The 56,059-nt window shown below is 53.4% G+C and carries 57 protein-coding genes and 5 pseudogenes (1 of these 62 cut by a window edge); 54 read left to right on the top strand and 8 right to left on the bottom strand.

Going from position 1 to position 56,059, the window contains the following annotated elements; translation table 11 throughout:
* The 13 genes from FQZ95_RS00295 to FQZ95_RS00235 all read left to right on the top strand — a co-directional run.
* Positions 1–846, top strand: the 3' portion of a protein-coding gene (locus FQZ95_RS00295) for an Rpn family recombination-promoting nuclease/putative transposase (RefSeq protein WP_069723014.1). It extends 78 nt beyond the left edge of the window; only the last 846 of its 924 coding nucleotides appear in the window; the start codon falls outside the window, past its left edge; its stop codon occupies positions 844–846.
* Positions 847–1,026: 180 nt separating this feature from the next.
* Entirely contained in the window at positions 1,027–1,623 is a 597-nt protein-coding gene (gene pilL2, locus FQZ95_RS00290) for a PFGI-1 class ICE element type IV pilus protein PilL2 (RefSeq protein ID WP_202384075.1), read from the top strand.
* Positions 1,620–2,393: a Tat (twin-arginine translocation) pathway signal sequence gene (locus tag FQZ95_RS00285; RefSeq protein ID WP_160529752.1), complete on the top strand. Its 774-nt coding sequence runs from the start codon at positions 1,620–1,622 to the stop codon at positions 2,391–2,393. The genes pilL2 and FQZ95_RS00285 overlap by 4 nt, the downstream gene beginning before the upstream one ends.
* A 6-nt stretch (positions 2,394–2,399) precedes the next feature.
* Positions 2,400–3,119 carry a TIGR03759 family integrating conjugative element protein gene (locus FQZ95_RS00280; RefSeq protein WP_160529751.1) on the top strand — a complete coding sequence of 240 codons (720 nt, stop codon included), beginning with the start codon at positions 2,400–2,402 and terminating at the stop codon, positions 3,117–3,119.
* Positions 3,098–3,757, top strand: coding sequence for a lytic transglycosylase domain-containing protein (locus FQZ95_RS00275; RefSeq protein ID WP_160529750.1), 660 nt, complete (start codon positions 3,098–3,100; stop codon positions 3,755–3,757). Before FQZ95_RS00280 ends, FQZ95_RS00275 begins: the two co-directional genes overlap by 22 nt.
* Positions 3,754–4,281: an integrating conjugative element protein gene (locus FQZ95_RS00270; protein WP_160529749.1), complete on the top strand. Its 528-nt coding sequence runs from the start codon at positions 3,754–3,756 to the stop codon at positions 4,279–4,281. The genes FQZ95_RS00275 and FQZ95_RS00270 overlap by 4 nt, the downstream gene beginning before the upstream one ends.
* The gene (locus tag FQZ95_RS00265; RefSeq protein ID WP_160529748.1) at positions 4,278–4,883 is read left to right on the top strand and encodes a restriction endonuclease; all 606 of its coding nucleotides are present in this window, start codon (positions 4,278–4,280) and stop codon (positions 4,881–4,883) included. The genes FQZ95_RS00270 and FQZ95_RS00265 overlap by 4 nt, the downstream gene beginning before the upstream one ends.
* Positions 4,880–5,392, top strand: a complete 513-nt coding sequence (locus FQZ95_RS00260) for a hypothetical protein (protein ID WP_160529747.1) — start codon at positions 4,880–4,882, stop codon at positions 5,390–5,392. The genes FQZ95_RS00265 and FQZ95_RS00260 overlap by 4 nt, the downstream gene beginning before the upstream one ends.
* Positions 5,389–6,177: a hypothetical protein gene (locus FQZ95_RS00255; protein WP_160529746.1), complete on the top strand. Its 789-nt coding sequence runs from the start codon at positions 5,389–5,391 to the stop codon at positions 6,175–6,177. Before FQZ95_RS00260 ends, FQZ95_RS00255 begins: the two co-directional genes overlap by 4 nt.
* The gene (gene traD, locus FQZ95_RS00250; protein ID WP_160529745.1) at positions 6,174–8,270 is read left to right on the top strand and encodes a type IV conjugative transfer system coupling protein TraD; all 2,097 of its coding nucleotides are present in this window, start codon (positions 6,174–6,176) and stop codon (positions 8,268–8,270) included. The genes FQZ95_RS00255 and traD overlap by 4 nt, the downstream gene beginning before the upstream one ends.
* Positions 8,263–9,015 (top strand): TIGR03747 family integrating conjugative element membrane protein, encoded by a 753-nt coding sequence (locus FQZ95_RS00245; RefSeq protein WP_160529744.1) that lies wholly within the window; start codon positions 8,263–8,265, stop codon positions 9,013–9,015. The genes traD and FQZ95_RS00245 overlap by 8 nt, the downstream gene beginning before the upstream one ends.
* Before the next feature lie 93 nt (positions 9,016–9,108).
* Positions 9,109–9,459: a Dabb family protein gene (locus FQZ95_RS00240; protein ID WP_202384072.1), complete on the top strand. Its 351-nt coding sequence runs from the start codon at positions 9,109–9,111 to the stop codon at positions 9,457–9,459.
* Positions 9,460–9,756: 297 nt separating this feature from the next.
* Positions 9,757–10,197, top strand: coding sequence for a hypothetical protein (locus tag FQZ95_RS00235; RefSeq protein ID WP_139129832.1), 441 nt, complete (start codon positions 9,757–9,759; stop codon positions 10,195–10,197).
* A gap of 27 nt (positions 10,198–10,224) precedes the next feature.
* Here FQZ95_RS00235 and FQZ95_RS00230 read toward each other — a convergent pair whose 3' ends face one another.
* Positions 10,225–10,758 (bottom strand): hypothetical protein, encoded by a 534-nt coding sequence (locus FQZ95_RS00230; RefSeq protein WP_160529743.1) that lies wholly within the window; start codon positions 10,756–10,758, stop codon positions 10,225–10,227.
* Between the two features lie 137 nt (positions 10,759–10,895).
* On the opposite strand from FQZ95_RS00230, the gene FQZ95_RS00225 reads away from it, so the two are divergent.
* The 11 genes from FQZ95_RS00225 to FQZ95_RS00175 all read left to right on the top strand — a co-directional run bounded on the left by FQZ95_RS00225 (position 10,896) and on the right by FQZ95_RS00175 (position 19,782).
* The gene (locus tag FQZ95_RS00225) at positions 10,896–11,240 is read left to right on the top strand and encodes an integrative conjugative element protein, RAQPRD family (protein WP_160529742.1); all 345 of its coding nucleotides are present in this window, start codon (positions 10,896–10,898) and stop codon (positions 11,238–11,240) included.
* Positions 11,240–11,482 (top strand): TIGR03758 family integrating conjugative element protein, encoded by a 243-nt coding sequence (locus FQZ95_RS00220; RefSeq protein ID WP_000525826.1) that lies wholly within the window; start codon positions 11,240–11,242, stop codon positions 11,480–11,482. The genes FQZ95_RS00225 and FQZ95_RS00220 overlap by 1 nt, the downstream gene beginning before the upstream one ends.
* A 43-nt stretch (positions 11,483–11,525) precedes the next feature.
* Positions 11,526–11,924, top strand: a complete 399-nt coding sequence (locus FQZ95_RS00215) for a TIGR03745 family integrating conjugative element membrane protein (RefSeq protein WP_021555952.1) — start codon at positions 11,526–11,528, stop codon at positions 11,922–11,924.
* 12 nt (positions 11,925–11,936) lie between these two features.
* Positions 11,937–12,302 (top strand): TIGR03750 family conjugal transfer protein, encoded by a 366-nt coding sequence (locus FQZ95_RS00210; protein WP_021555951.1) that lies wholly within the window; start codon positions 11,937–11,939, stop codon positions 12,300–12,302.
* Entirely contained in the window at positions 12,299–12,952 is a 654-nt protein-coding gene (locus FQZ95_RS00205; protein ID WP_021555950.1) for a PFL_4703 family integrating conjugative element protein, read from the top strand. Before FQZ95_RS00210 ends, FQZ95_RS00205 begins: the two co-directional genes overlap by 4 nt.
* The gene (locus FQZ95_RS00200; RefSeq protein WP_432804969.1) at positions 12,952–13,899 is read left to right on the top strand and encodes a TIGR03749 family integrating conjugative element protein; all 948 of its coding nucleotides are present in this window, start codon (positions 12,952–12,954) and stop codon (positions 13,897–13,899) included. Before FQZ95_RS00205 ends, FQZ95_RS00200 begins: the two co-directional genes overlap by 1 nt.
* Positions 13,889–15,379, top strand: coding sequence for a TIGR03752 family integrating conjugative element protein (locus tag FQZ95_RS00195; RefSeq protein ID WP_160529741.1), 1,491 nt, complete (start codon positions 13,889–13,891; stop codon positions 15,377–15,379). Before FQZ95_RS00200 ends, FQZ95_RS00195 begins: the two co-directional genes overlap by 11 nt.
* Positions 15,380–15,387: 8 nt before the next feature.
* Positions 15,388–15,801, top strand: a complete 414-nt coding sequence (locus FQZ95_RS00190) for a TIGR03751 family conjugal transfer lipoprotein (RefSeq protein ID WP_394814251.1) — start codon at positions 15,388–15,390, stop codon at positions 15,799–15,801.
* A gap of 251 nt (positions 15,802–16,052) precedes the next feature.
* Positions 16,053–18,749: a conjugative transfer ATPase gene (locus FQZ95_RS00185; protein WP_160529771.1), complete on the top strand. Its 2,697-nt coding sequence runs from the start codon at positions 16,053–16,055 to the stop codon at positions 18,747–18,749.
* Between the two features lie 4 nt (positions 18,750–18,753).
* Entirely contained in the window at positions 18,754–19,134 is a 381-nt protein-coding gene (locus FQZ95_RS00180) for a hypothetical protein (RefSeq protein WP_050188224.1), read from the top strand.
* A 444-nt stretch (positions 19,135–19,578) separates the two neighbouring features.
* Positions 19,579–19,782: a DUF1187 family protein gene (locus FQZ95_RS00175; protein WP_069722999.1), complete on the top strand. Its 204-nt coding sequence runs from the start codon at positions 19,579–19,581 to the stop codon at positions 19,780–19,782.
* A 218-nt stretch (positions 19,783–20,000) separates the two neighbouring features.
* Here the strand turns inward: FQZ95_RS00175 and FQZ95_RS00170 are convergent, their stop codons facing one another.
* The 4 genes from FQZ95_RS00170 to FQZ95_RS00155 form a co-directional block, all read right to left on the bottom strand.
* Complete coding sequence (locus FQZ95_RS00170; RefSeq protein WP_160529740.1) at positions 20,001–20,657, bottom strand: DsbA family protein; 657 nt, start codon at positions 20,655–20,657, stop codon at positions 20,001–20,003.
* 157 nt (positions 20,658–20,814) lie between these two features.
* Complete coding sequence (locus tag FQZ95_RS00165) at positions 20,815–21,438, bottom strand: ion channel (protein WP_160529739.1); 624 nt, start codon at positions 21,436–21,438, stop codon at positions 20,815–20,817.
* Between the two features lie 165 nt (positions 21,439–21,603).
* Positions 21,604–22,086: a lipopolysaccharide transport periplasmic protein LptA gene (gene lptA / locus FQZ95_RS00160; RefSeq protein WP_160529738.1), complete on the bottom strand. Its 483-nt coding sequence runs from the start codon at positions 22,084–22,086 to the stop codon at positions 21,604–21,606.
* A 57-nt stretch (positions 22,087–22,143) separates the two neighbouring features.
* Positions 22,144–22,320: a hypothetical protein gene (locus FQZ95_RS00155; RefSeq protein ID WP_160529737.1), complete on the bottom strand. Its 177-nt coding sequence runs from the start codon at positions 22,318–22,320 to the stop codon at positions 22,144–22,146.
* A gap of 225 nt (positions 22,321–22,545) precedes the next feature.
* Between FQZ95_RS00155 and FQZ95_RS00150 the strand changes: the two genes are divergently transcribed.
* From FQZ95_RS00150 to FQZ95_RS00115, 8 genes are all read left to right on the top strand, one after another.
* The gene (locus FQZ95_RS00150; RefSeq protein ID WP_160529736.1) at positions 22,546–22,941 is read left to right on the top strand and encodes a TIGR03757 family integrating conjugative element protein; all 396 of its coding nucleotides are present in this window, start codon (positions 22,546–22,548) and stop codon (positions 22,939–22,941) included.
* Positions 22,938–23,912 (top strand): TIGR03756 family integrating conjugative element protein, encoded by a 975-nt coding sequence (locus tag FQZ95_RS00145; protein ID WP_160529735.1) that lies wholly within the window; start codon positions 22,938–22,940, stop codon positions 23,910–23,912. The genes FQZ95_RS00150 and FQZ95_RS00145 overlap by 4 nt, the downstream gene beginning before the upstream one ends.
* Positions 23,913–23,925: 13 nt before the next feature.
* A complete protein-coding gene (locus FQZ95_RS00140) occupies positions 23,926–25,374 on the top strand; it encodes an integrating conjugative element protein (RefSeq protein WP_160529734.1) in 1,449 nt (482 codons plus the stop codon).
* 58 nt (positions 25,375–25,432) lie between these two features.
* Positions 25,433–25,735 carry a hypothetical protein gene (locus FQZ95_RS00135; RefSeq protein ID WP_160529733.1) on the top strand — a complete coding sequence of 101 codons (303 nt, stop codon included), beginning with the start codon at positions 25,433–25,435 and terminating at the stop codon, positions 25,733–25,735.
* 6 nt (positions 25,736–25,741) lie between these two features.
* Positions 25,742–27,280, top strand: coding sequence for a conjugal transfer protein TraG N-terminal domain-containing protein (locus tag FQZ95_RS00130; RefSeq protein WP_160529732.1), 1,539 nt, complete (start codon positions 25,742–25,744; stop codon positions 27,278–27,280).
* Between the two features lie 489 nt (positions 27,281–27,769).
* Positions 27,770–28,345, top strand: coding sequence for a hypothetical protein (locus FQZ95_RS00125; protein ID WP_160529731.1), 576 nt, complete (start codon positions 27,770–27,772; stop codon positions 28,343–28,345).
* A 327-nt stretch (positions 28,346–28,672) separates the two neighbouring features.
* Positions 28,673–28,978, top strand: a complete 306-nt coding sequence (locus FQZ95_RS00120; protein WP_160529730.1) for a DUF4282 domain-containing protein — start codon at positions 28,673–28,675, stop codon at positions 28,976–28,978.
* Between the two features lie 969 nt (positions 28,979–29,947).
* Positions 29,948–30,850 (top strand): integrase domain-containing protein, encoded by a 903-nt coding sequence (locus FQZ95_RS00115; RefSeq protein WP_160529729.1) that lies wholly within the window; start codon positions 29,948–29,950, stop codon positions 30,848–30,850.
* Between the two features lie 75 nt (positions 30,851–30,925).
* Here FQZ95_RS00115 and FQZ95_RS00110 read toward each other — a convergent pair whose 3' ends face one another.
* Positions 30,926–31,231, bottom strand: a complete 306-nt coding sequence (locus tag FQZ95_RS00110) for a hypothetical protein (protein WP_160529728.1) — start codon at positions 31,229–31,231, stop codon at positions 30,926–30,928.
* 321 nt (positions 31,232–31,552) lie between these two features.
* Here FQZ95_RS00110 and FQZ95_RS00105 point away from each other — a divergent pair, with 321 nt between their 5' ends.
* The 14 genes from FQZ95_RS00105 (at position 31,553) to FQZ95_RS26895 (ending at position 42,034) form a co-directional block, all read left to right on the top strand.
* Positions 31,553–31,990 carry a hypothetical protein gene (locus FQZ95_RS00105; protein ID WP_202384070.1) on the top strand — a complete coding sequence of 146 codons (438 nt, stop codon included), beginning with the start codon at positions 31,553–31,555 and terminating at the stop codon, positions 31,988–31,990.
* Positions 31,991–32,095: 105 nt separating this feature from the next.
* On the top strand, positions 32,096–32,488 hold the full coding sequence (locus FQZ95_RS00100; RefSeq protein WP_040089398.1) for a hypothetical protein: 393 nt from the start codon (positions 32,096–32,098) through the stop codon (positions 32,486–32,488).
* 82 nt (positions 32,489–32,570) lie between these two features.
* Positions 32,571–33,029, top strand: coding sequence for a hypothetical protein (locus FQZ95_RS00095; RefSeq protein WP_160529727.1), 459 nt, complete (start codon positions 32,571–32,573; stop codon positions 33,027–33,029).
* Positions 33,030–33,134: 105 nt separating this feature from the next.
* Positions 33,135–33,512, top strand: a complete 378-nt coding sequence (locus FQZ95_RS00090) for a hypothetical protein (protein WP_033879139.1) — start codon at positions 33,135–33,137, stop codon at positions 33,510–33,512.
* Positions 33,513–33,599: 87 nt separating this feature from the next.
* Entirely contained in the window at positions 33,600–34,229 is a 630-nt protein-coding gene (locus FQZ95_RS00085) for a hypothetical protein (RefSeq protein ID WP_160529726.1), read from the top strand.
* A 122-nt stretch (positions 34,230–34,351) separates the two neighbouring features.
* Positions 34,352–34,735, top strand: coding sequence for a hypothetical protein (locus FQZ95_RS00080; protein WP_160529725.1), 384 nt, complete (start codon positions 34,352–34,354; stop codon positions 34,733–34,735).
* A 92-nt stretch (positions 34,736–34,827) separates the two neighbouring features.
* Positions 34,828–35,805, top strand: a complete 978-nt coding sequence (locus FQZ95_RS00075; RefSeq protein WP_160529724.1) for an ArdC family protein — start codon at positions 34,828–34,830, stop codon at positions 35,803–35,805.
* Between the two features lie 113 nt (positions 35,806–35,918).
* Positions 35,919–36,866 (top strand): DUF1281 domain-containing protein, encoded by a 948-nt coding sequence (locus FQZ95_RS00070; protein ID WP_160529723.1) that lies wholly within the window; start codon positions 35,919–35,921, stop codon positions 36,864–36,866.
* A 121-nt stretch (positions 36,867–36,987) separates the two neighbouring features.
* Entirely contained in the window at positions 36,988–37,671 is a 684-nt protein-coding gene (locus FQZ95_RS00065; protein WP_160529722.1) for an N-6 DNA methylase, read from the top strand.
* A 155-nt stretch (positions 37,672–37,826) separates the two neighbouring features.
* Positions 37,827–40,655 (top strand): autotransporter outer membrane beta-barrel domain-containing protein, encoded by a 2,829-nt coding sequence (locus FQZ95_RS26660; protein ID WP_160529721.1) that lies wholly within the window; start codon positions 37,827–37,829, stop codon positions 40,653–40,655.
* A 397-nt stretch (positions 40,656–41,052) separates the two neighbouring features.
* Complete coding sequence (locus FQZ95_RS00055; protein ID WP_160529720.1) at positions 41,053–41,292, top strand: hypothetical protein; 240 nt, start codon at positions 41,053–41,055, stop codon at positions 41,290–41,292.
* A 1-nt stretch (position 41,293) separates the two neighbouring features.
* Positions 41,294–41,470 (top strand): hypothetical protein, encoded by a 177-nt coding sequence (locus FQZ95_RS00050; protein WP_160529719.1) that lies wholly within the window; start codon positions 41,294–41,296, stop codon positions 41,468–41,470.
* A gap of 2 nt (positions 41,471–41,472) precedes the next feature.
* Complete coding sequence (locus FQZ95_RS00045; RefSeq protein WP_160529718.1) at positions 41,473–41,796, top strand: hypothetical protein; 324 nt, start codon at positions 41,473–41,475, stop codon at positions 41,794–41,796.
* Positions 41,780–42,034 (top strand): HNH endonuclease, encoded by a 255-nt coding sequence (locus tag FQZ95_RS26895; RefSeq protein ID WP_160529717.1) that lies wholly within the window; start codon positions 41,780–41,782, stop codon positions 42,032–42,034. Before FQZ95_RS00045 ends, FQZ95_RS26895 begins: the two co-directional genes overlap by 17 nt.
* Positions 42,035–42,069: 35 nt before the next feature.
* Here the strand turns inward: FQZ95_RS26895 and FQZ95_RS00035 are convergent.
* Together FQZ95_RS00035 and FQZ95_RS26055 are read right to left on the bottom strand one after the other, a co-directional pair.
* Positions 42,070–42,183: pseudogene (locus FQZ95_RS00035) on the bottom strand (transposase domain-containing protein); the annotation flags it as partial.
* Positions 42,143–42,289: a hypothetical protein gene (locus tag FQZ95_RS26055; RefSeq protein ID WP_202384080.1), complete on the bottom strand. Its 147-nt coding sequence runs from the start codon at positions 42,287–42,289 to the stop codon at positions 42,143–42,145. The pseudogene FQZ95_RS00035 and the gene FQZ95_RS26055, both read right to left, overlap by 41 nt.
* Before the next feature lie 888 nt (positions 42,290–43,177).
* Here FQZ95_RS26055 and FQZ95_RS26230 point away from each other — a divergent pair.
* The 8 genes and pseudogenes from FQZ95_RS26230 to FQZ95_RS00010 form a co-directional block, all read left to right on the top strand.
* Positions 43,178–43,768 (top strand): annotated as a pseudogene (locus FQZ95_RS26230) (POTRA domain-containing protein); the annotation flags it as partial.
* Complete coding sequence (locus FQZ95_RS00030; RefSeq protein WP_223716279.1) at positions 43,751–44,830, top strand: ShlB/FhaC/HecB family hemolysin secretion/activation protein; 1,080 nt, start codon at positions 43,751–43,753, stop codon at positions 44,828–44,830. The pseudogene FQZ95_RS26230 and the gene FQZ95_RS00030, both read left to right, overlap by 18 nt.
* 9 nt (positions 44,831–44,839) lie before the next feature.
* Positions 44,840–45,367, top strand: a complete 528-nt coding sequence (locus FQZ95_RS00025; protein ID WP_160529715.1) for a toxin-activating lysine-acyltransferase — start codon at positions 44,840–44,842, stop codon at positions 45,365–45,367.
* 15 nt (positions 45,368–45,382) lie between these two features.
* Positions 45,383–46,567 (top strand): annotated as a pseudogene (locus tag FQZ95_RS26890) (two-partner secretion domain-containing protein); the annotation flags it as partial.
* Between the two features lie 123 nt (positions 46,568–46,690).
* A pseudogene (locus FQZ95_RS26885) lies at positions 46,691–47,056 on the top strand (hypothetical protein); the annotation flags it as partial.
* A 165-nt stretch (positions 47,057–47,221) separates the two neighbouring features.
* The gene (locus FQZ95_RS00020; protein WP_442898504.1) at positions 47,222–54,436 is read left to right on the top strand and encodes a hemagglutinin repeat-containing protein; all 7,215 of its coding nucleotides are present in this window, start codon (positions 47,222–47,224) and stop codon (positions 54,434–54,436) included.
* Positions 54,433–54,792: a DUF596 domain-containing protein gene (locus tag FQZ95_RS00015; protein WP_000173546.1), complete on the top strand. Its 360-nt coding sequence runs from the start codon at positions 54,433–54,435 to the stop codon at positions 54,790–54,792. Before FQZ95_RS00020 ends, FQZ95_RS00015 begins: the two co-directional genes overlap by 4 nt.
* A 114-nt stretch (positions 54,793–54,906) precedes the next feature.
* Positions 54,907–55,632 (top strand): annotated as a pseudogene (locus FQZ95_RS00010) (VENN motif pre-toxin domain-containing protein); the annotation flags it as partial.
* Positions 55,633–56,059 lie beyond the last annotated feature (427 nt).

Genomic DNA, 56,059 nt, shown 5'->3' with positions numbered 1-56,059 from the left:
AGGGATTTTCTGGAAGCCGCGTTGCCGCCGGCACAGTTACAGCGGTGCGACATGAACACCCTGAAGCTGGAGCCGGCCACGTTTGTGGATCCGGATCTGCGTCAGTATGCCAGTGATGTTCTGTGGAGCATGAAAACCACCGATGGCCGTGATGGTTACATCTACGCGCTGACGGAACATCAGAGCTCTGCGGATCGTTTTATGGCCCTGCGCATGATGCATTATGTGCTGGCGATAATGTATCGTCACCTGAAAACGCATAATCAGGCCCCCATTGTGATCCCGGTGCTTTTTTATCACGGTGAACCCAGTCCGTATCCGTACAGCCTGAACTGGCTGGACTGTCTGGACGATCCGGCGCTTGGTCGGGAGCTTTACGGCGAAGGAAAGCCTCCCCGCGTTATTGATGTGGGTCTTCTTGATGATGAGGGTATCCGCTGCTATCAGCAGATGGCTGCCCTGATGCTTCTGATGAAGGTCCGTCAGCGGAAGGGCGATCTGATGACGCAGCTTGACTTTCTGTCACAGTTGCTTCAGATACAGGGAACACACGATCAGGTGGTGGTTCTGTTAAACTATATGGTGAAGGCGTGCGATTCGGCTTCACCGGAATTTATACGGGCGATGGCAGAACATCTGCCCCGGTATGAGGATGAGATTATGACTATCGCTGAACGGCTTGAACTGGCGGGTATCGAAAAAGGTATCGAAAAAGGTATCGAAAAAGGTATCGATCTCGAACGACAGGAGACAGCCCGTCGCTTACAAAAAATGGGGATGTCTTTTGGTGTCATCAAAGAGGCCACACAGTTGCCTGATGATGTCCTGAAGAAAATCCTGCATTAATATACACCGCCCGGTATTGCCGGGCTGCAGAAGGTGAAAAAACTTCCTGCTGATCATCACGCCTGCCTTCGTGCAGGCGTTTTTTTTGTTTACTGATAATGAGTTGTTCGTTGAGCCTGCCGGCGCTTCTTTGCACAGTGACCGCTGTTTTATCACTGCAGAGGAGTTATCCGGATGAAGATGCAACCCGGGATCTTATTTCCCCTGGTTACCCTGGCCCTGCTGGCCGGGTGTAACAGCCCACAAAAACTTCAGCAACGTGCGCCGGCCATGCCGGTACCTTCCGTCAGCGTTTCCCGCAATGTGCAGCCGGTGTCACAGGATATTTATGCGCAGCCGGCACCGGAAGTGGTGCGTTACGACCGTTACCTGCTGGTCAGCACGGCACCGCAGGCAGCGCAGCGAGACCCGCTTTCCCAGGTGATTGATATCCGTATTCCGGCATCGTTAAAGCCCACCGTGGCCGATGCCATGCGCTATGCCCTGAAACAGTCCGGTTACACACTGTGTGCCACCGGGCCGGCCAATGGTGTGCTGTACCGCCAGCCCCTGCCCGCCGTGCAGTATCAGCAGGGACCGGTGCGACTGCGTACAGCCCTGCAGGTGATGGCGGGCCCGGCCTGGCAACTGGAGGTGGATGACGTTCAGCGTGTGGTCTGCCACAGCCTGCGGGCGGGGTATCAGTTACCGGCAGGCCAGCTGGCACCCGTGCCGATTTCTCCGGCAATAACGGCCCCGGTGGCGCAACCGGCTAAGGGAGGTTTCCTGAAAAAATGAGCAAACAACAGGAGATGATGGCACCCGTTCCGGCAGATAAACCCACAACACGCCGGTATTCACTTCTGCGGGGGGTGGCAGTGAGTTCCCTGATTCTGCTGGTTGTGGTGACGGGCGTGGCGCTGTATCTGACGGGACGTGGCATGCTGGCGATGGATACCCGTCTGGCAACACTGGAGCAACAGCAGGGGGAGCGTCTGACACCGGCGTCGCTGGCTCCGCTGCAGTCACGACTGAGTGAACTGGAGACGAAGCTGCTGGCGGAGAGTGCGCGTCTGGCGCAGCTGGCCCGGCAGCCCGTTCTGACGGAGGTTCAGCAGACGCAGCTTAATGAACTGCCGGCGTCCCTTGAGCAGATTCAGGCAGCACAGAAAGCCCTTTCCCTGCGGCTGGACACGCTGGCGGCACTGGCAGAGAAGCCACAGCCCCGGGCTGTTCAGTCCGAATCCTCCTCTGCTTCCGGCACCGGGAAAAAGGACGTATCCGGAACGAAAGAACCCTCTCCGGTGGTACAGAAAACTGCCCGCCCTGCAACGGCACGTTCAGGTATGTCGCGCACCTCCCGCCGGGCGCCGTTTGTGCTGACCGGCACCGAGCGTCGGGGGACGCTGTCATATGCGGCGGTGGCCCCCCGGGGATATACCAGTCTGTCGCAGGTGGCACTGCTCGGGGAAGGAGAGAGTGTGGCCGGCTGGACACTGATTCATGCCGGTCGCGAACAGGCGACGTTCCGGGTTAACGGACGTCAGGTACAGGTCAGGGTGGAGTGAGTGAAGATGAGACTGAAATCCCTGTTACTGGTGATGCTGATACCTGCACTGGCGCAGGCTGCAGACCAGAACACGACCGTGACGGACGCATCCCTTACGAATACGTCACAGCATACGCAGAGCACCACGCAGTCGCTGCAACAGCAGGCTGGCCGGTGGGGGCTGAGTGAGGAGGACTGGGGGCGTTATCAGGAACTGATGGCGGGACCCCGCGGGATACAGTCGCCGGGTCTGGACCCGCTGACAGCACTGGGTATTGAGGCCCGTACACCGGCTGAGCGCCGGGCGTATGCCGAAAAGTGGGTGAAGGAAGCGTATGCCCGTACGGAGAAGGAGCTGGCTTTTCAGCGGGAGGTTGATGCGGCATGGCAGCGTCTTTATCCCGGAAAGCTGCCGGTCAGTATGGGCAATACCGGTGTTCTGGCCGGGGACACTGGAGGCAGACTGGCGTTGTTTGTGAAGGCGAAGGACTGTGCGTCCTGTGATATCCGCCTGAGTAAGGTGCTGGCATCCGGTAAGCCGGTGGATATTTACCTGGTGGACAGTCAGGGGAAAGACGGGCTGCTTCGTCAGTGGGCACGTGAGCACAATATTCCACCAGAGAAGGTCCGCAGCCGGCATATCACCCTGAATCATGATGCGGGGCGCTGGCTGCGTTTTGGTGAGGGACAGATGCCGGTGGTACTGCAGCAGGGGGCGGACGGATGGCGCGTGGCTGCATTCTGACCGCTCTGCTGATGCTGGCAGGCAGCGGTATGTGTCAGGCTGTTGCACAGACCATTCCTGACGGGTATGTGCAGGTGGCCCGCGCACACGGTATTCCGGCAGAAGTGCTGTATGCCGTATCCCTGACAGAGACCGCCATGGCGCCCGGTGATATGGCCGGCGTCATGCAGTATTCCCGCCGCGACGGGCGTCTTCCGGATGTCTCCCGCCCCTGGCCCTGGACACTCAATGTGGCCGGGAAGGGGTACCGTTATGCCAGCCGTCTGGAGGCCTGGCAGGCACTGCAGGTGTTTCTGAAACGTTATCCGGCCAGACGCATTGATGTCGGGATAGCGCAGGTCAATCTGGGGTGGAATGGTCATCGTTTCCCGTCAACATGGGCGGCCTTTGACCCGTACACCAGTCTTGAGACGGCGGCAGTCATTCTGCAGGAGTGCCGTCAGCGCCATCCCGACAGCTGGCTGAAGGCTGCCGGTTGTTATCATCATCCTGCCGGTGGAAAGCCGGCCGTCCGTTACACCGCCGTGGTCAGACGTCATCTGGACCGGCTGAATGCAAAAAGTATGACGTCACAGCAGACAGCCATGCTGGCACCGGCGGCGGATTATATCTGGACAGAGCCCCGGAGGCGTGAATGAACAGACTGAGACGGATTATCCCTTTTTATTTTCCTGTATGGCTTCTGTTTTCAGCGAGTGTCAGTGCTGAACTGACGGTGATTGCTGACCTGGGCGGCAGGGATGCCACGCCTTTTTTTGAGGGTATCAACCGGCAGGCACCGGCTTCTACAACGGTTGTTTCACCACAGCCTCTTCTGCAGGGAGAAGCCGCGATGCTGCCGGTCAGCACACCTGAAATGTCACCTGGCGAGGTGGCGCCACGCCCGCTTCAGCTACCGGGCATCGGTGCACTTTTCCTTGTGGGGGATGATGCGTATTCCCGCGAGTGGCTGCAGAAAAATGCGGCTGCGCTCCGGGCGCGCCATGCCGCCGGGATGGTGGTGAATGTGGCTGATGAAAACGGCCTGCGCACGTTGCGTGAACTGGCCCCCGGTGTGGCGATGACACCGGCATCCGGTTCTGCGCTGGCCCGCCGGTTACAGCTGAAGTCTTACCCGGTGCTGATAACGGACAACGGGCTGTCACAGGAGGTGTCACCATGATGCAGACACCTGTGATAACCGCAGCCCTGCTGGTCAGCCCGGTGCTGATGGTTTGTCTGGTGTTCTGCCTGCTGACGGTGTTGCTGATGCTTATCCTGCGGGGAGGGGGGCGAAAACAGAAATGCGCCCGGACCCGTCGCCATCAGCGTTACCGCGCCACCGCCGCCCGGGCACTGGCCAGACTGAAGACGCTGCCGGGGGATGCTCAGCGTCTGAAGTATCTGCGCAAAATCAATCCGTATGTCTTCGAAGAAGTGTTGTTACTGGCCCTGATGCAGCAGGGGATGACGGTTATTCACAATCCCTGCTACAGCGGTGATGGCGGTCTTGACGGACAGGTGGTGATTAACGGTGAGCGCTGGCTGATACAGGCCAAACGCTACGGACGGACCATCCGCCCGGCACATATTGATGCCTTCGGGGAACTGCTGCGCCGGGAAGGTTGCCGGGGATTTTTTATTCATACCGGTCGTACGGGGCCGGCCAGCTGGGCCAGGCTGACGCTGTGGCCGGATATCGAACTGGTCAGCGGTCAGCGTCTGCTGAAACTGCTGAACGGAACATTACTGACAGATGAACTCACCAGGGGGGAGCGGAGATGATGACGGTAAAACGGATGTTTATGCTTTTATTCAGAACAGCGATTGTCTGGCCATCCATGCTGACGGGATGCCTGATGATGCTGTATTTCGTTGAGGTTGCCAGCGGTGGCGTGACAGGGCTGGCGCAGCGTTATGAGGCGGAGTCAGCACGCTGGCGTGATGCGCCGGCAGGGACGGTGATGATGCTCCGGTGCCCGTCGCGTCCTTTCGTGGCACCGGTGACAACCGGGGAGTGGCGTGCACTGTCCGCCACTGATGCAGAATGCCTCCGGGCACCGCGCTCTTTCAGGCAGGCTGCGGAGGCAGATTTTCAGTCACTGCACATACTGGCGCTGACACTGCTGCTGGCATCCGTGGTTCTGGAAGGCATTTCGGCCGGCATGTTGCGCCGGAAAACCGCATCCGTACCGGTATCACCACACTGTGGATGTGGCAGGGGCCGTGGTGCGGTTGCTCACTGGCCTGACCATGATAATGATGCAATTCCGCAGAAGGGAGGTCAGGTATGACAGCTTCACTGCTGGCCCGTGTGCAGGCAAATGTCCCGGCCTGGGCACATGAACAACTGGCCGCATGGGATGCTGCAGAGTTTGCGGCAATGTCGGATTTTATTACGGAACACTACTGGACGGGGCAGGGCAGTATCAATGTGTACCGCATTGTGGGGACTGACCATCCACAGTATGCCGGAATGACCTGGCTGGAACTGCTGGAGCGTGGTGAACGTATGGGTATCAATATCCCGTTACTCGAAAAGAATCCGGGTTACTACACGCAGGCAGAGCAACAGCATGCCGGGATGAGTTTTGTCAGCACGGATGGCATTCACTGGTATGTCAGTGCTGACGGTAATCACCGCAGCTGTCTGGCCCGCTTTCTGTTTCACCTGCAGGGGGAGGGGCGCACACAGCTTCACAATGTGGCCCAGAGTATTTATCACACGGACAGGGAGTTCCGGTCTGCCTGTCGGGAGATTCACAACCTGACAGAACCGTTGTCCCGGCATGGTGTGTATCTTCGTCTGCAGACCCGGCGGCAGTGTGTTTCCCGCGAAGACCTGGCCTGCTGGAAAGTGGACCGTTTCAGAACAGAAGCCCTGCTGACGGTGGATGATGTGCGTGCAGGCGGATATGACAGGCCACTGGTGTATAAGGCATTACTGCTGAATGCGGCAGACGCATGGCGGGAGGTGATGGTGTTACAGCGCAGACTGGAGGTTCTGTCCGCATCACCGGAGAACGATTTGCCGCGCTCATGGTGGCGGCGTCTTTTACAGAGAGGTACCCGGTCATGAGCAACCGTTATGTGATTGAGGCCCTGCTGCGACCGGCGGTGGAGCTGAACACTGCCGTGGTGGCGGCAACGGCGGCCGGTGTCTGTGTGACAGCGCCCTGGGCGGTGGCGCTCGCGCCGTCGGTCAGTTATGCCACTGCCGCCGGTTTTGGCGTTCTGGCAGCAGTCCGTTTCCGCCAGGGAATGAAGGTCATCCGCTACCGTCGCAATCTGCGGCGTCTGCCCCGTTATGTGATGAGTACCCGGCAGATACCCGTGAGCCGTCAGCGCCTTTTTCTGGGGCGGGGATTTCGCTGGACACAGAAACACACCCAGCGCCTTCAGGATACGCTGCGCCCGGAGGTGGCCAGGTACCTTCAGCCCGGCTGGCTGTACCGGATGGCCCGTCAGCTTGAGCTGAAAACGGAGCATACCGTCCCCCGTCTGGGCGCACTTTTGCGTCAGGACTCTCCGCTGAATCCGGTACGCCCCCTGCCGCCGGTGGGCGGGAATCCGGCACTGCATGGTATTGAACCGGATGAACAGGATGTGACGCTGGCGCTGGGAGAGCGGGTGGGACACACCATTGTTTATGGTACCACCCGTGTCGGTAAAACCCGGCTGGCAGAGTTGCTGGTCACACAGGATATCCGCCGGGGAGAGGTCACCATTGTCTTTGACCCCAAAGGGGATGCTGACCTGTTGCTGCGTGTCTGGGCAGAAGCACACCGGGCCGGCAGGGGCGATGAGCTTTATATCTTTCATCTGGGCTGGCCGGAAATCTCTGCCCGCTATAATGCAGTGGGGCGTTTTGGCCGGGTATCGGAAGTGGCCACCCGTGTGGCGGGGCAGTTGTCCGGTGAAGGCAACAGTGCTGCTTTCCGGGAGTTTGCCTGGCGTTTTGTCAATATCATTGCCCGCGCCCTGGTGGCGCTGGGAGAACGCCCGGATTACACGCTGATTATGCGCTATGTGAATAATATTGCTGACCTCTATATTCGTTATGCCGGAAAGGTGGTCAGTGAACAGATGCCGGAACTGGAAAGCGCCATTCTGAATAACATGAATGTGCTGGGTGAGAATGATGTGCCCCGGACCATGCAGAACCAGCCGGATGCTGTGCGTATCTGGGCCATTGAGGTGGCGCTCAGCAGTGAAGCCGGGAAGAAACTGTATGACCCGATACTGGATGGTCTGCGAAGCGCAGTACGTTATGACCGGACCTATTTCGATAAAATCGTGGCCTCCCTGCTGCCGTTGCTGGAAAAACTGACCACAGGAAAGACGGCAGAGCTGCTGGCACCGGACTACCTGGATATGAGTGATACCCGTCCCGTGTTTGACTGGGAGCAGGTGATACGTAAAAAGGCGGTGGTGTATATCGGTCTTGATGCGCTCAGTGACAGTGAGGTGGCCAGTGCCGTGGGAAACTCCATGTTTGCAGACCTGGTGAGTGTGGCCGGACATATCTACAAACACGGTATGAATGCCGGATTGCCCGGTGCCGGGGAGAGTAAAAATGTGGTCAACCTGCACTGTGATGAATTCAACGAACTGATGGGCGATGAATTTATTCCGCTCATCAACAAGGGCGGCGGTGCCGGTATGCAGGTGACGGCGTATACCCAGACGTCTTCGGATATTGAAGCCCGCATCGGTAATGCGGCTAAAACTGCCCAGGTACAGGGTAACTTCAATAACATGATTATGCTGCGCGTCAGGGAGAACCGGACGGCAGAGCTGCTGACCAGTCAGTTGCCTCAGGTGGAGATTTACACCAAAACACTGGTATCGGGGCATCAGGATACCGCCGATGTGACGTCCGGACAGGATTTCACCTCCAGCACCCAGGACCGCGTTGGTACAGTAAAGGTTCCCTTACTGGAGCCGGCGGATATCGTCACCCTGCCAAAGGGGCAGGCATTTGCCCTGCTGGAAGGCGGACAGTTGTGGAAAATCCGGATGCCGCTGCCGGCGTCAGAGAAGGACGATGCGCTGATGCCGGAGAGTATTGCAAAAGTGGCTGAAGCCATGCGGCGTAATTACCACACCGGAGAGGGGGGGTGGCATGAAGCCCCGGCCGTGAATGTGCCGGAAGGAGACGGACATGGCTGATTCCCGTCGTGATGTGAACCGTCCTGACGCCGCACAATCTCCACGCCGGCACGGGCTGCTGTATAACCTGCTGTGGGGGTGGCCGTGGGCACTGGCCGGGATGGTACTCTCCTCCCTGTTGCTGAGCCTGCTGATTGAGTACGTGGGTATTGCATTTTTCTGGCCTGAACAGGGAGCGAAGCACAGTGAAGCGGTCATGAACACCGAGCTGGGCTGGTTATCCTCGGAGTTTACCCGCAGTCTGCTGCTGTCCACGCCGTCAGTGACGGTGATGAAGTGGGTGTCCACGGCGTACCAGTGGCTGTTTGTGGACAGCGGATTTATGGCCTGGATGAAGCAGGGCGCTTCGGTCGATAACAGTGTGATACAGGAAGTGGATACCCTGGGCCGCTGGCTGGCGCATTACCTGCATGATTACCTGATGGCCACGGTATATGTGACGGTGGTGACGCTGGTCCGGGTGACGATTCTGGTGCTGTCAGTGCCCCTGTTTGTGATGGTGGCTCTGGTGGCGGTGGTGGAGGGTCTGGGAAGACGTGACCTGCGCAGGTACGGTGCTGCGTATGAATCCAGTTTTGTTTATCACCATGCCAGAAAGTCCATTAAACCGGCAATATACATTCCCTGTATTCTTTATATGTCCTGGCCGACAGCAGTATACCCGAACCTGCTGATATGGCCGGCGGCCATGCTGCTGGGTGTGGCTATCACCGTGACCATGGCGTCATTCAAAAAATACCTCTGAGTCCGGGAAGAGCTGGACAGCCCGGCACAAAACTGGTTTTTGTGCCGGGCTGTCAGCAGACAAGCCACGTGACAGTCGTCAGTGCGCGGCAGTATGCTGCTGTTTACCGGAACAATTATTTCTGAACGTCAGGAGGATAATATGATCAGACATATTCTGTTGATTCGCTTTACAGCAGAAGCAACAACGGCGCAGATTGCTTCTGTCAGAGAGGCATTTTTATCAGTGCCGGTACGAATTCAGGGAGTGGCTTCTGTTGAATGGGGGGAGAACAACAGTCCGGAAGGAAAGAATGCCGGTTACACACATTGTGTCATGATGACATTTGTTAATGAGGCGGCAAGACAGCGATATCTTCCTCACCCTGAGCATGAGGCACTCAAGAACATCTTCAGGCCGATACTGAATGATATTATTGTGTTTGATTATGATTTAACGTCATAAACAACGAGAGTATTTGATTTTTATATTGCCCCCGGTGCAGAACAGGTTTTTCCCGGGGGCCACCACATAAGCCATGTAAAGGCAATCAGTGGCGCGTTCAGTTAATTACATTCACTTCAGTGACTTTGAATGAACCGGTTTTGTCGTTAACAGTTCACAGATGTGAGAAACGGGCGGAAGACCGTCACTGTCAGCACGGGGATGACAATAACATTCAGTACAATAATGATCCAGTTGATGGTCTGTATGACGTAACATGCCCACAGAGGGTAATGGGGTTCTTCCAGACTGAGGTAATTGAGAAATACAAACCAGAAGGCGCAAAAAATAACCAGCCCAGGAGAACGTACGGAAACAGATGCTCAGACATATTTTCTTCTTTTCCTTAGCAGCCAGCGTGAAAAAACATATTTAACAGGCCCGGAGCAATACCAAAGAGTACAGGTAAAAGTTGCATATGCTGTTTTCCTCAGTGGCGTATTTGGGTCAAAAGGCAGGGCTGCGTATCAGTTCCCGCAGGAAAACAGGCAGTGTGATGATAAAAAAAACGGTGATGCATTGCATGATGGTCCAGACCCAGGGAGGAAAACGGAGTTCTGCAACTTTGATGAAGCAGTAAAACAGGAGCCAGAAGGCAAGTGCGCCAGCGTATATCTTCAGGGTAATCTCAGTCATTATTCCACCTTTATTTGGGTTACAGGTGTGATTACAGTAATGTCTGAGCATTGTTCACAATAGTGTAAACTCATTAACGACGATATGAAATTAATTGAAGAAAATGCTGTATATTCCGGTTAACAGACTTGCTACAGAAATAATAAAACTGACGATTTTGGCTCTCCTCATTTTTTTCTGATTAGATGTATAAATATCGTGGAGCGATCTTGTCAGAGAAGTAACCTCTGGCTGACAGGTCGCGGACAGTCGTAGTATATGTTGTAACTGTAATTTTATGTTCTCCGGAAGCTCTGCAAATGGGTCATTTGTGTCATGCCATTCAATCAGTTCCCGGATTCGTGCAATATGATGATCCGGACAGTCATTGCTGGTCAGGAAATCACTCAGGATAAACAGAAGTATTGATTTTACCCGGCCAGGTTTTACGGACCAGCGTGAGGCCAGAAGATGAACATCTTCATTTTTTAGCTTATTTTGCCGGATGGATTCTTTCTGTGCTTTCTCAAACCGATTTCTTTTATTTGTCAGATCAATGTCGTGCAGCATGAAGATAATGCATCCGATTACTATAGCGAACAGCAGGAATATTTGTATGAGTTCAGCAACGGTAATTTTTTCCATTCGGATATCCTTGTTTGATGGGACGTTTTGCTGATTTTCCCGTAAAAATTTTCAGTTTTGCAAATAGAGTTTATCGCTGACCCGCTTCCTCGCCTTACGCATCCTGTACGCACCGTTTAACTCAGAGAGAGGTGCGTATGCGTTCGTTTCCGGCATCCCCCTGTCGTGCCGGCCATCTGGCCGGTGCTGCGGGGATGCTGTTTCTTTTCACTCTTGCCATACCTGTTCAGGCAGCTGAACAGGACGAACTGGCCACCGCCATGCGCCAGCTTGACCAGGTGCAGGCGGCGCTGGAACGGGCCCGGGTGGCTGCTGTGCAGTCCGGCTCGTCTGAGTCATCCCGTTACTTCTTTGATTATCCCCGGGCGCGTGCCGATCTGGAGACCATTCGTGATGGCATTGACCGCTATCTCACGCCTTCCCGGGCCCAGCCCCGCACAACGTCAGCCGTGAACGGGCACTACCGGCGGGAGCGTCCCTGATGGGCATGTCTGCCGTGCAGTCTTCCGCCTTTAAAGCGGCTTCCGGGGAAATGGATATCAGTGCCCTGCATCTGCTGTCACTCGGGCTGCTTTTTGCCGTGCTGTTTCTCTGGGCGGCCTGGGCGCTGCTGGATGTCTGGGCGGGCTGGAGTAATGAGAAGGTCCGCAGCGCAATGCTGGGGCGCTTTTTTATCCGGCTGGCTCTCCTGCTGGTTCTCAGTATCTGGATGTTTGCCAGCTGAGGTGAGTTGTTATCTGAATCATGATTATGAGGATTTTGTCTGTATGAAGTGGTGTTTTCGTTTTCTGAAACGTCTTGTTTCTCTGCCGCACACAATGCTGTTACGCCTGTGGCAGACCGTGTTTTCAGTGTGTCTGTTGCTCTGGATGAGTATGCAACCGGCCCTGGCTGATCTGCCCACCATGGAACCTCCGTCCTCCGGCGGTGGCAGCGGTCTGTTTGGACAGATTAAAGGCTATTCCCAGGACGGAGTGGTGCTGGGTGGTCTGATTATCTCCGCCATTGGGTTTATTGTCGTGGCGAATTCCGCAATTTCCACGTTTGCGGGAGTCCAGAAAGGACAAAAAACCTGGACGGAGTTTGGGGCCATTGTGGTGGTGGGGGTGATTCTGCTGGTTGCGGTGATCTGGCTGCTGACCAAATCGGCTTCCATCATTCTGTAAGGAACGCCACCCATGCAGACCATTCATTTTTTACCCGATCGCCTTAATGTGGAGCCGGCCGTGTTCCGGGGCTTCACCACGCCGGAGCTGGGGCTGGCCGCACTGAGCGGCGCCGGTCTCGGCCTGCTCTGGCCGTTACCGCTGCTTCCGCTGACCGGCTGGGTGATGATCCCGACCGGGATGATGGTCACGCCGCTGCTGCTGATCTGGTTCGGCGGAAGCTGGATCACCCGGATGAAACGCGGCAAACCGGATAACTGGCTCTGGCAGCGGCTGGAGGAGAAAAAGTGTCGGGCCGGCATGGGGCGTTCATCGCTGATTATGGAGGCGCAGGGCTGGTCCCTGCGCCGTACCCGGCCGGTAAGGAGAGTTTTATGAGTCGTTTTCGTCACGCCCTTCAGGACAGGGACCAGCATATCCGCAGCCTGCGCATTATCAGTGCCGTACTGGCAGGATTTCTGTTGCTGGCCTGTATTGGCTGGATGACTGCTCCCAGTCGTCTGACCATTCATAACCCGCCGGATTTGCGTTCCGGCAGTACCCGACCGTGGTGGGAAGTTCCCCCGTCGACGGTTTACTCCTTCGCCTTTTATATCTTCCAGCAGTTAAATGCCTGGCCGAAGAACGGCGAAGTGGATTACCCGGCTAAAATTCATGCCCTGTCGGCCTATCTGACGCCGTCATGCCGTGAACTGATGGAGAACGATGCCCGCCGCCGTAAGGATGCGGGGGAACTGCTTGACCGTGTGCGCGTGGTGTATGAAATTCCTGAGCACGGGTACGGAGGGCGCTACAACAAAAATCCGGTGACCGTACAGGGCCGGGATAACTGGCTGGTACGTCTGGACCTGGTGGCGGATGAGTATTTTCATGCTGAGCCGGTCAAACGCGCGCTGGTGCGTTATCCCCTGAAAGTGGTGCGTTGGGAGGGGGACCCGGAGCATAACCCCTTCGGGCTGGCACTTGACTGCTACAGCGGTACACCTCAACGGCTGGAAGCCGCACCGGCTGCCGGAGGAACACAGTGATGAAGGGCAACGTTTGTCGTCTGATTAGGGGGAGTCTGATGGCGCTTCCGTTACTGATATCCCCGTTTGTGCTGCATGCTGACGAACTGATGAAGTGGGAGCGTATTCCGTTATCCGTACCCCTGAAGGTAGGGCAGGAGCGGGTGATTTTTGCGGACAAAAATGTGCGGGTGGGATTCCCGCCGGCACTGAACGGTAAGCTGCGGGTACAGAGTACCGGTGGTGCCGTGTACCTGAAGGCGGACAGTGCCTTTCCACAGACACGGCTGCAGTTGCAGGATGTGGAGACCGGGGAAATTATTCTTCTCGATGTCACCGCCGGTGAACAGGGGCCTTCTGAGCCGGTACGTATTGTGTATGACGGTGAGGTCAGCACGGTCAGTCAGGCGACTGACCTGATGAAACCGGCGTCCTCATCCGGCAAAACCTCCGCCGGTCAGTCGCGGGCACCGGGACAGGATGACGGTACGCAGGCCCGTCGTCAGCCGGTTCGTTACAGCGCGCCCCTGCCGGTGTTACTGACCCGTTACGCCGCCCAGTCCCTGTATGCCCCGCTCAGGACTCTGGAGGCGGTGCCGGGTGTTCACCCGGTCAGTCATCATCTGCCCGGACGCATCACCACCCTGTATCCGTCAGAGCCCCTGACCGTCACGCCACTGGCGGCATGGGGCGCGGGCGGACGCACGGTGGTGGCGCTGAAGCTCATCAACACGGTCAGCCGTAAGGTGGTGCTGGACCCCAGGGCACTGCAGGGAAACTTTGTGACCGCCACGTTCCAGCATCGCTGGCTGGGACCTGCCGGTACACCGGAGGACACCACAACACTGTATCTGGTGACAGAGGGCAGACCGGACAGGGCGTTTATTGCAGAGCCAGTCCGACGTAAAGTCACCACAGCCCGTAAGGCCGGGGGCAGTGCCCGCGGGGAGGTGAGTCATGCAGATTAAATCCAACACGCTGGTCAAATTTGTGGTGCCCGTTGTGGTGGTGGGCGGGGTATTCATCGGGCTTAAAGGCTGTGGTGATTCAGCGCCGTCATCAGACCCGTCAGCACAGCAGACGCAGGTCCTGGGGACCCTGTCTCAGGAGGAACTGAAGGCGCTGGGTGTTGAGAGTGACACGCCGGAAGATACCCTGCGCACGCTTATCGGGCGTCTCAATCAGGTTCGTGAACGTCAGCAGACGCTGGACGAACAGAACAGCAGACTGCTGAAGGAGAATGAACAACTGCGCAAACGCGGAACGGATGTGTCCGGTCAGCTGAACGATGCCGTGGCAGGACTGCAGAAAAGTTATGAGGAGAAGCAGCGCCAGTTACAGAACGAGCAGAACGCCCTGATGGCAAAGGTGCAGTCCCTGACGGAGCAGCTGGCGCAGCAGGGTGGCACCAGTAAGGCAGATACTGACAGCGATATTCCCCTCGGGCTGGGGCTTGACGGACTGAGTGGTTCTCCGGGAAGCACGGTGTCACAGGGGGCCGATGGCCTGATGTGGGTGACGCCGGCTGACCAGTCACAGCCTGACCCGCGGGATGTGGCAGGGGGCAAAAGTGGTCCCCGTTTCCCCACCTCCTTTCTGGATGATAACCCGCTGACCCGTCAGAAGGCGGCGTATGAACAGCAGGTGAAGGGATACAGTAAAGAGAAACAACAGGCCACCACACAGGCCGTCTACACCCTGCCGGAGAATGCCACCCTGGTCGGGAGCCGGGCAATGACGGCCCTGCTGGGGCGGGTGCCGGTCAACGGTACGGTGACAGACCCTTATCCGTTCAAGGTGCTTATCGGTAAGGACAACCTGACCGCCAACGGCATTGAACTGCCGGATGTGGAAGGGGCCGTGGTGTCCGGTACCGCCAGTGGTGACTGGACGCTCTCCTGTGTGCGGGGCCAGTTGAACAGTATCACCTTTGTGTTCGCTGACGGGCGGGTTCGCACGCTGCCGGCACCGGATGTGAACGGCACCACCAACAGCAACCAGAATACGAAAAACGGAAATAACACCGGCGGCATTGGCTGGATTTCGGATGAGGACGGCATTCCGTGTATCAGTGGCACCCGTAAGTCCAATGCTGCCACATACCTGCCCACCATTTTCGGTCTGTCTGCCGCAGGGGCGGCCGGTGAGGCCCTGAGCCAGGGGCAGTACACCACGCAGAATAACGTCAACGGCCTTTCTTCTGCGCTGACCGGCAGTGCCGGGGAGGCGGCACTGGGTAAGGCGATTTCTGGTGGAATGAATGAGACAGCAGAGTGGGTGAAGCAGCGTTACGGGCAGACGTTTGATGCCATTTATGTGCCACCGGGAAAAAGGCTGGCCGTTCACATCACCCGCCAGCTGGCAATTGATTACGAAGACCAGGGCCGTAAGGTGCGTTATGACTTCACCCTGCCGGGAGAGGCGGACGCACAGGGTGGTCTGGACTGAAGGAGGAAATGATGAAATTACTTTTGCCGTTACTGGTGCTGACGGGCGCGGTTCTGGCCGGCGGCTGTTCCACGTCGAAAGAGGAACTGCTGCCCGCCGGGGACCAGTCGATGCTGGAAATCTGGCAGGGGCAGTCTGGCGGCGGAAGTGCCCGTTCTGCTGCGGCAGCCCGTGACACACTGCGGCGTCCGCTGACAGAAACGGAACAGCAGGACGCGGCGCAGACGGACCGCAGTTACAGCCGGACACAGGAGAGTGAAATCAGCCAGCAGTTTCCACGACTGCCCAACCCGGACATGGTGATGTATGTCTTTCCGCACCTTGCAGAGGGGAACTCACCGGTACCGGGCTACAGCACGGTGTTTTCATTTTACAGCCAGACGCAGTATGCGATGCCCGGTGAACGCACGGCAGCGTTCTGACGGGTCGGATGAGCTGAGTGACTGTGCCGGTGTGATGCCGGCGGTTTATCAACGCATTTTCGGGAGGAACGCTGAAAGTCTGTTGTGTCAGACAGGCGGGATGCGTTCATGTCAGTCTGATGGTTTTTCCTTTGTTTAAAAAGAAAGTAAAGACGGAAGCGCCTGCACAGGCAGTGGCATCAGCCGCGTGTGCGCATGAAACCGGCGCCGGTGACGCCGGTATTCACTGTAACCTGACCCGCCCCGGGCGAATGACGCGCCGGGAAGAGGCGAAGATTTACCATGCGGGCCCGTCCATTATTGATTTTCTGCCCTGGGTGGAATATCTGGATGAAGAGCAGTGCCTGCTGCTGGATGACGGGGTGTCTGTCGGCGCTGTGTATGAGGTGACACCGGCGGCCACGGAAGGGCGCACGGCAGAGCGTCTTGAGCAAATCCGTGACACGGTGGAGGATGCCCTGCAGGACAGCTTTGATGAATACGACACCCATCCCTGGGTGGTGCAGTTCTTCTGTCAGGATGAAAATGATGTGGATGCGTATCTTGACCATCTGAGGGGGTATGTGAAGCCCCATGCGCAGCGCACCGCTTTTACAGAGGCCTGGCTGGGCGAGATGGAACGGCATCTGCGGGGAATTGCCCGCCCGGAAGGGCTTTTCACGGACACGCTGGTGACCGGTCAGCCCTGGCGTGGTCAGCAGCGACGGACCCGGATGGTGGTGTACCGCCGTATCGGGAAAAACAGCCATGACCCGATGCCGCCGGTGGCGATGCTGAACCAGGTGTGTGAACGCGTGGTGGGGGCGCTGGGCGGGGCGGGGGTGCGCTGTACCCGTATGAACGGTCTGCAGGTACATGGCTGGCTGCTCAGACTGTTCAACCCCCGGCCAGAGTGGGTGGACAGGGACACACTGTACCGTCTGGCCACCCGTGCAGCACCGCAGGAGACCCCGGAGGGCATGATGCCGGTGATGACCGACTTTGCGGAAAGTCTCTGGTTCACGCCGCCGGTGTCGGATCCGGAAAACGGTGTGTGGTGGCTGGACGGACTTCCGCATGCCGCCGTGGTGGTGGAGAAACTGCGTACGCCTCCGGAGGCAGGGACGCTGACCGGTGAGAAGGCCCGGGGCGAAAAGACGGTGAATGCCCTGATGGATACGTTCCCTGAAGGCACCCTGTTGTGCATGACCATTGTGGTACAGCCGCAGGACACACTCGAGGAGCGTTTCACCCGGCTGTCAAAAAATGCGGTCGGGGAAAACACGGAGTCCATCCGTGCCCGTCAGGATGTGGCCACCGTGAAGGAATATCTGGGAAACCGCCACAAACTTTACCGGGCGGGGATCAGTTTTCTGTTACGGGCTGAGGATATGGACAGCCTGAAGCGTAAGCGGGTGGCCCTGACCACAGCACTGCTGGGCGCCGGTCTGCAGCCGGTACGTCCGGAGTTTGATGTGGGGCCACTGAACAGCTGGCTGCGTGCGCTGCCCATGTGTTTTGATCCGGATACGGACAGGAAGCAGTGGTACACGCGTCTGATGTGGGTGCAGCATCTGGCGGGGCTCCTGCCGGTGACAGGGCGGGAGACGGGCACCGGTCATCCCGGGTTCAGTTTCTTTAACCGGGGAGGGGATGTGCTGACTTTTGATCCGCTGAATAAACTGGACCGCACCCAGAATGCGCACCTGCTGCTGTTTGGTCCGACCGGCGCCGGGAAATCCGCCACGCTGTGCTCCTCGCTGTCGCAGATCATGGCCGTACATCGTCCCCGTCTTTTTATTGCTGAAGCCGGGAACTCGTTCGGGCTGCTGGCCGATTATTTTGAGAGCCTCGGGCTGAGCGTCAACAAAATCAGCGTGAAACCGGGCACCGGTGTCAGCCTGCCACCGTTTGCGGATGCGCATCTTCTGGTGGCACAGGGACAGACCCTGCAGGATGTGGATGAACAGACACTGCCGGATATCGATGATGACACGCAGGACGAGAGCGAGGAGCAGCGCGATATCCTGGGAGAAATGGAGATTTCTGCCCGCATGATGATCACCGGCGGTGATCCGAAGGAAGAGGCGGCACTCAAACGGGCGGACAGGGCGATGATCCGCGAAGCGCTGCTGATGGCCACGCACACCACATACTGGGAGGGACGCCAGATGCTGCCGGCGGATTTGCAGTCGGCACTGTGGGAAATCTCCCGGGACAGGCAGCGAAATGAACTCCGGCGGACGAAAGCGGCAGAGATGGCGGAAGCGCTGGGGATGTTCACCCAGCTGGGCAGTTTTGAGGCGGAGCTGTTTAACCGGGAGGGGGCGCTGTGGCCGGAGGCGGATGTGACGCTGATTGACCTGGGGCATCTGGCCCGTGAAGGGTATGAAGCCCAGATGGCGCTGACCATGGTGTCGATGACCAACATGATTAACAACATCGCGGAGCGTGACCAGTATCTGGGGCGGGACATTCTGTTTGCGGTGGATGAGGCACACATTGTGACGGTGAATCCGTTGCTGTCCCCGTACATGACCAAGGTGGTGAAAATGTGGCGCAAGCTGGGCGCCTGGCTGTGGCTGGCCACGCAGAACCTGAAGGACTATCCGGATGTCGCCGAGAAGATGCTGAATATGGCCGAGTGGTGGGTGTGTCTGACCATGCCGCCGGAGGAAGTGAATAACATTGCCCGCTTTAAGGCCCTGACAGAGGAGCAGAAAGCGGTGCTGCTGTCAGCCGGCAAACTGTCGGGGTGTTACACGGAAGGGGTGGTACTGGCGAAGAAGGTGGAGGCACTGTTCCGGGTGGTGCCCCCGAGTATTTACCTCGCGCTGGGGATGACGGAGAAGGAGGAGAAGGCGGAGCGCCGGGCGTTAATGAAAGCGCATCAGTGCAGCGAACTGGAAGCCGCATTTCATGTGGCCCGGAAGCTGGACAGGCTGCGTGGGCTGACTGACGGGGAGTAAGACGATGCTGTGTCTGAAATATCCGGAGCCGGAAGAGGTGTCACAGGGGCATCCTGCCGGAAGTGTGTTTGTGCTGCCGCCACAGGGGCAGCCCGGTGCCAGTCGTGCCACCCGGGATAATCTTGAGCGTCTGCGCGGGCATCTGCAGAAGCAACTGGGGCAGGTGACGCGTATCTGTTGCCAGCCTCAGCGTGTGGGGGTGAACAGCAGCGTGGCGGTGGCTCTGGAAGGGCGGTCGGGTCAGCAGGTGAATCTCCTGCTGACGGTGAGTGGCCATGAGGGCTGGCCGTCGGAGGAGGAATATGCGCATCCCCGCTGGTATATCCCGGTGACCGATGCTGCTGATTTGTGTTATCTGCTGCTGTGGCTGGCAGAGTTAAAGTGAGGGGGAGGTGTACCATTTTTGGGCATCCGCTGAGGTGCGGGGGATGAAAAAGTCTGAAAAATAAATCAGGCTATTACAAAAGGTGGCATGTTTTTATTACTATTGTCGGGCAGACACTTTTATTTTGTATGCAGCCTTATAATACACTTTCCAGCATTTTCCATTTGCCGCACTCCGGTGCGGTTTTTTATTTCTGACGCTGGCAGAGAAAGGAAAAATCTCAAAATATCATTCAGGGGTTGAAACCAGCGGAAGTCAACGGGCAGAATTTACAGGATTGTGTTGTTTCATTGTTTATTATTGCTCTGGATGATTTGCCCGCAGGAGAGGCGGGCTTTTTTTAGTATATCTTCGCATGAGCCATTGCCATACTGCTGACTTTTTTTCGCGCTTACGTCACAGGTGATGGCTCAGTCGAAGATATACTGATTGCAGAGATGAGGTATGGCGGCTCGTTATAAAATCACGGCAACGATAATGAAGCCCGGCAATCCGCCGGTATTCTGGACCCGTTACTCCGGAAATAAAATGACCCGGACAGAGTGTGAGCATATGTTTTCCATTCCAAAAGAGCCCGGCCGCTCTTTTGGCGATAAGGTAAGAGTGCAGGATTTTCGGTGTGTGGCGGTTGAGAACGAAAAAGTCTGAAAATATCACGTTGCAATAAAAATGAATGTTATATGGTGGTAACATCCCGTCGAGTCAGGTGACTTCCATGGAAGCGTGGACATGAATAATAGCCTCCTTACATTGAGACGTTGAGGTTTCAGCCGGGCAGATATGCCCGGTTTTTTTATATATCAGCAAGGCAGGTATGCAAAACGCTCTGCCGGAGTAAGCCAGGCAGAGCAGATATTGCAAATATATCAGGGATTTGTCGTCATCAGCTGATATACCACTTCGGCAAACTCTTTGCCATAGCCTTCTGTTGAACCATCCTTAATACCGTTGTTTTTAATCTGGTACTTACCATTGACGTAAAAAGCCGGTGTTCCGGTAAGGCCAAACTGTTCAGCAGCCTGCTCCTGGCGGGCAGTCAGCGTTTTCACCATAAAGCTGTTTCTGGCGGCATCAAATTCACCGGCATCCACCCCCGCCTGAACGAATACAGCTTTGATGTCATCTTCGCTTTTTACCGAACGGTGTTTCAGTACAGCTTCAAACAGTGGTCCTTCCACTTTATCTTCCACACCCAGTGCCTTAGCGATGGACCAGGCTTCAGTGAGCTGTTTTCCCATCTCCCCCATAAAACTGGCGTGATATTTTTCTACTTTCACTCCTTCCGGCAGTTTTGCTTCAATGTTTTTACTGACCTGGTAGGGACTGTAGAAACTGCTGCATGCCGGGCAGTAGAACGAGAAGAATTCCACGACCGGTGGCGCATCTTTTACCGGATTATCCAGTTTTGTGTACTGTTTGCCTTCAGTGACAGTGACGGCAGCCTGTCCGGGCAGGCTGGCAGCGAAGAATAAAGATAAGGCAAGAAGCACTCTGGTTGTTAATTTCACAGGTATCAGTGTCATGTTTACGGATTATACAAATCAGACATTATAAACAATGGCGGCTGGCCTGACCGGTGGTCTGCACGCAGGTAAACAGCATCCTGCCGCCCCCTTATCAGCCACCTGATGATACAGGTGGCTTTGGGACATAATACATCAAAGTTATAATTTGAGCGGGTTATTTGTCTGAAACAGAGAGTCCGCTGACGATGCGGGCAATAAAAACCAGTGAATAAATATATCCCGTGAGAATAACCAGTATAGTGGCATTGCGGGCAGGCCAGCTGACAGCCACAATATCGCCATATCCTACAGTCAGAATGCTGATAAACGAATAGTAAAACAGTTCGTTCATCATCTGCAGTTCGTCATGTGACAGTCCACGGAATGCGCCGGGCGTATAATTTTCTATTGCAGAAAACATAAAGAATCCCATATAGCCAATAAGCAAAAATCCACTCAGTGCGGCGCAGACGGATTCCGTGTTTATCCGGGCAGAGAATATTACCTGACGGAACACAATGGCAGACAGGATAAGGAAAAAGGCCAGGTAGCTTCCGTAGTACAACAGGGCCATGTCACTGGCAGTGTGTAACCAGTGTGTGGCGGCAAAAATGACCAGTAAAACAATGAATGAAAAGGCCTGATAGCGGCGTTGCAGCAGATTGACACCTGCTGCAATCTGTAATAACGCATTCAGGTTGTATCCGGTTGCGTTCAGCGGAAGCAGATTGAGAAAGAAGGTACTCATCAGGGCTGCGAGAAGGAAAGCGAATCTGTGTTGTTTTATCATCAGTAACATAAAGAATGTACACACATGAATGTTCAGATAACAGTAAGTGTCAGGGGGAGCGCATGCCAGTCAGTTAATGCCCTCTGCTGAATGGTGTCTGATTTTTACCCTGACAGTAAGTTGCCAGGGTAAAAAAAGCTGCTGGCAGATTCAGCATACTGCTAACAAGGGTAATCATTTTTTATTCTGTGATATCCTGTCAGGATAAATTACACTCCTTACTCTTTTACCGGGAGTTGCAGAAGCTGTCATTTTTTTTGTGATGGTATTGTATGTTATTATTTCTGCCGACAGGGAATTACCATTCTGTTGAACAAATGCCTCGTCGGTAAGAATTACCTCTCCTGTTTCCGGAGTATATTTAAGTTTCCTGGAGTTTCCCGAGAATGGCCGGCCATCTTCAGTTATTCCATTGTATTTTATTGGGTTACCTGTGGCAGTTATATAGGCGTTGTCGGGGTCTTCACGATGATAAATGGCTTCTTCTGCATCAATAGTCATATCCCCGCTTACAGCGTGTACATTGCCAACGGCCTTAATATTTCCATTCGATAATATTAACTGGCTGTCCGAATCTATTGTGTACTTATTTGATATGGCTTCTGAGGCGTCAGAAGTGCCTGTAATAAAAAATAAAATAATTAAGTATCTTTTCATTTGTACCTCACTTATACAGTAGCGTCAGCAATGGTTTACTCCGCATTTGTTTGTGCGTCAGGCGTTCAGACGCAGGTGACCTGCATCTGCCTGAAGGATACCCCGGAGGGCGTGCAGGAAAAACACCGTCTCTTCAACCCGTTTTAGTTTCTGCTCTTTCTGACGGGGAACCTGAGCAGGCTCAGTGAGCGGTCTTTCCGGTTTATCGATGCGAATGAGGTAATTCTGACTCATGGTCATTTTTATAATGCAGCAATAATTTTTTACAACGAGGTTAGTGTATCAGGGCAGGGAGGTTTTTGACCGATGTCAGCTCAGCTTATGGTCAACAATCCTGGTGTTGATTAGTAGCGCAGGGAAGCCTGAGAAATTTTCAGTTTCCGGTTTTGAATTTATTGATGACCTTCCCGGTGGTTCTGCGCACGCTGTCAGGTATGTATTGTCTGACGGAGTCATTCCATGTACCGGAAGCTGTTGTATTCCTTTCTTGCTCTGCCGGTGATATCAGTTGCCGGCACCACTGTTTATACCGATTCGGCACATCTGCCGGTTAATCCACCTCCTGATGTACAGGTTGTGTTGCTCGACGGGCCACAGCAACTGCAGGACGCTTTATTCGGCCTGTTACCGGCTGACCCTGAAATGGCTGAGGTGGCTGTTCGTGAGCACATGCAGTCCCCTGAATGGCAGTCTGCACAGGCTGACCTTGCAGAACGTTACCGCCAGGTGACCCACGCCTGGTCGCTGGGGCTTAAAAAATACCCTGCGGTGGTGTTCGATGACCGGGAAGTGGTGTACGGCACCACCGATGTGGCACGGGCTGAGCGGCTCAGGAGTCAGGGAGGCCAGCCATGACAGGGTTGCGAACACGACGTTATGCCGGTGCTCTGCTGCTGTGTATGGCGACCGTTTCCGTGTCCGGCGCTTCCCTGAATACGGCACAGATAGTGGCCGGCGCGGTCTCTCAGAGCTGCATCAGCTGGCGGGTCAGCGGTATCTGTTACTGGCTGCACTGCTCCTGGTCGGGGTGTCGGGTCAGAACGTCCGTGAAGGTTTCACATTTTATCCCTGAAGCAGTGGTATCCACCTATACCGCACCGGGCGGTAATCCCTGGCGGGAGATGGCTCTGGTCAGTCAGACATCCGGCGGTGTGGAGAACGCCATCAGCAGCGGGATTGCCGGGCTGTCTGCCGGCGGGGGAAACCCGGCAGATATGAAATCGCCGGGACAGCGTAAATCAGCCATCCGTTTCAAATACGCGGATGCGCTGGGGCATCCGGCCACGTTGCTTATCGGGGGCAGCATTCCCGGGTATTCGTGTGAGTCTGCTGCTACGCCACTGAGGCCTTATTTTCTCAGTACACTGGACAGTCTTGCCTGGCGCACCGGTATGCCCGAATCCCTCTGGCCCGAAGCCATGATACCCGGCAGACGGGAGCTGGGGAGTCAGCGTGATGCGGACATGTGGGGAAATATCTACCCCCGTTCCGGTTTTGTCAGCCAGACCGATGATGACAAAGCGGCAGCCCTGGTTGCCCAGCGGGTGGCGGATATCATCACACGCACAGGAGAACCTCACGTTTATCAGTCACTGAAAGGCCGAAAAAAGGATGGCTACTGGCCACCGGATGCGGTGGAAGAAAACACCGGCACCCGTAATCACAAGTGGCAGCGCCTGACCCCTTCCGTTTCTTCATCCTGCGCCGTGTTCCCGGATGGCAGTTATGCCGCGCCGGAGGACGGTAATGCCGCTTTTGCCCTGTGGCGTCCCTATAGTTGCTGCAAAAAGCGGGGCCAGAAATTCCTGGGCAGTACGAATTTTTAGAGGAAAGCAAATCATGAAGCATAAACCACAACTGATAAATGTCGTGGCACTGGCCGTCATGCTGGCCTGCAGCTCTGTGGCCAGTGCAGCGGAGAATGAACGCAGTACGTTCGGTCTCTCCCTGCCACAGGTGAATGACAGTGCCATCGGGTACGGGAAATCCATTGACGGTGCCATTTCGGACAAACTGTTTTACACCCTGGGAGGCGGGTCAGTGATATCGCAGCCGGCGACCCGGAGCAACATGAAGAAGCTCGGGGTGGATATTGGCTGGAGCAGCAACCTGATGTGCGGCAACTTTGACCTGAAAACTACGGTGAGCAATCAGCTGAACGGGGTGACGGACGGTTTTAAAAACCTGATGGGGGATGTGATACAGGGGGCGACGGGGGCGGTGGCCAGCCTGCCGGCGATGGTTATCCAGCGGGCTAATCCGGGGTTGTATGACGCCCTGACTAACGGGGTGTTACAGGCAAATGTGGCGTTCGACAAGGCACAGCTGAACTGCCAGAACATGGCGAAGCGCATGATGGAGTTTTCGGACAGCAGTAAGTGGACACAGGCTGCGATGCTGGATGAGTACAAGAAAATCGTGAATTCAGGGGATGGTGATGCCATCCGGGGAGATGATGCCGGTCGTAAGGCTACCGGGAAAGAAGGCCGGAAATGGATTGGCGGTCAGGCCCGTGGTGGTGCCGGGCAGCCGGCTATTCGCCCCACACATGATCTGGCCGCAGCGGGCTTTAACATGATGAATAACCTGCCGGTTACCAGTACATCAACAGTCGGAACCGCCAGCTGCACCGGAAGTGTCTGCAGTAAGTTCAGTAATGCTGAAGAGGCGGCAAAGGCGGTGGTGAAAGTGCTGGGTGATCGTTCCATGCGGACCTGCGGGAACGCAGCGGAATGTACCAGCGGGGATGAAGACCAACAGCCGGGAGTGGCGGTTGCAGGAACCGGGTTCACGCCGATGCTGGAAGAAGCGGTGAAAGTGAATACAGAGCAACTGGTGAAACTGGTTAATGGTACTGAAAAGCCGACAGCAGCGAATCTGGCCAGACTCCGGTCCGGCAGTCTGACGGTAACGGCCGGAGTGATTAAGGCGCTGCAACGGGATCCGGATAATGCTGCGCTGACCGGACGTCTGGCCGGTGAACTGGCAATGGCAGATACGGTGGAGACGGCGCTATTGATGCGCAGGATGATTATGACGGGGATGTCTGAGCCGTATGCTGCAGCGCAGGATGCCGCGATTGAAGAAGGAAGCCGCCGTATTGAGGCGCTGGATCGGGAGATTGCAGCACTGAAAAACGAGATGGAGCTGAAGCGCGAGCTGGCCCGCAACAGCGTGCTGACCATTATTGAACGGGAGAATGAACGGGTTGGGAACAATCCGATGATTCAGCAGACAGATAATGCTGACAGCCGGATGCATGCGCTGGAGGTCCCTGATGAGGAATAAGGTGATGAAGGCGAATACGGGAGCAGGAATGCGCGGCCGGCTAAAAAGGAAGGGAAAGATGCTTATTCTGTATCTGCTGCTACTGGCAGGTATCACCGTGTTTTCTTTGTGGCTGGCAAATACCGGTATTCGCCATGCAGAGGGTTTTGCTGCCCTGCGAGAATGGATGTATGAGACGCGTTATGGCTGGCTGATCTGGCGTCTGTGTGTCTACTGCGCGCTCGGATGGTGGGGGTGGAAAATCTGGCATGCACCGGGCTTCAGACAGGAATACAGGGCACCTTTTCTTCGTATGTCCACAGTCAGTGTTTTGTTTGTTCTGTTGTGTGAATACTCCATTTTTGCCGGTTCGGGGCGTTGATGCGTTATGACCACAAATAATTATCTGGAATATTTTCTGACCCTGCTGGGCTGGGTGGTGAATAATGGCCTGTGGGATGTGCTAATCGGTACCGGGTTGTTTGCGCTGCCGCTGGTATTTAAGGTTATTGGGATCTGGCTGAAAGTCCGGGAAGAGGGGGAAGACGAAGGTAACAAGGGATTACTTTCGCTGCCCCGTATTGAGAATGTACTCTACGGTGCTTTCTTTGTGATGATTGTCTGTTGCGTGCCTCTGGTTCAGGTCAGTCTTGACAGCATTAAGTTTGATAAAACGCGGGCAAAAACATGCGGAACCTGGACACCGAAAGATCCCGGAGATACCGGTTACAGTGGTGTTATTTCCAGTCTTGGGGATCGGACTGCAGCAGCACCACTCTGGTGGGTGATGGTGCATAAATTATCCAAAGGGGTGACACAGGCTGCAGTTGCGTCGATCCCCTGTCGGCCTGATTTGCGTCAGTTACGTTTTGAAGTTCAGCGGACGTTTATTGAAAACCGTGCGCTGGCAGATGAGTTGCAGGATTTTACCAACGACTGCTATTCGCTGGCCCTGTATATGTGGAAACAAAGGGATCAGGGGCAGACGAAGGATAAAAAACTCCTTTCAGATATTGCGTGGATAGGGAGTGCCACGTTTATGAAAGGCGATTACATGACGCTGCAGTCAAAACTCCCCCGTGCGGCTTTTCCCTGGAATGAAGCGCGGGACAGCGGGCGCCCGAATACGGGACGTGGAGGATACCCGACATGTAATGAATGGTGGCTGGCAGCAGATAAAGGTCTGAGGGCACGGGTGATTGCGGAGGTCAGTGACAGTTACTGGTTGCGTTTGTCAGCGGCGATGAAAATGATTGGCAGCAGCCAGGTTGATTATAAGGAAGAAGTTGTCCGACGGCTGGTGAGTCCGAAGAGTCTGACAGTCTCTCAGGACGGCGAGGTTTACCGCGGATATGGTGGGAATGCGGATATGACGACCATGAACGCAGTGGCCAGGATTGCGGGAACGGCTGGTAGTGCGGTGGCTGCACTGGGGGCATTCCCGGCGCTTGATGCAATGCGGCAGGCGCTGCCAATGGTGCAGGCCATTCTGCTGATGGCAATTTATATCATGTTGCCGCTGATTCTGGCGTTTGCAGCATATGAGCTGTCAACCCTGATCACGCTGACGTTTGTGGTATTTGCGCTGAACTTTCTGACGTTCTGGTGGGAGCTTGCACGATGGCTTGACAGCTGGATGCTGACGGCACTGTACAGTTCGGACACGCATACCCGGTTCAATATGATGGGATTCCAGAACACGTCGGACGATCTGATAATGAATCTGGTAATGGGGACGATGTTTATGGTGTTGCCGGCAGTCTGGCTTGGGGCACTGTCGTGGGCCGGAGTGAGCATTGGAATGACGATTGATAAAGGTATAAGTACCACTGGTCAATTTTCGCAACAAGCGGGAGGTCAAGCAGGTAATATTGCTCAAAGCGGTGTGAGCAGTTTTTCTAAGGGAATTGATAAAGGGTTAAAGTAAACCAGATGAAAAAACAATGCTGATGTTATATTAATGTCAGCATTGTTAATATTATTCGTGTGGTGTTTTATATGGACCTCCGTAGTAATCTTTAGCACGATAATAATAGTCATCTAAATCATTATTGTATATGTGATGATTTGTGCTTGATGATGGAAAGAGGGGGTTATCTGTGCTCTCGGTGTTATCATCTGACTCTGGTGCAGGATCTGGCAGGAGTGCACAAAGGATCTTTTTCAGCAACATATTCATAAGATTAATTTCCCTCCCAATTCATCCATCATACTAATAACCCGATGCTATCATACTGCCTGTATGATAAATGCGCAAGTGTAAAATTTTACCTTAATCAATAGGTTGTCATTAAAAAACTCCTAATTTTTAGTTCTGTGATATGAATTTGATGTTCAAATTATACCCTGTTTTTGTATAAATACAGGATAAAAACCATACAGAATCTACCGATAAATGTCTCAAAAGGAGGTGTTAATGTTGGGTAAAAAGTTGTTACTTGTTTGTGTGTCATGTCTGATACTGAGCGCCTGTTCTGTTGATGAAATTGCTGCGGTTAACAAGCAAATCAGTGATGGTGCCTTTGCTTTGACTGGTGCATTACGCGGTAATAATTCATCAACTGCTGATAATGGTATGCCGTTACTGTCACAGAAAGCGCCGACCAAAAGGGAAAAACGGGAAAATGTAACGGAAATCCCCGTTGATGTTGATACGGCTGCAGGAAGATTAAAGCGGTACTATAAATTTTATTCGAATGAGGAAGTTGACGCTATTCGTAATAATGGAACTACTGATGGGAAATGGCAGGCTTCGGCAATAAAAGATAATGGACATATATGGGACGCGATACCTGGTAGCTATTACAAAATGGGGAGTGACTGGGATGGCGGTCAGTTTGATGATCATCTTACCATTGAAGTTGAAAAAAATGGTAAAGGGAGTCGTCTTTATATAACGTACGCATCACCGGCTCCAGGACATCTGAAAGAATCAACGCTTGCACCGTTATTTAAACGAGTGAAGGATGTGGCAGAAGGAAGAGTCAGATAAATTATGGTCAGAAGTAATGATTTGATGATGGGAGTATGATTATGAGAAATAAAATTCTTTTCGCTTTGTTAATTATTGTGGTGGCTGCTTTGTCATTCGATTTCGGTCGAAGCTGGGAGTTATCAAAAACAGCAGAGTACTGTTCTTCAATTGGCAAGAAGTTGTCTGATTCTGGACCTGCGTATTGTGTGGAAAAATAATTTATAAGATAGTGTTGAGATTATAATGAGACAAAGAGGTTGTAATGAAACTATTGTTCCTTAAAACTGTACTCTTACATTAAAATAAGTGATAAATTTTACTGTTTTAATATATGGAGATTGGATTATGAATAATGTTTTTCGTCAGTGGCTTGATTTTGATGAAATGATTACGCCAAAGATAATAAAAGTAATTTACTGGGTTTTTCTGTTTATTACTGTTGTTGGCGGTATCATCGGAATGTTCGCCAATTTCTTTGCGGGACTTATTGGTCTTGTATTTGGTGTTATAGGTTTGAGAGTCGGATGTGAAATGGTTATTCTGATGTTTAATATCTATAAGCAACTTAAAAAAATTGCAGATGCAGTTCCTGAAAAAACAAGTGATGTATCAGAGGCTGAAATACCTTCACCATCAGATAATCATATCTGATATAACAGCTCAGGCCGGTGTTAACCGGCCTTTTTTATAAATAAAAATCCTCCTGTGAGGGTGTTGACATATAAAAGTCCGTCTTGCTAATCTTTCCCCGCTGTAATTGTCGCTATGCGACCACCAATGTTCCGTATAGCCTGTGAGGAACGCCTTCGGGTGGCTAGCTAAACACCTCCTGAACCTGAAAGGACGGTGCATTCCACGTGAATGAGGTAAATCTGCGCGCTCTTGAGAGTAGAATGTCGTCACAAAAAGCGCATTATGACGCGACGATGAGGGCTTTTTTTACTTCCATCCAGTACCGCTATGATCGGTCTGTAGTCATCCGTAAACCACGGACTGACGTCTTTAATCTGTTCGGGCATTCGCCCCGGGCTTCTTACGACTGTACGCACGGCATAAGGCCATCTGAAATCTGGCCGCTTGCGTGCGTATGTGGAGTTTGAAGCTGCGCGGCGTCACTTTTGTCGGCGTGTAACGATGACAAAGTGACGCATGCGCGTCTGCTTTACGAACCCGCACAAACCGTCGCGTCACGGGATGTTTTTTAACATTTGAAGAAGTGACCAGACGTGAGAGTGTTTTTTCAACCTTCTCTGCAAACGTACAGACGATACCGTGAATAACGTTCATCGGCCGTTCTTCTTGCAGAATTTTATTGTTTTTTAAGGAGTTTTATGTAGTGAGATGCCGAACCGGCGATACCACTTATTAGGGGTGGTATCGGGGGCGACCTGGAAACAGGTACAGCGAATGCTGCAGTCGGTGTGCAACACCGGTTTGTTACCCCTCAATACCTAAACAGTCTGCGCTACCCTGGCGCTCAGGCACTCATTACCCGAAGGATCGCAACGCTTAACCGTGTCGCCAGGGAGAATGCAGATGAATTTTGCTGTTGTGTTCACGGCACAACAGCAAAATTCATCTGCTGTCCGTACAGCTGTTTAAGACAAAGAGGAGGTATTTGTGTCCAGACGTGAAAAATTACTGAAACAGGATTTGGTTGCTCATATCCGGAAAGACCGGGGGAGTTTTAAGAAGCTGAGTGACTATTCCCGGATCATGCACCGGTTTGCGGAAAGGCTGGCTAAACTGAATATACAGATCAGTTCTGCTGCGCAGGTAAAAGTGCGGCATATTGAATTATATATGAACAGCAGGAGTGATGTTTCAAAGCGAACCAGAGAAAATGAAATGTCTGCAATACGGGTTATGCTACGTCAGGCCGGTAAACATAAAATGGCAGCTCCTGAACATCCCCGTCTCAGCAATAAGGCGTTAGGTATTTCTGGAGGAAGCCGTAAAGGTACGAAGAAATTAATTACGGATGAGCGTTTCAGGGAAATTCTTCAGCGCGTGGAAGCAAAAGATAAAGGTGTGGCAGCTGTTGCTAAACTGTCACGTTATCTCGGTCTGAGAAATGAAGAAGCTGTCCAGTCGGCCAAATCGTTACGGACGTGGAAAAAAGCGTTACAACGGGGAGATGAAAAAATAAGAGTGATTTTTGGCACGAAAGGGGGACGGGAAAGAATGACAACGGTTGTTGATCGGGATAAAGTTCTTGATGCTGTTAATTATGCACTCAAATATGCCAGTGAACATAATGAACGTCTGATAGACAGAGATAATCTTAAGTCGGCAATGGATTATTATCTTAATACGTTACGACGTTATGGAGAACTGAAAGGCGGAGATGAGACCGCACACAGTTTTCGGTACAGTTACGCCGCAAGTGCCATGAAATATCATATTATGAATGGTTACAGTTATAAGGAGGCACTTGCACTGACATCAATTGACCTTGGTCATGGCGATGGCAGAGGGCGATATATTGAACAGGTTTATTGTCAGTTATTAGGCTATGAGTAATAACTTATATCAATTTTGTGCGGGTAAATATCATGGGTTGTACTATTTTAATGAAAATAGTCTCTGTAAAGGAGATTACAAAAGATTCGCCTTTGTGGTCACACTACCTGGCGCGATATATTGATTCCGGATTATTTTGATGTGGTGGGAGATTTTGACTGTGATGTCAGATGGACGGGAAGAAAAATACTGATGAAAGGTACCTGTGTTTTCCCTCCAGGAGAACCAGTTAAGGGAACACATAATATTCCTTTTTGGATCGATGTTGAATAGCTTGACATCCATCTTTTGTGCCTTAAAAATATACAGGCTAACTTTGTTACCTTCGGGTGACCACCAATGTTCCGGCAGTCTGTGAGGAACGCCTTCGGGTGGCTGCATTCAACACCTCCTGAGCCTGAAAGGACGGTGCATTCCACGTGAATGGGGCAAATCTGCGCGCTCTTGAGAGCAGAATGTCGTCATAAAAAGCGCATTATGACGCGACGATGAGGGCTTTTTATACTTAATCTGTGCGGGTGTGTTCCGCATGGTAGTTATGCACCCTGTCTGATGGCAGTGGCGCATGACATTTTATCTTCGACTGTGCTGGCGATAAAAGCATCGTGCAGCCCTGCTGTTTTGTCGTTTATTACCCTGTCGGGAACATGCTTCCCGCAGGGCAGATGTGTTCCCGTGATGTTTTGTATCAGAGGAGAACACATGAACATTCTGTTAACACTTCTTTATTCTGTCGTATGGCTTGCCTGCACCATTCTTGGGAGGGTTGCACCAGAGTCGGTTGTACGTGCGTGGTGTGAGTATCATCTGGAAGGTATGTCGATCCTTCGTTATACGTACCGCTCACTGGCAAAGGCGGCAGAAATGCGTGAAGGAAAAGTACTTCTTTATCGGCTGTTCAGCTATCTCGAAGGCCTCGCACATTATCTGGGGTACAGAAGCGGCGATGAAAAGCTGGAATCAGGATTTCTCCGGCTGTTTCTGTGGCATATATGCGCGAAAGGTCATGCGCTGGGTGCTCTTATAGAGATGGAGGCACGTGTGTGCAGGTACAATCCATGGGAGTGCGGCTGGCGCGATGGCTGGACTCAGTGTGTCTATATTGACAGAAATGAATATTTCGAATGCGATTTCGAATGAGTTCTACTGAGCTGAAGCATTAATCACGAATTGATGTTTCTGTCCCCTGACGGGTGTTTTTGTCCGTCGGGGCGAAGACTCCCGTTTTTTTTTACAGGAGTCTTTATGTCAACGTTTATTTTGTGCCCTGAACCGGGCATCTCTTCTTTTTTCCGGCGAATGACGGCTCAGTTGCGTGTGTTTTTTTCCCGCAATAACCTGTCATATTACAGTCGCTGGTACACCAATCCGGCCGGCAATCTGAGCGTGCGGGTCTGTATGTTCCGTCGTGGTGGTGTCTGGACACCCTGCCTGTACTACCGGCAGGGAATGCACCGCAACGCGTACACAGGCTGGTATCAGCCGTTACCGCGTGAGGTCATTTGTCTGAACCGGTTTACCGGGCGGATATCCCGTCGCAGAACCTGGCATGCCGCCTGTCGTATGGCGGAACAACTGACTACCCTGCGTTACCGGTTTGGTCTGCAGGCTGGTGAAAGCGTCGTACAGCCCTGCTGATTTATCATTTATTACCCTGTCGGGAACACGCTTCCCGCAGGGGTGGTGTGTTCGCGTGATTTTTTGTCTCTGAGGTGAACACATGAATAGTCTGTTAATACTCCTTTACGTTGTTGTATGGCGTGTCTGCACCATTCTTCGGGTAATCGCACCGGTGTCGGCTGTCCGTGCGTGGTGTGAGTATCAACTGGAAGGTATGACGATACTTCGTGATGCGTACAGCTCGCTGGCAAAAGCGGCTGGAATGCAGAATGAAGCATTTGAATATCTTAAAGGTATTGCACGTCATCTGGGCTACAAAAGCGGTGGTGACCAACTGAAATCAGGACTTTTCCGGCCGTTTTTGTGGCATATACGAGCGAAAGGCCGCAGGCTGGGGGCTGTCATGGAGATGGGGGTATGGAAGACATGGAAGAACGGCTGTAACGATGTCTGCAATCCATGGGAGCGTGGATGGAACGATGGCTGGACTGAATGTCTGAATCAACGTGTAACCGGCATCCTGAAGCAGGCCTGTGTTGACTTTTCCGACGCAGACTGAACGGTTTTTCTTTTACTTACTGCACCGTGTGTCTGCGCCGGTGTTTTCCCTGACGGGAGTTTTGTTCTGTCAGGGACAGGACTTCCTGAACAGACGGAGGTCATTATGTATTCACCCTTACTTGTTCATTATTCAGCACTGCAGACGCAGTCTGCTCTGCTGGCGCATATCAGCCAGCTGGAAGGTGAGCTGATGCGGTTACGTGCCTGGCAACGACTGGGTATTACCCCGGAGCCGGATGATGAGACGGAGCCTTCACTGGTATACGTGCAACTGTGGGATACCGGTGAGGCGCTGGGCTGGCTGCTGTATGACCTGGAGCAGGAGAACATTCCTGCTCCGGGAGTTCAGGCTCGTCAGGCGCTTGACAGTCTGATGGCGCTGGGGCGTGAAATTAATCATGAAATCTGGACTGACAGTATCAGTACCGGAAAGCTGACGGCCGGAGCGGATGCCTGTTTTGCCCGGCACGACATGATGTAGTTCATAATCTGACCCTGACGGGGTGTGCCCTCCGTCAGGAAGGCATTCCCCGTTGTTTATTTTTAATCTGACCATGAGGAATGTTCCATGTCTGAATTATTTTCACGTCCGGCCCGTGAGCCGGTGGTATATACCCTTGAGCAGGTTGCCACAATACCGGAAAAGCAGTGGCATGCTTTTGTTCTGGCCGTAACAGAAACCTTCTGGCAGTTGCCGGAGGCGTTACGGCCGCAGAATGCGTATTTCGGCTTCCTGAGCCGGGCGTCTGAGTTGTTTCCGGTAACGGACATTCTGGCGTTTTACAGCCGGTCTGCAGACGGGCTGTGGTCGGTGAATGTCACCATTGAACGGGAGTATCGTCAGAACATCCTGGTGCTTAAGGAACTGAATTTCGGACGCCAGCCGGGGGATTTCTTTGCCCGTACGGTGTTTGTGCTGCTGCACAATCTGTGTCCGGACTGTTTCCGCATTCATTCCACAGCCGGTGGTGCCAGCTGGTCACTGCCGCTGAAATGGATAAAACGGTTCCTGGGGCATGAGAATTTTTCTGCACCGGAGTCTGTATTAACCACTCCGGTAAGGGGAGATGCGTTTGACCGTTTACTGCTGCAGTTTCTGTCCGGTCAGGGGCGACAGTTATCCCCGGATGACTGGTCAGCACTGGAAGAGGCTGGACATCAGCTTTACTGGCTGCGTGCACTTGCCGGTGGACACTGACAGAACACCGTTGTTTCTTTTCATTTACCCGGAATAACGCCATCGCGTATTCCGTCATTCATATACCCCGGCAGGGACATATCCCTGTGGGGAGAGTCCCTGCGTTATTCAGGAGAATTGTTATGGGACTCGATATTTACTTTATGGCTCGTGATAACCATCAGAATGGTGCCGTTGTGGAAACACAGGAACATCAGAAAGTGGGGGCTTTCCGTAAGGTGATGCCGCTTCTGACATGGTTCCGTAACCATACTGATGCTTCAGATGAGCAGCATACTTTCCCGGTAACACGCCGGTCACTGGCTGCATTATTGCGTGACCTCAGTATGCTGACGCCGGGAAACTGCCACAGGCTGTTTCCTTATGTCAGAAACTCGTGTTTACGGGGCGAAGACTATGCCGGCGATTACTGGTATGACGTGGATGACGTAAAAGCGTGGGTCAGCGATACGCTGAAGACGTTTGATTTTGAGCGTCGTTCACTGGTGATGCTGGCGTTGTGGTAAGTCCGGCCAGTCTGATTTTCGTTATTAATTTAACCGTACGGTGCATGCTCACCGTACGGAGAGCGTGCATCTTTTTTATGGAGCGTGCTCTTATGAAAACGAAAAAACATACTTCACGTACCGCGAACAAAACGCCGGAACGTGACCTGTATCAGCTGGTGACCGACAGGATTGTGACGGCCATTGAAAATGGTGTTCCACCCTGGAAGCGCCCCTGGCATTCTGCGCGTAACGGCGCGGGCGAGCCGGAGATGATGCCGGTAAACGCCCTGACCGGGAAGCCTTATACGGGAGTGAATGTCCTGCTGTTGTGGCTGACTGCGGATGAAGCCGGATACGCCAGCAATCACTGGCTGACGTACCGTCAGGCGCAACAACTGGGTGGACACGTCCGTAAAGGGGAGGTGGCCACGCTGGCGGTGATTTACAAAGACTGGAAAAGACAGGCTGTGGATGAGCACGGTAACCGGCTGACGGACAGTGAGGGGGAACCACTCATGGAAACGGTACCGGTACTGAAAGCGAATCCTCTGTTTAATGTGGGACAGTGCGACGGTTTACCTGAGCATCTGATGGTGAAGGCGGAAGGCAGCGCGGATGCACTGCCGGCTGATACCATCAGTGAGCGGGTGCTGCCGGTACTGAATGGCAGTGGCGTCAGTGTTTCGTCACTTCCACAGGACAGGGCATTCTACCGGCCTGACACTGACCGTATCGTGATGCCTCTGTCGTCACAGTTTGATTCGGTGGCCGATTACTGGACCACCCTGCTGCATGAACTGGTACACAGTACCGGTCATGAAAAGCGTCTGCGGCGGGCCGGGATAAGTTCTTTTGCCGGCCGTAAAAGCCCGGAATATGCGTTCGAAGAGCTGATTGCCGAGATGGGCAGTGCTTTTCTGTGCGCACATCTGGGGATTACTGGTGACGTACAGCACGAAAGTTATATTGACGGATGGCTTAACGTCCTGAAGTCTGACAAAAAAGCGCTGTTTCGCGCCTGCCGGCAGGCACGTGAAGCATCAGAGTATTTACTGATGCAGCGGGCTTCGCAGGCGCGGGTCGCATAATCTGAACCGCTGGCGGAGGGGGTAACCTGACCGCCATTCATCCCGTGAGGGCATTGTTCCTCACGGGACAGTGCCCTCTTTTTACATCTGATACAAAAAGAGGAGCGTAAACCATGTCTGAATGGTGCCAGAATCGTTTTGAAATTACCGGTAAGTCAGTCTGCCTGGATGTGCTGACGCAGTGGATTGAAGGATGTGAGACACCGCGTTACCGCCATGCCATACAGCAGAGTATACAGCTGTTTCTGGCCGGTTGTGCAGGACTGGTGAAACCCACCCGGACGACGCAGTATCCGCCATATCCGGCGCTGGTTCGTCACGGTACTGGGATGTCGTCTCCGGCTAACCAGGCATTTGAACAGTGGCTGGGGCTGCTGGTAAAAGATGCCGTACTGGATGAAGAGACGATAAAGACCATTGACCGCCTTTATCACCAGACATGTATTGGCGCAGTCCGCTGGGGGAATCTGCCGGATAATGCCCGGGAGACAATCACCGCGTTAATGCGTTGTCAGTATTCTGACTGGTTTGGCCTGGTCGGACTAAGCGAACACATTGATGCCGGAGCCTGCTGGAGCCGGCTGTCGGATTATCCGGAGCAGGCGCAGCCCTGTGACATGCTGATGGTCATACCCTCCCGTCTGGCCACAGAGCTGAACGGTTCAGGTGGACTGCTGCAGGGCATTTCCACCACGACCAGCCTTTACAGCCGGATATACGGTGTGGAGTGGCCATCAGGTCACAATGTCCGCTGGGTGCGTGATGAGATGAGCAGTCTGGTGCTGCTGACTGACACGCCCTGGTATCCGCCTTCAGGTGAGCTGGTTGGTGAAATCTCGAAGGTGTTCGACTGCGAGATACGGCACTGGTACAGCGAACCTGTCCGGGGTATACAGGGTTACAACTGTTACGACGGTGGTGAACATACGGACAGTGACCCGCAGGCCGAATGGCCGGGCAGGGAAACACTTCCTCAGCCCCGGCTGTATCTGGTGGAGGAGCGTGCTGAAGAACAGACAGAAGCCGCACCTTTACCGGTTCCGCTGGCTTCAGGCCAGTAATTAACCTCAGGGTGCCACATTCGTGGCACTCGTTTTTTCCTGTCATCTTTCATTTCAGCCCGAAGGGGAACACCTGTTCCTCCCCGGGGCCATGTGTTCCCTGTTTTTTACGGAGATTCACATGGCCACCTTTATCGACCATCAGAAAGCATTCATTTCGCTGTTTAATCAGACCGCCCGTTATCACAAACGCCATAAGGTGTTTGAGGACTTTGTCAGCTGCAGTGTGATTGCCCTGGAGAACCGGCTTCAGTTCAGTGAGGTACGGGAGCAGAAGTACCTGCGAATCGTCAGTGGTTATGAAAAGCAGGATGTTATCAACATTGCGCATTTGCTTGCCCATGTCATTGAGGGACTGGAGCAGGGATTCTGTGACTTTCTGGGCAGCGTGTTCATGCAACTGGAACTGGGAGATAAACACCGGGGCCAGTTTTTCACACCCTGGAGTGTGGCCAGCATGATGGCGCAGATGCAGCTGGGGAATGTGACGACGCTGTTTGAGAACAAACCCTTTATTACGCTTCGTGAACCGGCCTGTGGTGCCGGCAGTATGATTCTGGCTATGGCTGACATCCTGAATCGTTCGGGGTATCCGGCATACCGCAGGATGTGGGTGTCGGCAACGGATATTGACCCGCTGGCAGCCGGCATGGCGTATATACAACTGTCGCTGTGTGGTGTGGCCGGAGAAGTGGTGATTGGCAACTCATTGTGTAATGAGCGACGCCGTGTGTTGCTGACGCCCGGGCATTATCTGGGTAACTGGGTGTGCCGTCTGTGCTCCCGTCAGGAACAGGTAGCCTGATACAGGGTATTTATTGGTTGAGCAGGTAATTTTACCCTGAGCCAGCATTCTTGTGCTGGCTTATTTGCACAGTGAATTTGCGCCCGGTTATAATAATTAACCATTCAAAGAGTGTGGTTTATTTCATTCGGTTCATCACACAAGGAACCTGGAGAATGTTTAATATTAAATATCTGACATTATGTATAACAGCGGTCTGCCTTACCGGTCATGTGGCGCAGGCAAAGGAAATGGGGGTTATTGACAAGGGAAAAGGAACCTTGATCCTGAATGAGGGCGATGTAATAAAAAACAGTGCAGCATCCTCTGTAACGGCTATTAGTGCCGGTAAAAATGATGCTTATTCTGTATCCGGAAGTGGCGGGATTACCGTGGATGTCAGCACTTCTGAAGGTTATCTGACGGGTATTTTTGCCGTGAGTGGAGGCCGGGTGGATCTTGGTTCAGGGACCCGCATGTTTCTGAATAACTCGGGCCAGAATCTGACTTACGGGATAAACACAAACTCTGAGGGTCAGGTTAACGGAAAAGATATGACCCTGTCTGTTGTTGCGCAGGGCCAGGCCTCAGGGATTAATATTGCCAGTAACGGTGCAGTAACATTAACAGGGAGTAATAATAAAATTACTGTCACCACGGCTACTGAGCCTGATAATAGTGTCCGGGGTATATCTGCCATGGGGCAAAGCAATACACTGGCAAGCCTGAATGCAGAAAACCTGACCATAGAAACCAACGGTACGGGTATTGAGGCGCAGCATTACAGCGAACTGACGCTGACTGGCTCAACAGTTATTAAATCGGCCCTGGGCGGTCTTGAGGCAAAAGGCGCGCCCTATGCGCCCGGTGCGGGCGCGGTGATTAATGCTGAAAAAATTCATGTTTCTACAACCGCATCAGGTAGCGGAAGTGCGGGACTTTATTCATTGATGGGGGGCCGGATTTCTGTCGGTGCGGGGAGTGTCGTGGAAACTGAAAATATGCACGGGCTGTTCGCAACCAGTGACCCCGGTTATACCACTCCCCCACAGCTGACAACCATCGATTATATTGGCAGTGATACCCGCCGGAATTTAATTCAGGTTAATGGTTTGTCAGGGGTGACCTCAAAGGGGATAAACACAACTGTCACGCTTGAAAATACCGACATAAAAACCCGCTCACAGAATGCACGCACGGTCGGTATTCGTGCGCTATCAGGTGGTACCGTTAATGCCCGAAATGTCTCTGTTCAGTCGGAAGATGCCGGTACGGGATATACCAGTGTTGCCGCCATTCTTTCGAGGGGAAGTGGTTCAAAAGTCAGCCTTTCCGGGGATACTTATATTGATGCTTCCCGGACGGATAATCAGGTTGCTCTCCTTGCGGATGGCGATGACTCAGGCATTGTCGTTACAGACAAGGCAGTCATTGATGGTAACGTGATTTCACAAGGCAATAATGCCATTGTGGATATGGATCTGCGTCATGGCTCTGTTTTTTCCGGTGCAACGGATGTGGTTAAAGCAGATAAAGAAAACACCTGGACCGGCGGAGGCATACGGTTAAATTTAACCGACAGCACCTGGAATATGTCAGGTAATTCAAATCTGACATCATTCACGTTAAATAACGGGGGAATTGTTAATCTGAACAGTCGTCCCGGGAAACGGATTGCGGCGGGAAACACACTGACGATTGAGGGTGATTATAACGGAGCGGGTGGCACCGTTATTTTTAATACCGTTCTGGAAGGGGATGATTCCGCCACAGACAAACTGGTTGTCCGGGGAAATACCAGCGGGACGACTTACGTCCGGGTGAACAATACCGGTGGCACAGGAGCACAGACGCTCAATGGTATTGAATTGATCCATGTTGATGGCACATCTGATGGCGAATTTGTTCAGAACGGCCGTATTGTGGCAGGAGCGTATGACTATGCGCTCGGGCGTGGACAGGGAAATGACAGCGGAAACTGGTACCTGACCAGCAGCAAAACGCCGTCAGTGTCAGTCCGGAATAATAATTTGCGTCCGGAAGCGGGTAGCTATGTTGCCGGCATTGCTGCAGCAAACACCCTGTTTGTCTCCCGGCTTCATGAGCGTCCGGCAAAAATGCAGGTTACCGGTACTGACGGGGAGGCTGAAACCAGTATGTGGATGCGTCATGAAGGCGGTCATAATCGCTGGCGTGATGGTAGTGGCCAGCTGAGTACGCAGAGCAACCGCTATGTGTTTCAGCTGGGGGGAGACCTGGCACAGTGGAGTCATAATGACACTGACCGCTGGCATCTGGGGATTATGGGAGGCTATGGCAACAGCCACAGTAACACGCGTTCAGCCAGAACCGGGAATCGCTCTGAAGGTCGTGTGAATGGCTACAGTACGGGGATCTATGCCACCTGGTATGCAGATGATGATTCACGTAATGGTGCTTATCTAGATGGTCAGGTGCTGTACGGCTGGTTTAACAATCAGGTAAAAGGCGACGGATTGTTGAGTGAATCCTTTAAATCAAAAGGACTCACTGCCTCTCTGGAAGTGGGCTATACCCGGGAAATAGGGAGATTTACCGGCAGTCAGGGTAGCCTGAACAAGTGGTACGTCCAGCCTCAGGCACAGGTGGTCCGGATGGGGATGAAGGCTGATGAACATCGTGAAGCCAACGGAACCCGGGTAACCAGTGAGGGTGATGGCAACATCCGTACCCGTCTTGGTGTCAGAACCTGGATTCAGGGACACAGTAAAATGGATGACGGAAAATCCCGTGAGTTTCGTCCTTTTGTGGAAGCCAGCTGGCTGCATAATACCCGGGATTTTGGGGTGCGGATGGACGGTGTTGTCGTTCAGCAGGATGGTGTCCGTAATATCGGGGATTTCAGAGCGGGTGTGGAAGGACAGATAACTTCAGGCCTGAATGTATGGGGCAATGTCGGTGTCCAGGTGGGCGACCGGGTATATAATGATTTGGCCGCCGTTGCGGGTGTCCGGTACACGTTCTGAATTTAAAATGGCAACCAGCCACACTCCGGCAAAAGCAAATTTCGTGGCTGGTTGTGTTGACCTGCTCCCCATTGATTAACACACCACGATGTTAGTAATGTCTTCAATAACAGGGCCCGGCGCTACAGTCATTTCGGCGGCATCAGTCCGGAGGCCTTTGAACAGGTCTCGTCGTGGGACAAAATTTGTCTACGGGTGTGGGGTCAGTCCAACACTAGGGTAGGATTGTCTACTAGGCTGAGGTCAGTCTACTAAACCAACTTCTCAACTTATTGATTTTAAATAAATTTATGGGCATATAGTGATTGTATCTTTTAGATATTACGGAATGGTCTACATAATAGCTGTTATAGCTTATAATCTCGATTAAATAGCATTCCCAAAATTCGGAGAAAATATGAACATCTTAAAATTTGAAATTTTAGACCTCAAAAGTGGGGATAGAGTTGTAAAAGTTGAAGGTAAAGACATTCACGTAAGTAAATCTTCTGGCGAATACGTAATTTATCAACTGAAGATGGACAAGGATGGAAGGGTTATAGAGTTCGATGTGTTTGCAATAACACAAGGTAGTGGTTCTTTCGATTTAATAACGGATGCTGATTTGAACGATCTTGCTGAGTTATGGGAAGAATAAAATGGAAAACACTCCGGAAACTACTAGCTCAGGCAAGGATATTGCTGAAAATGATAAGGTTACTGGCTCTGTAATTTATAGGCGTGTTGATCCAGAAAAGAAAAAAGAACTAAAAAAGCTTATAAAAGAAACAGCCAAAAAGCATGGTTTGGTTGCGCACATTATTGAAAGGAAGTAGTCATGGAAGAAAAGGATTTAATAGTTAGATTTTCTGGTGACACTTGCAAAGTGGAGAAAGCTTTCCAGGAAATCATTGAGCAAGCAGCTGAACTTGGCTTGATTGGTAGTGACCTTCGGATAAACAAAGTTCCTGACAAGGTAGAAAAAAGCAAGTTAAAGAATAAATCAGCTACTGACATTATGGTAAAAGTATCAGCAAGCGAAGAAAAAGCAGAAACCTTCATGGAAGAGTTGATTTCTATTGTATCGGAAAGTCTAGGCCTCAATTCGCCTTCTACAGGAATAAAATTACAGGACAAGGCTAGAGATGATGAAGATAAGTAGTACTCGGAGCTATGAGCACTCACGGGCAATCGCATTAGCCAAAATCAGAGAGGGTTATAACTGTGAATTAAGATGTGGAGCTAGTTTAGATATACATGGGCATCACATTTTAGACTACAGCCTGGGTGGTGAAGCAACCCCAGAGAACATACTTGTTGTTTGTAAAAAATGTCACGACTTAGTCCATGCGGGTGAAATAGTAGTGGATACATTTGACTATCGCCCTTCAAAACTATAACAAGGGTAAGTGGCCCGTCAGAATCGTATTGATATTTACTGAGAGCTCAGATCAACTTTCCAGGGTAACAGATCACGTACCCGGTTTGCCGGCCAGTCCTGGATATGCTCAGTGACGTAACGCAGCCATTTTTCTGGTTCCACATTGTGTCAGCGCCAGTGGGGCCGGATAGCGCTTAGCCGCCACGGTCAGCGCCATAATCACCGGCTCATCACGTCGCGTATCCGGCTGATAACGAAATATCGTCCTGCTCAAATCGCTTTGTTTAATGCCCCTGTGGGCTGGTATGTCGCCGTTGCCGGCGATGGTTTTTCTTCAGCCAGTACAGCCAGCTATCTTTATTCACTGTGATGGCTGCCTGTAGGGGCCTGTTCATCTTAATATGGGGCTGCCAGGCTCCGTCTTGCATGATACCAGCATTCGAGGAGCAATCCCGAGGGGGTATCAGCCAGTGGTTGGTAACCTGATATCTGTTGACAACCAGAGTGTTGCTTCAGCCCTGAAGCCGTTTTCAGGATGTACAAGATTACGTTCGGTCTGGTACTCAAAACTGGCTATCTCAGGTCCATTTCTTTTATGACTGTGAAGTATGCCTGTGTGCTGTTCCTGGACGAAATAGATCATCTGACGATGGCAAGAAAGGAAGTCAGCTTATTCTTTAATGACGATTTTCAATGATTAAAATCAAAAATCGTTATTTATTATACTAACTAACTGTATTAAAAGCATTCGCTGGAATAATTTCCTGCACTTTTCCATTAATTATGGTTATAAGTTTTGCGATATGCTGTTTTTGCGATACATGACAGAATAAAGAGCTGTTCATTTGTGTTATATCGATCGATAAATCTGTCATATTGCCGCCATTCAGATCATTATTCTATAATGATCAAAATTAAACCAGCTCAAAATTGACTGATTTGTTACTCAGCATTCTGGTACCGGCTGATACGGGTAAATACCGGAAGGGCGGTAGCGTGCCATTGCAAAAAATGGTGGGAGGTATCGTCAGGAGGTTGGTGATTGTTGGTATGGCATGAATAAAAGGTTTTTCGTTTGACTGGAAAATTATGTTGCAGGAACGAGAGGGCTGAGGAACAAAGCTTATCCCGGCGCTGTCCGTCCTTGCTGTCACTGACACTGATGTCTGTTTTATTATCGCCTTTATCTCTTCAGGCAGCGGATGTCCGGCGTAGCGGAGATGAAGCATTTATCATTCAGCAGCAACGTCAGGAAGCCCTTGAGCAACAACTGACGCCTTCGGCCCCTGATGTTCGCCTTTCTGCACCAGGCTTTTTTGCCCGTAAGATTAATTTTCCTGTTGAAACGCCCTGTTTTCAGATTAAACAGACAGAACTGGAGGGGGCTGATGCGTTACCACACTGGTTGCCTTTACAAAAAATCGCCAACGGGGCGGTCGGGCATTGCATGGGGGCGAAAGGAATTAATCTGCTGATGAGTACATTGCAGAACCGTCTGGTCGATCATGGTTATGTCACTACCCGGGTTCTGGCACCTTCGCAGGATTTAAAAAGCGATATCCTCCGGCTGGTTATTATTCCCGGTGTTGTGCGGCATGTGCGTCTGACACCGGACAGTGATGACTATATTCAGTTGTATTCCTCATTCCCGGCACACGAAGGTTCTCTGCTGGATTTACGGGACATTGAGCAGGGGCTGGAGAATATGCAACGACTGCCGGGTGTGCAGGCTGATATGGAAATTGTGCCCGGTGAGCAGCCAGGGGAAAGTGATATTCTTATTACCCGTAAACAGGATAAATACTGGCGACTGGGGTTTTCGCTTGATGATTCAGGTACCCGCAGCACAGGGCGTTATCTCGGTGGTATAACATTTTCTCTGGATAATCCTTTTTCCCTGAGTGACCTGCTGTATGTTTCTGCCACCCATAATTTTCCACATTACGGGGGTAAGGGCAGTAAAAACTACACGGCCCATTACTCTGTGCCTTTCGGTTACTGGCAGTTTTCCGTCACCGCCAGTGATTACGATTACCATCAGACGGTAGCTGGTGCGGTTGAGGATTACCAGTACAGTGGCGAGAGTCAGAATCTGGGCATGCAGCTGAGCCGGGTACTGCACCGTAACGGGACGCAGAAAACGGTGCTGACTTACGATGTTCAGGCCCGCAGGTCGCGTAACTACATTAATGATACGGAAATCCAGGTGCAGCGCCGGCAGACAGCGGCCTGGCGACTTGGGCTGCAGCACCGTCATTATATTTCTCAGGCCACACTGGATGCTGGTGTCAGCTGGCAACGGGGAACCCGCTGGTTTGGTGCACAGCCGGCACCGGAGGAAATCTTCGGTGAGGCAACGGCGCTCAGTAAGATCCTGCAGATGAATGCGTCCTTTAATCTGCCCTTTACACTGGCAGAGCAGCCCTTCAGTTATTCCTTCCGGTATCAGCGCCAGCTGAGCAATACCCCGCTGACCCCACAGGAACAGTTTGCCATCGGTAACCGCTGGACGGTTCGTGGTTTTGACGGGGAGCGAACGCTGAATGCCAGTAACGGCTGGTATATCCGCAACGACCTGGCCTGGCGTACGCCACTGCCGGAGCAGGAGTTATATCTGGGAATGGATTACGGCGAGGTGGGGGGAGCCGGCAGTGAATACCTTGTGGGACGTCATCTGGCCGGTGGTGTTGTGGGGCTGAGGGGGCAACTGTTCAGTACGGATTATGACGTTTTCATCGGTCGACCGTTTTCAAAGCCGGCGGGCTTTATGACGAGTGATGTGACAGCCGGTTTTAATCTGTTCCGGGATTTCTGAGAAAGTTTCATGCGTAACGGGAAATATGACGTTCTGAGTCCCCTGTATTCCGGTGAGCCGGTCAATGAGGCGGAAGTCCTGGGGGCGGCCGTCTGGTTGTGGATGCACTCCCCCCTGCATCGTGATGCGCCACTGCATACCCTGCCGGACCTGCTGCTGCCGGTGATTAAGCACCGACAGTATGTGGTGGCAACAGAGCAGGGGCGACCGGTTTTCTTCATGAGCCAGGCCTGGCTCAGCCAGGAGGCAGAGGCGCGTTTTCTTACGCAGCCGGCAATTCTTATGCCTCAGTCGGACTGGAACAGTGGCGACCGGATGTGGGTCTGTGACTGGATTGCCCCTTTTGGACATACCCCGGATATGAGTCGTCTTGTCCGGCAGGATATTTTTCCCCGTCTGTGCTGGCGTTCGCTGTACCACCGTGGGCAGCAGACCGGGTTGCGGGTGATGAATTTCCGGGGGGCACAGGTCAGTCATGAAGAGGCGCGCCAGTGGCGTGTGCAGCACCCGCTTGCTGTGGATGTGCCGGAGAGATAAGTCAGGTTTATCAGAATGAACAGAAATTGTTACCGCATTATTTTTAACAAAGCCCGGGGAATGCTGATGGTGGTGGCAGATATTGCCCGTTCTGGTCGCGCCGGTACATCACTGTCCTCCCGCACAGGATATCCACACAGGCAACGTATCTGCCGTGTCACGCCGCTTGCATTCTCTTTGTGGCTGGCGTCGGGGATGGTGCATTCTGTCAGTGCTGCAGGCATTGTCGCAGACCATGGCGCACCGGGGCATCAGCAGCCCACGATTACGCAGACGGCCAGCGGCATTCCGCAGGTGAATATTCAGACGCCTTCTGCCGGCGGGGTTTCACATAATACATACAGCCAGTTCGACGTCGGTAACCAGGGCGTCATTCTGAATAATGCCCATAACAATGTGCAGACTCAACTGGGTGGCATGGTGGCCGGGAACCCGTGGCTGGCGAAGGGAGAGGCCAGAATCATTCTTAATGAAGTGAACAGTCGCAATCCCAGCCAGTTGAACGGTTTTGTTGAGGTTGCCGGGAAAAAGGCGCAGGTGGTGATTGCGAACCCGGCCGGCATCAGTTGCGACGGGTGCGGTTTTATTAATGCGAACCGGGCCACGCTGACCACGGGGCAGCCTCAGATGAAAAACGGCAGTCTGACCGGATTCAGTGTTGAACGTGGTGAGATTCAGGTTACGGGCAAAGGGATGGATGCCTCGCGCACGGATTATACCGATATCATTGCCCGGTCTGTGAAGATTAATGCGGGTATCTGGGCGCAGGATCTGAAAGTGACCACAGGACGTAACAATGTGGATATCGCGCACGGGCAGATTGAGAAAAAGACCGGTGATGTCTCTTCACAGCCTCAGATGGCACTGGATGTGGCCAGTCTTGGCGGAATGTATGCCGGGAAAATTCGCCTTGTCGGTACGGAAACGGGGGTGGGTGTTCGTAACGCCGGTCATATTGGTGCGCAGGCAGGGGCGGTTACCCTGACGGCTGACGGACGTATTGAAAACAGTGGCAGTATCAGTGCGAAAACGGATGTGCATCTGGTGACAACCCGGGAGCTGCATAACAGTGGTTCTGTTTATGCGGGGCAGGATACGCAGATACAGAGTAATGGTGTATTCACCCATACAGGCTCTGTGGCATCACGTCGCAACACCCGGATTCAGACAGCGCGTCTGACCGGCGGTGAGCGAAGTCTGCTGGCCGCCGGGGTGAAAGATGACGGACGTCTGGCGGCAGCGGGCAACCTGACTGTCAGTACCACCGGCGAACTGGCGGCACACGGACAGGTTCTGTCCGGTGGGGACATGCAACTGAAGGGGCAGGGGCTGGATTTAAGCAACAGCCGGATACAGGGACAACATACTGAGCTGGATGCAACCAGTGGAAATCTGTCCACACAGAATGCGCAACTGAGTGCCGGTACGCTTTCCGCCCGGACTGCCGGGCAGTTCAGCAATAATGACGGCACGATAAATGCCGACACACTGCAGATATCAGCACAGAGCCTGTCAAACCACAGGGGTAAACTGATTCAGACGGGAACAGGGGATTTTTCGCTGAGTCTGCCGGGAAGCGTGGATAACCGGGAAGGGCTGCTTGCGGCAAATGGCGCGGTGCGTCTGGATGCACTGAGCCTTGATAATCGCAAGGGGAAAGTGCAGGCGGCGCAGTCAGGCAGTCTGCAGGTGAAGACAACCGGTGCCGTGGATAACCAGCAGGGACGTCTGCTTGCCAGCAGTGACATCCTGATTAATACACAGGCGCTGAATAACGACAACGGACTGATTTCAGCTGCTGCCGGAACGGGCAGGATAAAAACACAGCAGTCTGTCAGCAATACGGAGGGACGAATGGAGTCCGCCGGCAGGCTGGATATTTCGGCAGGGAGTCTGAATAACCACCAGGGTACGGTGGTGTCTGACGGGCTGTCCGTGACGCTGGATGGTGCGCTGGATAATACGTCCGGCAGACTGCTTTCACAGAAAACGCTGTCTGTGTCAGGCAGCGAACTGGTCTCTGATGATGGTCTGATTCAGTCCGGCAGTGACATGACGCTGGATGTACAGGACGGGGTTCTCAGTAACCGGAACACGAAAACACGGGGTGGTATCAGCAGCGCCGGTACCCTGACAGTACGGGCCGGTATGCTGAATAATCAGCAGGGATTTATGGTGGGTCAGAAGGATATGACCCTGAACGCCGGAACGCTTGATAACCGTCAGGGCGTGCTGGGGAGTCAGGCGTCATTACAGATATCGTCAGGTACGCTGATGAACCAGAAAGGCGCACTGAAGGCCGGGACGGATATGTTGCTGAGTGGTGGTGATGTCAGTAATCAGGAAGGGACGCTTGCCGCCGGCAGAGACCTGAATGCGCACCTGAATGTGCTGGAAAATCAGCAGGGGACGGTGGTCAGCAACGGTAACAGCAGGCTGGATGTCACACGGTTTGATAATCAGGGCGGCAGACTGGTGGCACAGCAGTCACTGACCCTTTCCTCGACGGATATCATCAACGATGCCAGCGGCCTGATACAGAGCGGTGCATCGCTGAATCTCCGTGCTGACACACTGAGTAACCGTAACAGTGGTGACCGGGGCGGGGTTATCAGTCAGGGGGCGATGACGCTGAATGCCGGCACACTGGACAGCACTGCCGGTGTGCTTTTGTCGGGAGATGCTCTGTCCCTGACTGCAGGCGTGGTTAACAATACATCCGGTCAGGTGGTGGCGAACGGTCAGATTGTGGCGAACGGTCTGCCCGGCCGGAACAGTCTGGCGCTGAACAATCAGTCCGGTCTTATTCAGGGGAAAGGCATCAGCATTAATACCGCAGGCCAGACGCTGGATAACAGAGGCGGTACGCTGAACAGCCTGCAGGAACTGACTGTCAGTACCGGAGCAATGGATAACCGGGGCGGGACCGTGGGGGCGAAAACGACAGCTGACCTGAGCACCACCTCGCTGGATAACCGTGAGGGGGGCCGGCTGGTCAGTGAAGGTGAACTCCGTCTGCATGCGGGAGGTCTGCAGAACAGCCACGGACAAATACAGTCTGTGGGCGACATGTTGCTCAACAGTGTACGGGGCGTTGTGGACAACGTCTCTGGTCTGATTCGCAGTGGTTCCGCCATTACGCTGAACGCCCTGCAGTTTATCAATCGCCACACGCAGAATACCGGCCAGGGGCTGGAAGCGCAGACAATACACATCACGACGCAGGACCTTGATAACCAGGAGGGCAGTATTCTGGCAGACAGGGCGCTTACGGTTATGGCAGACAGGACGCTCAGTAATAATGACGGCGTCCTCTCTTCCGGCGCGACATTGTCTGTCAGTGGCCGTCAGCTGGCGTTTTCGAACCGTGACGGCGTGGTTAAGGCCGGGCAGTCAGTATCTGTGGATGCCGGTCAGCTCGGTGGTGACGGGAAACTGCTTTCGCTGGGCGATATGACGCTGAAAAGTAACACAACGTTCAGCAACAGTGGTCAGACTATTGCGAACGGAAACCTTACGCTTTCCGTTAATGGCGATGTCTCTAATACCGGCAGCCTGCTGGCAGGCAGCCGGCTTGACCTGAACAGCATCCGCCTTGAAAACACAGAGAAAGGTGAAATCAGTGCCGGGCAGACCTGGCTTAACGTGACGGACACACTGCTGAACCGTGGGCTGATTGACGGGAAATATACGCGTCTTCAGGCGAACACCCTGACGAATTCCGGTACCGGGCGAATCTACGGCGACGCTGTTGGTGTCAGTGCTGCCACATTTAATAATCTGGAAGAAAATGGCGTGGCGGCGACGCTGGCCGGGCGTGAGCGTGTGGACTTAGGGGTACAGACCCTGAATAACCGGACGCACAGCCTGATTTACAGTGCAGGTGATATGCATACTGGTGGCATGCTGGATGCGAATGGCGCCGCCACGGGGAAAACCGGTGTACTGAATAATCACAGTGCCACTATTGAAGCCGCCGGATATCTGGTACTGAGTGCCGGACAAATCAATAACGTCAATGACCATTTCACCACGGAGCGCGTGGTGGTTTCCACGGAAAAGGTGACTGAGTATCAGCTCAGCGGCTCAGATAAACGCTGGAGCGCTGGTGAACCGGGCGTTTATGTGGATAACGATTCCAGTAACTCACTGAAAAAACTGCATACACCGGAAGGCGCCAGAGATAAATTCACGCAGTATGATTACACCCGTACCGTGGAAGAAACCCGGGTAAAAGAATCCGACCCGGGAAAAATTCTGTCCGGTGCCGGCATGACGATTGTGGCAGACAAACTGCTTAATGATAAGAGTCAGGTTGTTGCAGGTGGCCTGCTGGATATGCAGGCCGGTGATGTGGAAAACGTCAGTGTCAGCGGAGAGCGCCATGTTACGGACTCAGGGACATCCACGTATTATTACCGTATCAGGAAAAAAGGAAAGGATAAGCAGGGGGAGAAAACCTCTCAGTACACTCCGCCCACTGTAATTCAGACCATCACGCTGAAGCCGGGAGAGCTCACCAGCCACGGACAGGTTCAGGGCAGCCAGGTCACGCTTTCTCCCCTGAAGCCACAGGGAACGGATGTACAGACAGGACTGACCGGAAATGTGGATGCGACAGTAGCCGGTACTGACCGGATACCGCTTCGCCCGGTGGTGTCTGCCGGTGAACCGGTCATTCTGTTGCCGGGGCAGCAGTTTGAAGTCAGCGCACCTCAGGGCAGTATCCATGTTGCCGGGCCGGATACCCGTCTGCCGGACAGCAGCCTGTTTAAAACAAATCCGGCAGTGAATGTGCCATATCTGGTTGAAACGGACCCGCGTTTTACGAACCAGAAGACGTGGCTGGGCAGTGATTACATGCAGAAGGCGTTTTCTCAGAACGGGGATAACATGATTAAGCGCCTGGGGGATGGTTTTTACGAACAGCGTCTGATTCGTGAGCAGGTTGTCGCCCTGACCGGGCAACGGTACCTGGACGGATACAGTAATGATGAAGAGCAGTTTAAGGCGTTAATGGATGCGGGTATTGCATTTGGTAAGCAATACAACCTGACACCAGGTGTGGCGCTGACTGCTGAGCAGATGGCGTTACTGACCGGTGATATTGTCTGGCTGGTTAACACCACGGTGACACTGCCGGACGGCAGCACGCAGACGGTTCAGGTACCTCAGGTTTATGCCCGTGTAAAACCCGGTGATGTGAACAGTGCCGGTGCGCTGATTGCCGGCAGGGACATGGTGATGAAGCTGGATGGTGACCTGTTTAACAGCGGTAAACTGGCAGGGAAACAGACCGTGCAGCTCAGTGCAGAGAACATTCACAACCAGGCCGGCACCATTCAGGGAGCAAATGTCAGCCTGACGGCCCGGACGGATATTAACAGTACCGGCGGGCTGCTGCAGGCCACGGACAGCCTGCTGGCGATGGCCGGACGGGATATCAGTCTGACCACCACCACCCGTACGGCACAGAGTGACGCCGGACAGAACCATTTTGAACGTACCAGCATCGACAGTGTGGCTGGCGTATATGTGCAGAATGACCAGGGCAGACTGGTGCTGCAGGCCGGACGGGACATAAACCTGACGGCAGCAACGGTGGTGAACCAGGGTAAGGACAGTCTGACGCAACTCAGTGCCGGCAGGGGTATGACACTCTCCACAGTGACCACATCCGCGCAGGACAATATTATCTGGGATAAAAATAATCGTCTGTCGCAGGGCGTCACACAGAGTACGGGCAGCACGCTTGCCGGTAACGGTGATGTCACGCTGACCGCCGGACGGGATATGACGTCACAGGCGGCATTGCTGTCAGCTCAGAAAGGCCTGGCCCTGATGGCGGGGCATGACGTGACGCTGACCGGTGCACAGAATACCCGCTCGCTGGATGAATACCATAAAGTGACCGGCAGCAGCGGGATGTTATCGAAAACCACCACAACCACGCATGATGTCACTGACCGCCGGACCATGACGGGCAGTGAACTGAACGGGGATACGGTCAGTATCGGCGCCGGACATAATCTGAACGTCACGGGCAGCAGTGTGGCCGGGGATAACCGTGTCTCCCTGGCTGCCGGAAATAACCTGAATATCGGTACGCTGACAGAAAGCAACCGTGAAACACACCTGAAACAGGAGAAAAAATCCGGGCTGATGAGCTCCGGAGGTGTGGGATTCAGCGTGGGCAGCCAGAGTCTGAAAGTCACGGACACCGCAACAGACACCACACAGAAAGGCAGCACGGTGGGGAGTGTTCACGGTGATGTTTCCCTTCAGGCAGGTAACCGGTTGACCGTCAACGGCTCTGACCTGATTGCCGGCAGGGACATGGCACTCAGTGGTAAGGAAGTCAGCATTACCGCCGCCACAGACCAGCATGTACAGACGCATACGGTGGAGCAGAAAACCTCCGGTCTGACGCTTGCCCTGTCCGGCACAGCGGGCAGCGCCCTGAATACGACGGTGGAGACCGTACAGGCGGCGAAATCTGCCGGAAACAGCCGGCTTGAAGCCCTGCAGGGGGTGAAGGCCGCGCTCTCGGGGGCTCAGGCCGTGCAGGCCGGACGACTGGCAGACGCGCAGGGAGCCGATGCCGGAAATAATAACACGGTGGGCATCAGCCTCTCTTACGGCAGCCAGTCTTCGAAATCAGAACAGCAGTCAGAGCAGACGGTGGCGAAGGGCAGCGCCCTGACAGCAGGTAATAACCTCAGTATTCAGGCTACCGGCTCCGGCGTGAAGGGCGTGGATGGTGACCTGACGATACAGGGCAGTCAGATAAAGGCCGGGAACAACGCTCTGCTGCAGGCAAACCGTGACGTGAATCTGGTATCAGTAGAAAACACGTCAAAGCTGGAAGGAAAGAACACATCCAGTGGTGGCAGCGTGGGTGTCGGTGTTGGTGTGGGCTCCGGAGGCTGGGGTATCAGTGTTTCAGCCAGCGCAAACCAGGGTAAGGGCAGTGAAAAAGGCAACGGTGCCACCCATACAGAAACCACGGTGGATGCGGGAAACCGGCTGACCATTATCAGCGGGCGGGACACCACGCTTACCGGCGCGCAGGCTGGCGGTGAAACGGTGAAAGTGGATGCCGGTCGTCATCTGACACTGACCAGTGAGCAGGATAGTGACCGTTATGACAGTAAGCAGCAGAATGCCAGTGCAGGAGGCAGCTTCACTTTCGGGTCCATGAGCGGTTCGGCGAGTGTGAACCTCAGCCGGGATAAAATGCACAGTAACTACGACAGTGTGCAGGAGCAGACGGGGATTTTTGCCGGCAGGGGCGGGTTTGATGTCACCACCGGGCAGCATACGCAGCTGAACGGCGCAGTGATTGCGTCCACGGCAACGGCAGATAAAAACAGGCTGGATACCGGCACACTGGGCTTCAGTGACATTGAAAACCGGGCCGACTTTAAAACGGAACATCAGAGTGCAGGGCTCAGTACCGGTGGCAGTGTTGCCGGAAATTTCCTGGGGAACATGGCAAACAATCTGCTGGTCGGTGCAAATCATGAAGGCCATGCGGACAGTACCACGCAGTCGGCAGTGTCTGCAGGGAATATCACCATCCGGGATACGCAGAGCCAGAAACAGGATGTGGCAGACCTGAACCGTGACGCAGCACATGCAAACCAGACGCTGTCCCCCATCTTTGACAGGGAAAAAGAGCAGCAGCGACTGCAGCAGGCGCAACTCATTGGTGAGATTGGTAACCAGGTGGCAGATATTGCCAGAACGGAAGGGCAGATAGCCGGTGAGAAAGCGAAGCGGGACCCGGCAGCACTGAATCAGGCCCGCGCAGAGCTTGAGGCAGCAGGAAAACCGTTCACGGAACGGGATGTGGCGCAGCGGGCCTACAATAACGGTATGGCAGCCTCCGGTTTTGGAACGGGAGGTAAATACCAGCAGGCGATACAGGCCGCAACGGCAGCGGTACAGGGACTGGCCGGCGGTAATCTGAGAGCAGCCCTGGCAGGTGGTGCAGCACCGTATCTGGCTGAAGTGGTGAAAACCATGACCACAGACCCGGTTACGGGTGAGGTGAATAAGGCTGCAAATGTGGCTGCTCATGCCGTGGTGAATGCCGCACTGGCGGTGGCACAGGGAAATAATGCTCTTGCCGGTGCTGCAGGTGCAGCCACCGGCGAGGTGGTGGGAATGATAGCCACACAGATGTACGGTAAGCCGGTGAGTGAGTTGAGCGAGACAGAGAAGCAGACGGTCTCGACACTGGCAACGGTTGCTGCCGGCCTGGCCGGTGGTCTGGTGGGAGACTCGGGGGCTTCAGCGGTAGCCGGCGCACAGTCAGGTAAGACGACTGTTGAAAACAATATGCTGAACGTGATAGCCACTGAAACAGCAGCTAATACGGCAGCAGCAATAGCTGGTGCTACAGGTAATGCCAGTAAGGATACCGGGAATGATAATGGCTGGGATATTGGTGGTGGTTGTGAAGGCTCACGGGAACAGTGTGCTGTACGTGACCCGAGTCGCGATGGTAGCCGGGGGCCGGGGCATGTGCTGAATGGTGACAATACAGACGAAAACAAACAGCCTAATTTGGGCAAGGACGTGGCGAGCGCTACGGACAAGGAGAAAGCTGAGCTTGGTGGTGCAGGTGCTGGAACACCGGGGGGATGGGGACCGGATAATGAAGAAAAAGCCCGTCATCAGGAGGTCCAGCAACAACGATTTGATGAACTGAGTAAAATATATGATAAAAGTCACCCGGTCGGAGAGTTAACAGTGGATGGGCAGACTATCAGGCAGAGTTCGGTAAGTAACCGTTATGGTACGACGAAAGTGTTTGAAAGCCAGAATCTGACGGATAAACAGATCCACAATTACGCACAACAACTGGCAGGCGATACACCGCTGAAAGAGGTTCGGCCGGGGATCTATACTGCAAAACTGGATAACGGAACATCGATCACGTTGCGAAATTTATCGTCGTCCCAAGAACAAACAGGTGCCAGATGGACTATTGATATTAAGGGGAATAAACAACTTTCTGACATTGCATATAAATACAAAGATGTGGAGATAAAATTTAAATGACATTATTACTTAATGACAAGCAATATAATGAATTATGTGAAGCTGCAGAAGGTCGTAATTTGGGGGCCGTTTTTTCCTATAGTGAACCAGAAGAACCCCCGCCGTTAAATTTTTCATTTGAAGAAAGGAAAAAAATTTTTCTATGGGTATTGACCCGTCTTCTGAAAGAAGGACGAATCAAACTGGCCAAGCACGGTAAGTTTCTGGAAGGAAGTGTTGACGAGCAGGTTGAGCGTTTTCGACAAGCATTTCCGAAAACAGAAGAAGAGATGGAAGACGGTATCTGGTTTTTTGATGAGAGCTGTCCGGGGGGAGCTGTCTGGGTGCTTGAAGATGGCTCTCTCGAATGGACCTGATAAGCAGACTAGCTGGCTGGTGCAAATCATGAAGTCTATGCAGACAGCACCACACAGTCGGCAGTGTCTGCCGGGAATACCACCATCCGGGATACGCAAAGCCAGAAACAGGATGTGGCAGACCTGAACCGTGACGCAGCACATGCAAACCAGACGTTGTCCCCCATCTTTGACAGGGAAAAAGAGCAGCAGCGACTGCAGCAGGCGCAACTCATTGGTGAGATTGGTAACCAGGTGGCAGATATTGCCAGAACGGAAGGACAGATAGCCGGTGAGAAAGCGAAGCGGGACCCGGCAGCACTGAATCAGGCCCGCGCAGAGCTTGAGGTAGCAGGAAAACCGTTCACGGAACAGGATGTGGTTCAGCGGGCCTACAATAACGGTATGGCGGCCTCAGGTTTTGGAACGGGAGGCAAATACCAGCAGGCGATACAGGCCGCAACGGCAGCGGTACAGGGACTGGCCGGCGGTAATCTGAGTGCAGCCCTGGCAGGTGGTGTTGCGCCGTATATTGCTGAAATTATCAAACAGACCACCCCGGATGGTGCGGGACGTGTGGCAGCCCATGCTGTGGTGAATGCTGCATTAGCGGTGACACAGGGAAATAACGCCCTTGCCGGTGCCGCAGGCGCAGCCACCGGCGAGATGGTGGGAATGATTGCCACACAGATGTACGGTAAGCCGGTGAGTGAACTGAGTGAGACAGAGAAGCAGACGGTTTCGACACTGGCAACGGTTGCTGCTGGTCTGGCCGGTGGTCTGGTGGGAGACTCGGGGGCTTCAGCGGTAGCCGGCGCACAGTCGGGTAAGACAACGGTTGAGAATAATGCGCTCAGTCTGCCATCAGGAATGGTGAGTTATGGCCAGGCGGTTGCTTCCTGGAATCAGTATGCTGATGCCAATAATCTCACCCCGGAACAGAAGCAGGCAGGGCTGGATAAACTTGCCAAAGGTGAGTTACCTGAAGGAGCCAATATAAGCAAAGTGATAGTTGATGGCTATAAAGATGGCGTATTGATTGCAGGCGCCTGGTATCTGGGGCCAGCGGTGTCAGTGGGTAAAGCTGTGGTCGGTGGAGTTACTTCCGCTGCTGTGAACGGTGGTTTTCAATGGAATGGATTGAGCCAACTTGGTAGTGAAAATCAGTCATGGGATTATAAAGGTAGTGCATCTTCATTCATGACAGGGATGTAAGCGTCAACGGAGCACCGTATTGACGCTTATTTATTGGTGAGTACTACGTTCCATGGCAGGAGTTCATCAACTC

The organism is Escherichia sp. HH41S (assembly GCF_009820115.1).
Classification (GTDB): domain Bacteria; phylum Pseudomonadota; class Gammaproteobacteria; order Enterobacterales; family Enterobacteriaceae; genus Escherichia; species Escherichia coli_F.
This window is presented reverse-complemented; position numbering and strand designations above follow the sequence as displayed.

What these genes read in the sequence shown, in the direction of transcription:
- pilL2 (WP_202384075.1), top strand. Translation starts at nt 1,027, where the DNA reads ATGCAACCCGGGATCTTATTTCCCCTGGTTACCCTGGCCCTGCTGGCC.
- FQZ95_RS00285 (WP_160529752.1), top strand. Translation starts at nt 1,620, where the DNA reads ATGAGCAAACAACAGGAGATGATGGCACCCGTTCCGGCAGATAAACCC.
- FQZ95_RS00280 (WP_160529751.1), top strand. Translation starts at nt 2,400, where the DNA reads ATGAGACTGAAATCCCTGTTACTGGTGATGCTGATACCTGCACTGGCG.
- FQZ95_RS00275 (WP_160529750.1), top strand. Translation starts at nt 3,098, where the DNA reads ATGGCGCGTGGCTGCATTCTGACCGCTCTGCTGATGCTGGCAGGCAGC.
- FQZ95_RS00270 (WP_160529749.1), top strand. Translation starts at nt 3,754, where the DNA reads ATGAACAGACTGAGACGGATTATCCCTTTTTATTTTCCTGTATGGCTT.
- FQZ95_RS00265 (WP_160529748.1), top strand. Translation starts at nt 4,278, where the DNA reads ATGATGCAGACACCTGTGATAACCGCAGCCCTGCTGGTCAGCCCGGTG.
- FQZ95_RS00260 (WP_160529747.1), top strand. Translation starts at nt 4,880, where the DNA reads ATGATGACGGTAAAACGGATGTTTATGCTTTTATTCAGAACAGCGATT.
- FQZ95_RS00255 (WP_160529746.1), top strand. Translation starts at nt 5,389, where the DNA reads ATGACAGCTTCACTGCTGGCCCGTGTGCAGGCAAATGTCCCGGCCTGG.
- traD (WP_160529745.1), top strand. Translation starts at nt 6,174, where the DNA reads ATGAGCAACCGTTATGTGATTGAGGCCCTGCTGCGACCGGCGGTGGAG.
- FQZ95_RS00245 (WP_160529744.1), top strand. Translation starts at nt 8,263, where the DNA reads ATGGCTGATTCCCGTCGTGATGTGAACCGTCCTGACGCCGCACAATCT.
- FQZ95_RS00240 (WP_202384072.1), top strand. Translation starts at nt 9,109, where the DNA reads ATGCTGCTGTTTACCGGAACAATTATTTCTGAACGTCAGGAGGATAAT.
- FQZ95_RS00230 (WP_160529743.1), bottom strand. Translation starts at nt 10,758, where the DNA reads ATGGAAAAAATTACCGTTGCTGAACTCATACAAATATTCCTGCTGTTC.
- FQZ95_RS00225 (WP_160529742.1), top strand. Translation starts at nt 10,896, where the DNA reads ATGCGTTCGTTTCCGGCATCCCCCTGTCGTGCCGGCCATCTGGCCGGT.
- FQZ95_RS00220 (WP_000525826.1), top strand. Translation starts at nt 11,240, where the DNA reads ATGGGCATGTCTGCCGTGCAGTCTTCCGCCTTTAAAGCGGCTTCCGGG.
- FQZ95_RS00215 (WP_021555952.1), top strand. Translation starts at nt 11,526, where the DNA reads ATGAAGTGGTGTTTTCGTTTTCTGAAACGTCTTGTTTCTCTGCCGCAC.
- FQZ95_RS00210 (WP_021555951.1), top strand. Translation starts at nt 11,937, where the DNA reads ATGCAGACCATTCATTTTTTACCCGATCGCCTTAATGTGGAGCCGGCC.
- FQZ95_RS00205 (WP_021555950.1), top strand. Translation starts at nt 12,299, where the DNA reads ATGAGTCGTTTTCGTCACGCCCTTCAGGACAGGGACCAGCATATCCGC.
- FQZ95_RS00200 (WP_432804969.1), top strand. Translation starts at nt 12,952, where the DNA reads ATGAAGGGCAACGTTTGTCGTCTGATTAGGGGGAGTCTGATGGCGCTT.
- FQZ95_RS00195 (WP_160529741.1), top strand. Translation starts at nt 13,889, where the DNA reads ATGCAGATTAAATCCAACACGCTGGTCAAATTTGTGGTGCCCGTTGTG.
- FQZ95_RS00190 (WP_394814251.1), top strand. Translation starts at nt 15,388, where the DNA reads ATGATGAAATTACTTTTGCCGTTACTGGTGCTGACGGGCGCGGTTCTG.
- FQZ95_RS00185 (WP_160529771.1), top strand. Translation starts at nt 16,053, where the DNA reads ATGACGCGCCGGGAAGAGGCGAAGATTTACCATGCGGGCCCGTCCATT.
- FQZ95_RS00180 (WP_050188224.1), top strand. Translation starts at nt 18,754, where the DNA reads ATGCTGTGTCTGAAATATCCGGAGCCGGAAGAGGTGTCACAGGGGCAT.
- FQZ95_RS00175 (WP_069722999.1), top strand. Translation starts at nt 19,579, where the DNA reads ATGGCGGCTCGTTATAAAATCACGGCAACGATAATGAAGCCCGGCAAT.
- FQZ95_RS00170 (WP_160529740.1), bottom strand. Translation starts at nt 20,657, where the DNA reads ATGACACTGATACCTGTGAAATTAACAACCAGAGTGCTTCTTGCCTTA.
- FQZ95_RS00165 (WP_160529739.1), bottom strand. Translation starts at nt 21,438, where the DNA reads ATGTTACTGATGATAAAACAACACAGATTCGCTTTCCTTCTCGCAGCC.
- lptA (WP_160529738.1), bottom strand. Translation starts at nt 22,086, where the DNA reads ATGAAAAGATACTTAATTATTTTATTTTTTATTACAGGCACTTCTGAC.
- FQZ95_RS00155 (WP_160529737.1), bottom strand. Translation starts at nt 22,320, where the DNA reads ATGAGTCAGAATTACCTCATTCGCATCGATAAACCGGAAAGACCGCTC.
- FQZ95_RS00150 (WP_160529736.1), top strand. Translation starts at nt 22,546, where the DNA reads ATGTACCGGAAGCTGTTGTATTCCTTTCTTGCTCTGCCGGTGATATCA.
- FQZ95_RS00145 (WP_160529735.1), top strand. Translation starts at nt 22,938, where the DNA reads ATGACAGGGTTGCGAACACGACGTTATGCCGGTGCTCTGCTGCTGTGT.
- FQZ95_RS00140 (WP_160529734.1), top strand. Translation starts at nt 23,926, where the DNA reads ATGAAGCATAAACCACAACTGATAAATGTCGTGGCACTGGCCGTCATG.
- FQZ95_RS00135 (WP_160529733.1), top strand. Translation starts at nt 25,433, where the DNA reads ATGCTTATTCTGTATCTGCTGCTACTGGCAGGTATCACCGTGTTTTCT.
- FQZ95_RS00130 (WP_160529732.1), top strand. Translation starts at nt 25,742, where the DNA reads ATGACCACAAATAATTATCTGGAATATTTTCTGACCCTGCTGGGCTGG.
- FQZ95_RS00125 (WP_160529731.1), top strand. Translation starts at nt 27,770, where the DNA reads ATGTTGGGTAAAAAGTTGTTACTTGTTTGTGTGTCATGTCTGATACTG.
- FQZ95_RS00120 (WP_160529730.1), top strand. Translation starts at nt 28,673, where the DNA reads ATGAATAATGTTTTTCGTCAGTGGCTTGATTTTGATGAAATGATTACG.
- FQZ95_RS00110 (WP_160529728.1), bottom strand. Translation starts at nt 31,231, where the DNA reads ATGCAGCCACCCGAAGGCGTTCCTCACAGACTGCCGGAACATTGGTGG.
- FQZ95_RS00105 (WP_202384070.1), top strand. Translation starts at nt 31,553, where the DNA reads ATGAACATTCTGTTAACACTTCTTTATTCTGTCGTATGGCTTGCCTGC.
- FQZ95_RS00100 (WP_040089398.1), top strand. Translation starts at nt 32,096, where the DNA reads ATGTCAACGTTTATTTTGTGCCCTGAACCGGGCATCTCTTCTTTTTTC.
- FQZ95_RS00095 (WP_160529727.1), top strand. Translation starts at nt 32,571, where the DNA reads ATGAATAGTCTGTTAATACTCCTTTACGTTGTTGTATGGCGTGTCTGC.
- FQZ95_RS00090 (WP_033879139.1), top strand. Translation starts at nt 33,135, where the DNA reads ATGTATTCACCCTTACTTGTTCATTATTCAGCACTGCAGACGCAGTCT.
- FQZ95_RS00085 (WP_160529726.1), top strand. Translation starts at nt 33,600, where the DNA reads ATGTCTGAATTATTTTCACGTCCGGCCCGTGAGCCGGTGGTATATACC.
- FQZ95_RS00080 (WP_160529725.1), top strand. Translation starts at nt 34,352, where the DNA reads ATGGGACTCGATATTTACTTTATGGCTCGTGATAACCATCAGAATGGT.
- FQZ95_RS00075 (WP_160529724.1), top strand. Translation starts at nt 34,828, where the DNA reads ATGAAAACGAAAAAACATACTTCACGTACCGCGAACAAAACGCCGGAA.
- FQZ95_RS00070 (WP_160529723.1), top strand. Translation starts at nt 35,919, where the DNA reads ATGTCTGAATGGTGCCAGAATCGTTTTGAAATTACCGGTAAGTCAGTC.
- FQZ95_RS00065 (WP_160529722.1), top strand. Translation starts at nt 36,988, where the DNA reads ATGGCCACCTTTATCGACCATCAGAAAGCATTCATTTCGCTGTTTAAT.
- FQZ95_RS26660 (WP_160529721.1), top strand. Translation starts at nt 37,827, where the DNA reads ATGTTTAATATTAAATATCTGACATTATGTATAACAGCGGTCTGCCTT.
- FQZ95_RS00055 (WP_160529720.1), top strand. Translation starts at nt 41,053, where the DNA reads ATGAACATCTTAAAATTTGAAATTTTAGACCTCAAAAGTGGGGATAGA.
- FQZ95_RS00050 (WP_160529719.1), top strand. Translation starts at nt 41,294, where the DNA reads ATGGAAAACACTCCGGAAACTACTAGCTCAGGCAAGGATATTGCTGAA.
- FQZ95_RS00045 (WP_160529718.1), top strand. Translation starts at nt 41,473, where the DNA reads ATGGAAGAAAAGGATTTAATAGTTAGATTTTCTGGTGACACTTGCAAA.
- FQZ95_RS26895 (WP_160529717.1), top strand. Translation starts at nt 41,780, where the DNA reads ATGATGAAGATAAGTAGTACTCGGAGCTATGAGCACTCACGGGCAATC.
- FQZ95_RS00030 (WP_223716279.1), top strand. Translation starts at nt 43,751, where the DNA reads ATGGAAATTGTGCCCGGTGAGCAGCCAGGGGAAAGTGATATTCTTATT.
- FQZ95_RS00025 (WP_160529715.1), top strand. Translation starts at nt 44,840, where the DNA reads ATGCGTAACGGGAAATATGACGTTCTGAGTCCCCTGTATTCCGGTGAG.
- FQZ95_RS00020 (WP_442898504.1), top strand. Translation starts at nt 47,222, where the DNA reads ATGGAGTCCGCCGGCAGGCTGGATATTTCGGCAGGGAGTCTGAATAAC.
- FQZ95_RS00015 (WP_000173546.1), top strand. Translation starts at nt 54,433, where the DNA reads ATGACATTATTACTTAATGACAAGCAATATAATGAATTATGTGAAGCT.